General features: G+C 46.9%; 37 protein-coding genes and 1 pseudogene. 26 read left to right on the top strand and 12 right to left on the bottom strand.

Annotated features, from left to right (window positions below; all coding sequences use genetic code 11):
• Positions 1–754 precede the first annotated feature (754 nt).
• Positions 755–916, top strand: a pseudogene (locus CFT61_RS14320) (cysteine peptidase family C39 domain-containing protein); the annotation flags it as partial.
• Positions 917–919: 3 nt separating this feature from the next.
• Here the strand turns inward: CFT61_RS14320 and CFT61_RS14315 are convergent.
• Positions 920–1219 carry an Abi family protein gene (locus CFT61_RS14315; protein WP_089545074.1) on the bottom strand — a complete coding sequence of 100 codons (300 nt, stop codon included), beginning with the start codon at positions 1217–1219 and terminating at the stop codon, positions 920–922.
• 526 nt (positions 1220–1745) lie between these two features.
• Positions 1746–4409: a glycoside hydrolase family 3 C-terminal domain-containing protein gene (locus CFT61_RS14310; protein WP_089545073.1), complete on the bottom strand. Its 2664-nt coding sequence runs from the start codon at positions 4407–4409 to the stop codon at positions 1746–1748.
• 291 nt (positions 4410–4700) lie between these two features.
• On the opposite strand from CFT61_RS14310, the gene CFT61_RS14305 reads away from it, so the two are divergent.
• The 3 genes from CFT61_RS14305 to CFT61_RS14295 all read left to right on the top strand — a co-directional run bounded on the left by CFT61_RS14305 (position 4701) and on the right by CFT61_RS14295 (position 9276).
• Entirely contained in the window at positions 4701–6107 is a 1407-nt protein-coding gene (locus tag CFT61_RS14305; protein WP_089545072.1) for a sigma-54-dependent transcriptional regulator, read from the top strand.
• A 285-nt stretch (positions 6108–6392) separates the two neighbouring features.
• Positions 6393–6635 carry a hypothetical protein gene (locus CFT61_RS14300; RefSeq protein WP_089545071.1) on the top strand — a complete coding sequence of 81 codons (243 nt, stop codon included), beginning with the start codon at positions 6393–6395 and terminating at the stop codon, positions 6633–6635.
• Positions 6636–6855: 220 nt separating this feature from the next.
• Positions 6856–9276, top strand: coding sequence for a hybrid sensor histidine kinase/response regulator (locus CFT61_RS14295; protein WP_089545070.1), 2421 nt, complete (start codon positions 6856–6858; stop codon positions 9274–9276).
• Here the strand turns inward: CFT61_RS14295 and CFT61_RS14290 are convergent.
• On the bottom strand, positions 9233–10114 hold the full coding sequence (locus CFT61_RS14290) for a helix-turn-helix domain-containing protein (RefSeq protein ID WP_089545069.1): 882 nt from the start codon (positions 10112–10114) through the stop codon (positions 9233–9235). The genes CFT61_RS14295 and CFT61_RS14290 overlap by 44 nt on opposite strands.
• A gap of 184 nt (positions 10115–10298) precedes the next feature.
• Between CFT61_RS14290 and CFT61_RS14285 the strand changes: the two genes are divergently transcribed.
• From CFT61_RS14285 to CFT61_RS14265, 5 genes are all read left to right on the top strand, one after another.
• A complete protein-coding gene (locus CFT61_RS14285) occupies positions 10299–11696 on the top strand; it encodes a TolC family protein (RefSeq protein WP_089545068.1) in 1398 nt (465 codons plus the stop codon).
• Positions 11697–11743: 47 nt separating this feature from the next.
• Entirely contained in the window at positions 11744–12784 is a 1041-nt protein-coding gene (locus CFT61_RS14280) for an HlyD family secretion protein (protein ID WP_176425624.1), read from the top strand.
• Positions 12785–12870: 86 nt separating this feature from the next.
• On the top strand, positions 12871–14397 hold the full coding sequence (locus CFT61_RS14275; RefSeq protein ID WP_254918992.1) for a hypothetical protein: 1527 nt from the start codon (positions 12871–12873) through the stop codon (positions 14395–14397).
• A gap of 137 nt (positions 14398–14534) precedes the next feature.
• Entirely contained in the window at positions 14535–15257 is a 723-nt protein-coding gene (locus CFT61_RS14270; protein ID WP_089545065.1) for a phosphatase, read from the top strand.
• Positions 15258–15293: 36 nt separating this feature from the next.
• A complete protein-coding gene (locus CFT61_RS14265) occupies positions 15294–15836 on the top strand; it encodes a beta-class carbonic anhydrase (RefSeq protein WP_089545080.1) in 543 nt (180 codons plus the stop codon).
• Here CFT61_RS14265 and CFT61_RS14260 read toward each other — a convergent pair.
• Positions 15833–16591, bottom strand: coding sequence for an arginase family protein (locus CFT61_RS14260; RefSeq protein ID WP_089545064.1), 759 nt, complete (start codon positions 16589–16591; stop codon positions 15833–15835). The genes CFT61_RS14265 and CFT61_RS14260 overlap by 4 nt on opposite strands.
• Before the next feature lie 115 nt (positions 16592–16706).
• Positions 16707–16991 carry a putative quinol monooxygenase gene (locus CFT61_RS14255; RefSeq protein WP_089545063.1) on the bottom strand — a complete coding sequence of 95 codons (285 nt, stop codon included), beginning with the start codon at positions 16989–16991 and terminating at the stop codon, positions 16707–16709.
• A 183-nt stretch (positions 16992–17174) separates the two neighbouring features.
• Here CFT61_RS14255 and CFT61_RS14250 point away from each other — a divergent pair, with 183 nt between their 5' ends.
• Positions 17175–17588, top strand: coding sequence for a hypothetical protein (locus CFT61_RS14250; protein WP_089545062.1), 414 nt, complete (start codon positions 17175–17177; stop codon positions 17586–17588).
• 44 nt (positions 17589–17632) lie between these two features.
• On the opposite strand, the gene CFT61_RS14245 is transcribed toward CFT61_RS14250, so the two are convergent.
• The 3 genes from CFT61_RS14245 to CFT61_RS14235 all read right to left on the bottom strand — a co-directional run bounded on the left by CFT61_RS14245 (position 17633) and on the right by CFT61_RS14235 (position 23095).
• The gene (locus tag CFT61_RS14245) at positions 17633–19021 is read right to left on the bottom strand and encodes a hypothetical protein (protein ID WP_089545061.1); all 1389 of its coding nucleotides are present in this window, start codon (positions 19019–19021) and stop codon (positions 17633–17635) included.
• Between the two features lie 25 nt (positions 19022–19046).
• Positions 19047–21878, bottom strand: a complete 2832-nt coding sequence (locus CFT61_RS14240) for a TonB-dependent receptor (RefSeq protein WP_089545060.1) — start codon at positions 21876–21878, stop codon at positions 19047–19049.
• Positions 21879–22021: 143 nt separating this feature from the next.
• Complete coding sequence (locus CFT61_RS14235; RefSeq protein ID WP_089545059.1) at positions 22022–23095, bottom strand: metallophosphoesterase; 1074 nt, start codon at positions 23093–23095, stop codon at positions 22022–22024.
• Positions 23096–23416: 321 nt separating this feature from the next.
• Here CFT61_RS14235 and CFT61_RS14230 point away from each other — a divergent pair, with 321 nt between their 5' ends.
• Positions 23417–23983 carry a hypothetical protein gene (locus tag CFT61_RS14230; protein WP_142990648.1) on the top strand — a complete coding sequence of 189 codons (567 nt, stop codon included), beginning with the start codon at positions 23417–23419 and terminating at the stop codon, positions 23981–23983.
• Positions 23984–24117: 134 nt separating this feature from the next.
• Here the strand turns inward: CFT61_RS14230 and CFT61_RS14225 are convergent, their stop codons facing one another.
• A complete protein-coding gene (locus CFT61_RS14225) occupies positions 24118–25908 on the bottom strand; it encodes a 1-deoxy-D-xylulose-5-phosphate synthase (RefSeq protein WP_089545057.1) in 1791 nt (596 codons plus the stop codon).
• A gap of 118 nt (positions 25909–26026) precedes the next feature.
• The gene (locus CFT61_RS14220; RefSeq protein ID WP_089545056.1) at positions 26027–26395 is read right to left on the bottom strand and encodes a winged helix-turn-helix transcriptional regulator; all 369 of its coding nucleotides are present in this window, start codon (positions 26393–26395) and stop codon (positions 26027–26029) included.
• A gap of 375 nt (positions 26396–26770) precedes the next feature.
• On the opposite strand from CFT61_RS14220, the gene CFT61_RS14215 reads away from it, so the two are divergent.
• Positions 26771–27220 carry a cupin domain-containing protein gene (locus CFT61_RS14215; RefSeq protein ID WP_089545055.1) on the top strand — a complete coding sequence of 150 codons (450 nt, stop codon included), beginning with the start codon at positions 26771–26773 and terminating at the stop codon, positions 27218–27220.
• Positions 27221–27371: 151 nt separating this feature from the next.
• Positions 27372–29168, top strand: coding sequence for an ATP-binding protein (locus tag CFT61_RS14210; RefSeq protein ID WP_089545054.1), 1797 nt, complete (start codon positions 27372–27374; stop codon positions 29166–29168).
• Between the two features lie 64 nt (positions 29169–29232).
• Here CFT61_RS14210 and CFT61_RS14205 read toward each other — a convergent pair whose 3' ends face one another.
• Positions 29233–29601, bottom strand: a complete 369-nt coding sequence (locus tag CFT61_RS14205; RefSeq protein ID WP_089545079.1) for an MmcQ/YjbR family DNA-binding protein — start codon at positions 29599–29601, stop codon at positions 29233–29235.
• A gap of 241 nt (positions 29602–29842) precedes the next feature.
• Between CFT61_RS14205 and CFT61_RS14200 the strand changes: the two genes are divergently transcribed.
• The 5 genes from CFT61_RS14200 (at position 29843) to cydB (ending at position 37137) form a co-directional block, all read left to right on the top strand.
• Positions 29843–32122, top strand: coding sequence for an outer membrane beta-barrel family protein (locus tag CFT61_RS14200; RefSeq protein ID WP_089545053.1), 2280 nt, complete (start codon positions 29843–29845; stop codon positions 32120–32122).
• A gap of 134 nt (positions 32123–32256) precedes the next feature.
• Positions 32257–33276, top strand: coding sequence for a helix-turn-helix domain-containing protein (locus tag CFT61_RS14195; protein ID WP_089545052.1), 1020 nt, complete (start codon positions 32257–32259; stop codon positions 33274–33276).
• 808 nt (positions 33277–34084) lie between these two features.
• Complete coding sequence (locus tag CFT61_RS14185) at positions 34085–34297, top strand: DUF4492 domain-containing protein (protein ID WP_089545078.1); 213 nt, start codon at positions 34085–34087, stop codon at positions 34295–34297.
• 80 nt (positions 34298–34377) lie between these two features.
• The gene (locus CFT61_RS14180; RefSeq protein ID WP_089545077.1) at positions 34378–35913 is read left to right on the top strand and encodes a cytochrome ubiquinol oxidase subunit I; all 1536 of its coding nucleotides are present in this window, start codon (positions 34378–34380) and stop codon (positions 35911–35913) included.
• A gap of 87 nt (positions 35914–36000) precedes the next feature.
• On the top strand, positions 36001–37137 hold the full coding sequence (gene cydB, locus CFT61_RS14175) for a cytochrome d ubiquinol oxidase subunit II (RefSeq protein ID WP_089545050.1): 1137 nt from the start codon (positions 36001–36003) through the stop codon (positions 37135–37137).
• A 300-nt stretch (positions 37138–37437) separates the two neighbouring features.
• Here cydB and CFT61_RS14170 read toward each other — a convergent pair whose 3' ends face one another.
• Positions 37438–38328: an MBL fold metallo-hydrolase gene (locus CFT61_RS14170; RefSeq protein ID WP_254918991.1), complete on the bottom strand. Its 891-nt coding sequence runs from the start codon at positions 38326–38328 to the stop codon at positions 37438–37440.
• A 223-nt stretch (positions 38329–38551) separates the two neighbouring features.
• Between CFT61_RS14170 and CFT61_RS14165 the strand changes: the two genes are divergently transcribed.
• The 8 genes from CFT61_RS14165 (at position 38552) to CFT61_RS14125 (ending at position 46028) form a co-directional block, all read left to right on the top strand.
• Positions 38552–39865, top strand: a complete 1314-nt coding sequence (locus CFT61_RS14165) for an AAA family ATPase (RefSeq protein WP_089545049.1) — start codon at positions 38552–38554, stop codon at positions 39863–39865.
• A gap of 17 nt (positions 39866–39882) precedes the next feature.
• The gene (locus tag CFT61_RS16670; RefSeq protein WP_142990647.1) at positions 39883–40374 is read left to right on the top strand and encodes a hypothetical protein; all 492 of its coding nucleotides are present in this window, start codon (positions 39883–39885) and stop codon (positions 40372–40374) included.
• Positions 40375–40646: 272 nt separating this feature from the next.
• Positions 40647–41843 (top strand): AAA family ATPase, encoded by a 1197-nt coding sequence (locus tag CFT61_RS17390; protein WP_089545046.1) that lies wholly within the window; start codon positions 40647–40649, stop codon positions 41841–41843.
• Position 41844: 1 nt separating this feature from the next.
• Entirely contained in the window at positions 41845–42966 is a 1122-nt protein-coding gene (locus CFT61_RS14145; protein WP_089545045.1) for a 5-methylcytosine restriction system specificity protein McrC, read from the top strand.
• Between the two features lie 95 nt (positions 42967–43061).
• Complete coding sequence (locus tag CFT61_RS14140; protein ID WP_089545044.1) at positions 43062–43334, top strand: AAA family ATPase; 273 nt, start codon at positions 43062–43064, stop codon at positions 43332–43334.
• A 155-nt stretch (positions 43335–43489) separates the two neighbouring features.
• Complete coding sequence (locus CFT61_RS14135; protein ID WP_089545043.1) at positions 43490–44965, top strand: HIRAN domain-containing protein; 1476 nt, start codon at positions 43490–43492, stop codon at positions 44963–44965.
• 294 nt (positions 44966–45259) lie between these two features.
• Entirely contained in the window at positions 45260–45508 is a 249-nt protein-coding gene (locus CFT61_RS14130; RefSeq protein WP_089545042.1) for a DUF3127 domain-containing protein, read from the top strand.
• 136 nt (positions 45509–45644) lie between these two features.
• Positions 45645–46028: a hypothetical protein gene (locus CFT61_RS14125; RefSeq protein WP_089545041.1), complete on the top strand. Its 384-nt coding sequence runs from the start codon at positions 45645–45647 to the stop codon at positions 46026–46028.
• The last annotated feature ends 122 nt before the right edge of the window (positions 46029–46150 follow it).

The following is a 46150-nucleotide window of genomic DNA, read 5'->3' as shown; positions in this document are numbered from 1 at the left end:
TTTTAAATCCTGCACACAAGGTGAAGAGTGGTGAAGAGTGAGTAAGCACTCTTCACCTCCCGAAATCCCTGTGTTTATCGGGGTTTCAGGCGCAAAGGTGAAGGGTGAAGAGTAAAAAAGAGATTAGGATTCTATACGACGCATCAGAAGAAAACCAGATGCACCAATTCCTCCAATACGAGAGGACGCATCGTTTCTTGCCTCGCCTTGGCATTATATTGCCCTGTACTAGAGCAATATCTTGCCAAGGCGAGGTAAAATATGAAAAGAGGACAGAAGCATTACTACGAATGTGGTAGGGATGAATTAAGCTTCATTTTTAAAACACGGACAAATTGAATTTGTCCGTGTTATTTTTTTAGCCCATTTTTGCTTAAAAACAATGGGCTATGATGCCAAAATCTATGAGCTACAGGGAAGAAATCTATGAGCTACAGGGAAGAAATCTATGAGTTGCAGGAAAGAAAACTATGACTTAGTATTTTTAACATAAAGCACTAAAGCTGCCAAGGAGAATAAGAGGGGTTGGAACGTAAACAGTTGGGAATGAGTAGATTTGCACAAAGTTGCCAAATCGGCATAAAGCAAGCGAGTGAGGAATATTGAAGTAGTTCAGTTACTAAATCGTGAGCCACAGTTACCTATGCAAAGCAGGTAACAATGCGGAAAGGCATCTTTGTGCATCAAAGGATTTTATTCCGATGATTATCAATGCTTTGCGTGTCAAGGAGCGTATCGGTAGCTACGTGAACCATTGCCTTCTCTGTCGAAACTTTGTTTTGCGACAACGGAAGGAGTCTCTCTGTTAGGTATTAATGAGGCTGCAAATACACTTGGCTTGCATACTACATGCGCCAGAGCTACAACTATGGTCCTAGGTGAAGCCCCTTTGCCTTGTATTCTTCATTGGAACCAAACATTAGAATTGTAATAAGCAACAAGACATTGTGGCAGCAAGTGCTTGAATTGCCTTGAATATAAGTTGACGAAGTTCTTTGTCAAAGAGATAAAGGTCGATGGCTTGTTCAAATGTACTACCCAGTTTATAATGATGAAACTGTCTGTCTTCCTCCATATATCGTAGGTAACTGGCAATACGAAAATAACTGATATTGCGAAGCTGCAATTTGGCAGTTGCAATATCTTCTATCACCAGCCCTCTGTTCTGGAGCAAGGCAACCTGTTCATCTACGTTTATCGGTTGTTTGTCGTAATCCATATACCCTTTATAAAAAGCGAAGTCCCACCGTGGTACGCATCGTTGAGAGGCGTGGTGGGATTTGTTGCTGCAAAAATACTCTTTTTTATTGGAAACTCCAAATATTTTCTTCAAAATCTGCTTGTCAAATATGGATTTTAACGTAAAAAGTTCTAATTTCCAAGGTTTTCTCCTTGTAAGCTATGCGAGATTTAGAAAAATATCGTATCTTTGTCCCCGAATTAAGGCGTTCTTTGCATATTGCAAAATACAGAAACGAGCAGAAGTCCGCTCGTTTCCATATTGTTACCTATATTATAAAGGCAAACGCCTAACTTCTTGATATTCAACCAAAGTCCAATTTAGTGTGAGTTAGTTTTGTTAACAAATTAATGCAAAAAGTCATTTTATATACAAAAGAAAAATTGATTTTTTCTTGGTTGATTCGAGAAAAAAGGCGATAGGTGTACTAAATCTTATTGATTCAAGAGTTAGTGCACCTATCGCCTTTTTTGAGTATTCCAAGATAAGCTCTATGAAAAGAGACTTACTTGATCTTCACTTCTATCTTAGTCTTGGCTGCATCAGCGCTGGAGCCGCCAACAAATACCTGGTAAGTGCCAGGAACCACGCGGATGGTGTTGGTCTGGGCATCCCAACCCTCGAAACTCTTGCGAGGAAGATCGATGCTCACCATCTGGCGCTCGCCAGCCTTCAAAGACACACGCTTGAATGCCTTGAGACTCTTGATAGGTCCATCCACGTCATCCATGCGCTTGATATAAACCTGCGCAACTTCGGTACCCTCACGCTTGCCCGTATTCTGCAAGGAGAACATCAGCTTGTAATCAGCATCCTTGCTGCCACGCTTCCTGCTCTTCACCTGCATCAGGGTAGGTTTGCCATACTCGAAAGAGGTATAACTCAAACCATAACCAAATGGGAACAAAGGCTCACCCTTGAAATAACGATAGGTACGATTCTTCATCGTATAATCGAGGAAATCAGGAAGATCGTTCACACTCTTGTAGAAGGTAACCGGAAGCTTGCCCGATGGGTTCACCTCGCCAAAGAGAACCTTGGCTACAGCCTCACCACCCCGTTCACCAGGATACCATGCCTGAAGAATCGCCTCGGCATTCTCTGTCTCAGGAACCATGGCGATGGCACATCCCGAACAGTTGACAAAGACAACACGCTTGCCTGCCTGATGCAGCATGGCGATGACCTGACGCTGAGCCTTCGGCAACTCCAGGTCGGTTCTGTCGCCGCCCTTGAATCCCGGTTCCTCAATCTCAAGCTGCTCGCCCTCCAGGTTTGGAGAGATACCGCCAACGAATACCACGGCATCCGCATCGCCCACCTCTGCCAGAATCTGCTCGCTGGTAGGCTTCGAAGTCTTCAGGATATCAAACTGCATCACAGCCACATCTTCCTTCTGGGTATAATCTATCTGAATCTTAACCGGCTTGCCTGCTTTCAGAGAGAGCGGTTTGATGATAGGCGCCACACGGCCCCAGCACTCTCGCATATTCACGATGGTATCGCCATCCACTATCAGGCGGCAACCGTCATCAATACCCATATTGATGGTAAGATCCTCATCCCTGTCAGGAGTCAACACTCCCTCATAGCGGGCAGAGAAATGAGTAAGATTCACACCCGGTGCAAACACGGTATTACCACCATTGCTCAGATTGATGGCAGTCTTCATCACATCCGTAGCCACCGGCTCGCCCTTCTGATTCTGATTGTTCCAATAGGTAGCCTTCATTCCCTCACGGAAGAGGTTGAAACGGCTCTCCTGCACCTCGTTTCTTGTCAAGGTACAAGCCGGAACATACTTTACCTCAGCCCCCTTCATATAGTTGCGGATGCCCTGGAGGATGGTGGTAGAACTGGTAGGATAACCCGAATAGTTGCCTCGCAGCATGATGGAGTCATTGGCATTAGGTCCCATCACCACAATCTTCTGATTGCGGTTCAATGGCAGCAGCTGGTTTCTGTTCTGAAGAAGTACGATGCCTTCTTCTGCTATTTTCTCAGCCAGATCCTTATGAGCCTTGCAGGCGATGACGTTCTCAGGAATCTGAGTCCACGACACGGTTTCATCCTTATCGAAATCGCCGAGTTTGAAACGAGCCACCAGCAGGCGCTTCAAACTCTGGTTTACCTTATCTTCATTGATCATTCCCGCCTTCACAGCTTTCGGAATAGTACGATAGGCACTGCCGCATTCCAGGTCGGTACCGGCATTCACAGCCTGGGCAGTTGCCTCGGTAGCGGTCTTTGCCGTACCATGATAGCCCGGCATATAGAAATCGTTGACTGCTCCACAATCGGAAGTAATCAATCCCTTGAATCCCCATTCTTCTCTGAGGATCTGGCGCTCAAACTTGGCGTTGGAACAGCAAGGAGCACCATCTATACGCTGATAGGCACACATCACCTCAGCCACATGTCCATCCTGTACCAGCGACTTGAAGGCAGGGAGATAAGTCTCCCACAAATCCCGGGCTGGCAAATTCTCCAGATTGAAGACGTGGCGATTCCACTCCGGACCGCTATGCACGGCGAAATGCTTGGCACAAGCCAGCGTCTTGACATACTGGGGAGCCTTAGACTGATCAGAAGCCAGAACACCAGGAGCCGCCAGCGGCTTGCCGTCGAACGACTGTCCCTGCAGACCATTCACCACGGCAAGTCCCATACGTGTGGTGAGATAAGGATCTTCGCCATAAGTCTCCTGTCCGCGTCCCCATCTAGGATCACGGAAGATATTGACATTCGGAGTCCAGAAGCTCAGACTCTGATATCTCTTTACATTACCCGACTTCTTCGCCACCTGCGCCTTGGCTCTCGCCTCATCGCTTACGGCAGTAAACACCTGATAGAGCAAGGCATCATCCCAGGAAGAAGCCATGTGCATGGTGATAGGGAAAACCGTGGCATATCCGTTGCGTGCCACACCATGCAGCGCCTCGTTCCACCATTGAAACTGAGGGATACCCAGTCGGGAGATGGCAGGCGAAGCATCCATCATCAGTTTCGTCTTCTCCTCCAGGGTCAGGCGTGAAAGCAAGTCATTGGCTCTTGCCTCGGCAGAAAGGTTAGGGTTCTGATAAGGCAACAGCTGATTGGCTGGCTGTTGGGCGTGAGCTGAGAGCGCCAGAGCGGACAGCATGGCCAATGTAAGTATTTGTTTCTTCATAACTACTATTGTTAGTACGTAAATATTATATAGATTCGTTTTAATATGCAAAAATACACATTTTTCCTGAATTCAGAGATAGATGAAGTGTTAAAAAGCTCAACTAGTTTCCATTTTTATGTGATTACTTCCTAATTTTTTCGATTCATTTAAACAATTAAGCCCTTTTTCCTTGCTGATTCCAAATATTAGTGCTAACTTTGCACTCTGAAACAACACTATCTTTTTAGAAGACAAAGATACAAGTAAGCAAGTAAGAAAGATACAACAAGACAGTAAGATCGCAATGACATGGAAAAGATTCTAATAGTTGAAGACGACATCGCATTTGGAACCATGATTCAGACATGGCTCAGAAAGAAGGGATTCGAGGTGGAGAAAACTACTTCGGTCAAGGCCGCCATACAGGTTTGCGAGGAGGCAGAAAGAGGATTCGATCTGGTATTATCAGATCTCCGCCTTCCCGATCACGACGGCATCTTCCTGCTGCAATGGATGAGAAAGCATGGCGTGCAGGTGCCTTTCATCGTGATGACCAGCTATGCAGAAATTCAGAATGTGGTGCTCGCCATGAAATCGGGTGCTACCGATTATGTGGCAAAGCCTTTCCATCCGGAAATCCTTCTGGATAAGATCAAGGAAGCTATCAAGACTCCGAAAAAACAGGATCCGTATGCAGCCTCAGCAGATAGTCTGCGTTCCACAGACACAAATTCTACTCCTACAGACGCAGCACCTGGCAAGCAGGCAGGAAACCAGGCTTCATCTGCCAATGGGGATGTACCCAAATACCTGGAAGGTGAAAGCGAGGCTTCACGCAAGCTCTACAGTTTCGTTTCCCTGGTGGCCCCTACCCCTATGTCGGTACTCATCCTGGGTGCCAGCGGTACAGGTAAGGAATATGTGGCTAGAAGAATCCATGAACTCAGCACAAGAGCCAATAAGCCTTTCTTCGCACTCGACTGCGGTGCCATTCCTAAAGAGGTGGCGGCATCAGAATTCTTCGGTCATGTGAAGGGATCGTTTACGGGAGCAGACCAGGACAAGAAGGGCGCTTTCGAGATTGCCAACGGAGGAACTCTCTTCCTTGATGAGATGGGAAACCTGAACTATGAAGTACAGGTGCAGCTGCTGCGTGCCCTCCAGGAAAGAAAAATCCGTCCGGTGGGAAGCAACAAGGAAATAGATATCGATATCCGACTGGTATGCGCTACCAATGAGAATCTGGCTCAACGCGTGGCAGAAGGCAACTTCCGTGAAGACCTCTACCACCGTATCAACGAGTTTACCATCTACATGCCGGAGCTGAAAGACCGTGGTGCCGACCTCTTCCTCTTTGCCGACCTCTTTATCAAGCACGCCAACAAGGAGCTGAACAGAAATGTGGAAGGACTCGACGGCAAAGCCAAGGAGCGAATTGCCGCCTACAACTGGCCGGGCAACCTGCGAGAATTGAACAATGTGATGAAGCGAGCTACCCTGCTCGCCACCGGAAGATACATCGGAGTAACCGAACTGGAACAGAGTATGGCGCATATCCAGCCACAAGCCCCTACCGCCCTGCACGATGAGGAAACGGAACTGCAGAGAATAGAAGCTGCGCTGAAAGCAGCAGGCGGCAACAAGAGCAAGGCTGCACAATTGCTCGCCGTAGATAGAAAGACACTCTACAATAAGATGAAGAAATATGGTATCTGATAGAAAGAAGTACGGCTTTTGATGATATGGGAAAATGGGGAATCTGATGACCATTCCCCAATTTTTTGGGGAATAATTCCACACTAATTCCACAGTTTCCACAATGTAGAATTCTGGCATAAAAAGTATTTACTGCTGATAATCAAACTATTAGATAATTCTTTCGTTTTTTGGCACGCAGATTGTGATATTAGAAAGTGAACACGCCAATGAGCGGTAACGCAAGCAAGGCTGTTCACAAAGAAAGTAATAAATATAATATTCACAATAAAAAAACAAAAGATTATGAAGAAGTTAGTTTTCGCAGCTATCGCTGCTATGGTTATGGTTTCAGTTAGCAATGTATTCGCCAGCAACAAGATGGCAAGCGTATCATCAGCTGCTCCAGTTGACACAGTAGCTCCAGCAGAACCAGCTGCTCCAGCAGACACAACAGTAGAGAAAGAGACTCCTGCAGAGACACCAGCTGAAACTCCAGCAGAGACTCCAACAGACTCTACAGCAACAGATTCTACTGTAGCAGAGTAATATCACCTTTAAAAAATAGTAATTAACTGAGGAAAAGATAGAATAACACTAGTAATTACGCGTCGCTTTCAATCAGGCAGGAGACTAATGATAGAATTCATTGGTCTCCTGACTTGTTTTTAGCCCTTTTGTTTTCTAATATCATTTTTTTGCATTAACTTTGCAAACAAATATCTATTGAGCAAGATATCAGTCTGCTCATCATTTTAAACGATTTCTCATGCACAAGAACAATATTCCTCTCAAGGTAGCCCTCGGATATAGCGCCATTGCCATTATCATGATTCTGGCAATCAGTCTGGTGTATAGCAACACCAAGAGCATCAATGCCATCAATGAAGCTTCGCGCGAGTATATCCAGAAAAGGGGTGCCGCCGATAGTACCATCTCTTCCCTGCTCAAAGAGGAGCAGAGAAACCTGAAGCAACTGTCTGATGCCATGGCAGGAAGACCTACCCAAAACTATCTGCAGAATAAGGTGAAGAATCTGAATACGGGAAAGGATTCCATACTGGTTCACTCCAAGGCACCTCAAACCCACGAGGCGAAGAAGACTACGGTAGAGGTATTGAAGACCCGAAGGGGATTCTTCCGCCGACTCGCCGATGCCTTCAAGAAGGAGCACGCCGAAACCTTGAGCGTAAAACAGGACAGCAACCGGGCTGTCATCGATTCTGTTACCACCCCAGTAAACGTGGCGGAAAACGTGGCAAACATCCTAGAACAGATAGACAAGAAGGAGAAAGTGGAAACGCAAGGCCACAAGCAGAACATCAATAGGGAGATGGAAGAGCTGAAGATGGTGAGTGCCAAACTCGCCCTGCGCTCCGCCAAACATCTGAGCGATGTGCACCAGCGTGAAAAAGACAACATGCAGGAAGCCATCGAGAAGGCGATGGAAGCAAGAAAGCATCTGTTGTGGCAGATGGAACTGCTCGCCATCGTAGCCTTCTTTGCCATCGTCATCATGATCTGGTTTATCTGGCGCGATGCCAGAAAGGAGCGTATCTACAGGGAAAACCTGGAGGCTGCCAATGAGGAAATCCAGCGTATCATGAACCAGCGCGAACGCCTGCTCCTCACCATCACCCACGATATCAAGGCGCCAGCTGCCTCTATCTCGGGCTTCATCGATCTGATGAAAGATTACGTCAGCAATCCTCAAGGCCTCGAATGCCTCCAGAACATCAAGAACTCTGCTGCTCATCTTTCACATCTCGTTGCCTCGCTGCTCGATTATCATCAGTTGGAGAACGGACTGATGAAGGTTCAGCCTACCTCTTTCTCACCGGCACAACTGGTAGCTGAATCGGTAGAGGGAATGAAATTGCGGGCAGAAGAGAAAGGATTGGAGATTTCATTCGAATGCAAAATGAAGGGGATGGAGTACTTCCGTGCTGATGCCTTCCGTATTCGTCAGATATTGGATAATCTGGTAAGCAACGCCATCAAATATACCGACCGGGGCAGCGTTACCATCCAGGCACAGGTTTCAGAAATTCTGGGCAAGCCTACGCTTACCCTGAGCGTAAAGGATACGGGAAAGGGAATGACCGATGAGGAGAAACAGAAGGTGTTCCAGGCGTTTACCAGATTGAAGAGCGCCCAGGGCATAGAGGGTACCGGTTTGGGATTGTCCATCACCCAGGAACTGGTTTCGCTGCTTGGCGGAGAAATCATCCTCCACTCTACCCTGGGCAAAGGTTCTACCTTCATCGTCACCATCCCTATCGAGCCAGCACCAATGGAGGAGTCTCAGGAAATGGCTCCATCAGAAATTAAGCATGATCCTTCTCCCGATTCTGCTCAAGATAAGGAAGGACAGAATTCCGGCAGCCATCAGGTTACTGATATAAAGAAGAAGCCGGAATTTGCCAACCACAAGATTCTGATTCTGGATGATGACAAGCTGCAGCTCCAGCTTCTCCAGGAGATGTTGCGCCGCATCGTAGGCGACACCTGGCAGGTTTTCGCCTGCAATCATGTGATGGATGCCCTCACCACACTACATAACGAACAGCCTGCCCTGATGCTGATGGATATCGAAATGCCGGAGATGAACGGCATGGATATGATTGCCCACATCAACCATACCAATATGATGGTGGTAGCGATGACGGCTCACGATACAAGCATCCTGGAACAGCTTCTGAAAGCCGGCTTCGATGATTGCCTGTTCAAGCCATTCAGTATGGAGAAACTGTCTGATATTCTGGGAATAGAGTCCCAGCCTCAACTGGATGCCCAGTCTGGAACTCCATCCCAGCCTGATTCATCACTCCAGCCAGTTTTATCATCCCAGCAGAAATCCAATCCTCAGCTGGATGCTCTTCTTGCTTTTGCCGGAGGCGACGAAGAAGCGGCGAAGGAGATTCTTGATACCGTGAAGCAGGAACTTGCCGCGCATCTCACGAATCTGAAAGAAGCCGTAGAAGAGGAATCCTTATCTACCGACCGCATAGGAAAGGCGGCACATAAGCTCCTCCCTATCGCCACCATGATGCAGATGGGATGCCTCGAAGAACTCAAGGATCTCTCCCCAGAACACATCGGCGAGATAGAAGAAGCCGAGATCAGAGAAAAACTGAAGGTTGTGATTACGACCTTATCTGCTGCGGTGTCAGACCTGTATGCTTCTTGAAATAGCGGCAGAAGAAACTGACATCGGCAAAATGAAACTCCCAAGCCATCTCCTTGATGCTTTGCGTGGTCCGCTTAAGATGCATCTTGAGTTGCAGAATCACGTATTGGTCGATGATGGTCTTGGGGGTATGCCCCGTCACCTGATTCACGATGTTGGTCAGATATTTCGAGGAGATATTCATCTGTTCGGCATAATAGTTCACATCTCTTGAAATCTTGTAGTCCCTCTCCAGCAGCATCATAAACCGATTGAACAATTCTCTTACCCGATACGATTTTACTTCATCTGGTCGGTATTGCGGATTGCGCTGAAGATACTCATGAAAACCGATGAAGAATGCCTTCAACTGGCATAATACCAACTGCGAGATGCAGGTACACTCCGACTGGTCGAAATATACCTTCAATAAGCCAAACATCCCATTGATGATGTTTGTCACCACGGGGGTATCCTGCCGACAGCGGTCTTCCCGCAAGGAAGAATACACCGTCTGCTCCAGCTGCAAGCTTGCTTCACGAAGCAAGGAAGGATTATATTTCAGGATTTCGGCCTGGAAACTGTTCGCTGTTTGAGGGGATTTGCAATCCCCATTTTCAGTTTGAGGGGATTTGCAATCCCCGTCAACCTTCAGTTCCACTACATCATTCGGGAAGAGCGTAATCACCGCCCCCTCATAAAGTTCCCAATCCTTATAATTCACATTCAGCCTCGCCTTACCCTTCCGACAAATCAATATCGCTCCGTAAGTCAAAACTAGCGGACCCTCCTGCCATTCCTCCAAACCAGAGCGGAAAAGACTTGCTTCCTGCTGACTGCTTAATTCTGATAATTCCATCTACACCTTATTATATATAGAGTTATTATGTCTCTTTATTCCTATTTCGGTTGCAAAATTACACAAAATATGTGATATAAAAGAACTATTATTCCCAAATCGTCCATCCACTGCGAAATATTTAAAGCGATTGTTCGCTCAAAACTCCGTACCTTTGCACCCGAAATTCAAAAAGTTATGATCAATGATTAAGAACATCTTATTTGTAAGCCTTCTGCTTGCAGGAGGAACCCATTGGGCTTCGGCTCAATCACAAACCACCGAAGGGGCGGCTGCTTCCTTGCCTGCCAGCAAGAAAGAAAACATGACCATCAGCCAACTCTTCCAGAAGGTAGAGGATAACAGCAAAAGTCTTCGTACTTCATTATCAGGAGTAGAAGCAGCCCATCTCGGCATCGAAGCGGCAAAAAGCAAGAAACTGCCCGACCTTGATGCTTCCCTCTCATTCAGCTATATCGGCAATGCGCTGATTACCGACCGTGACTTCAGCAACGTTCATGGTTTGAAATCCCCACATTTCGGCAACAACTTCGCCTTCCAGGCACAGCAGGTGGTTTACGCCGGTGGAGCCATCAACGCAGGTATCAAACTCGCCGAACTCGGAAAGCAGCAGGCAGAAGTAGGCGTGAAACTCACCCGACAGCAGATTCGCTTCATCGCCCTGGGGCAATATCTCGACCTCTATAAGATAGATAACCGCATCAAGGTGTATGAAAAGAACATCGAGTTGACCCGCCAGCTCATCGACGACATCAAGGAGAAACAGACACAAGGCATGGCGCTGAAGAACGATATCACCCGATACGAGCTCCAGATGGAAAGCCTCAAACTCGGTCTGACGGCACTCAGGAACAACCGAAGCATCCTAAACCATCAGCTTTGCAATACCCTAGGAATGAACCAGGGAAGTCAAAAGAATGAAGGAAGCCAGATGAACCAGACAAGCCAGGAGATTCAGATTATCCCCGATGCCACTATCGCCGACAAGACCTACGGCAAGGAGGGTGAGGCTTACTGGCAGACGGCAGGCACCCTGAATTCCCCACTTCTGGAACAGAGCAGTAACGCCATCCGCATCGCCGAACAGAAAGAAAAGATTGCCAAGAGCGACCTTCTTCCAAAAGTAGCTTTCGTTGCTGCAGATAACTTCGATGGACCTATCCTCTTCGAATTGCCACCTGTTGACAAGAACCTCAACGTCTGGTATGTGGGCGTAGGCGTGAAATACAGCCTCAGCTCTCTCTTCAAGAGCAACAAGCGCATCAAGCAGGCTGCCATAGAGACCCGACAGGCAAAAGAGGCACATGCCGTTCAGGCAGAGCAGCTCAACAACAATGTGCAGGCTGCCTACGTGCAGTATCAGCAAACCTACGTAGAACTGGAAACGCAGCGAAAGAGCGTGGAGCTGGCACAGCAGAATTACGACGTGATGAATGCCCGCTATCTCAGCCAGCTCGCTCTGGTTACGGATATGGTGGATGCCTCCAACCTCAAGCTCAATGCCGAGCTCAGTGAGGTGGATGCCCGCATCAACATCGTCTATGCCTACTATCGCATGAAGTATGCGGCAGGAGAAATTTAATTTTAAAAACAGAAATAAGAGTTTTTATCGAAAACAATTATCAAGAGATTATGAGCAAGAAGATTATCAAGAGAATATATAATGTAGTGATTATCCTCCTTTTTCTGGGAGCTATCGGCTGGTGCTTCAGCCATTTCTATCATGGCAGCGATGTGGCTTACACAGATGATGCACAGGTAAACCGCCATATCACCCCTATCAATACCCGTGTACCGGGATTCATCAAGGAGATTCGTTTCAACGACTATCAGCACGTAAAGAAGGGCGATACCCTTGTTATCATCGAGGATGCAGAGTTCCGTCTGCATGTAGCTCAGGCAGAGGCAGGCTTGCGTGGATCCAAGTCAAGTTCTTCGGTGGTAACCGCCAGCATGGGTACCACCAATACCAATGTGCAGACAGCGGCTGCCGGCATCGAGGAGGCTCGTGTGGATATGATGAATGCCAAGCAGGACTTCGACCGTTTTGCGGCTTTGATGAAGAAGGATGCGGTAACCCGTCAGCAATATGACAATGCTTATGCCCGCTATCTGGGAGCCAAGGCACGTTATGAGCAGGCTAGCAGCCGCAAGGCTAGTGCCGCATCGGTTCGCAATGTACAGACCCAGCAGCTCGGCGGTTCCCGTGCCGGAGAGAGCGTGGCAGAGGCACAGCTCAACCTGGCTCGCCTCAACCTTTCCTATACCGTAATCGTGGCAACCTGCGATGGCGTGATGGGAAGAAAGGATATTCACGAAGGCCAGTTGGTACAGCCTGGTCAGATGCTGGCTCGTATCGTGGATGACAACGATGTATGGGTGGTAGCTAACTATCGCGAGACTCAGATGGACGGCATCACCGTGGGAAAGACTGTAGATTTCACCGCCGATGCCATCCCGGGTGTAGTATTCCATGGCAAGGTAGAAGCCCTTTCTGCCGCAGCCGGCAATGCCTATTCCATGATTCCTGTGGATAATGCCACCGGCAACTTCGTAAAGGTAGAGCAGCGCGTGCCTGTTCGCATCGCCCTCACCAAGGACAATGATCCGAAACAGATAGCCCTGCTCCGTGCCGGACTGAACGTAGAGACCAAGGTTCGCATCAAATAGAATGTTCTATAAACTATAAATTATAAACTATCAAGAATGTTCTATAAATTATAAACTATAAATTATAAAAAATGCCAGGACCTCCTATGTTACAGGGACCCTTCCGGGTTCCTTCGTTCAATGGATATATTCCTCGCCGGTTACAGCCATGGATTTATCTCCTCTTCGCCTTCATCTTCCTGATGTCGGGCGGAATCTATGGAGGAGCCATGAGCCAGGTGATGGGCGAGTACAGTTTGATGAGAGAAGACGTGCTCATGATCATCATGTTCAACGTGGTGGGCGTGGCGATGCCATTCCCCTTCCTCTTCAAGATGAAGTTCCACTTTACCAACCGCCAACTCCTGCTGAATGCGGCACTGGTAGTGGCAACCTGCAATTTCCTCATCATGTGGACCGACTCGGTACCCTTGATGTGCATTCTCGCTTACATCGCAGGCTTCTTCAAGCTCTGCGGAACCTTCGAATGTATGAGCACCATCCAGTTGTGGATGACCTCCAAGCGCGATTTCACCATCTTCTTCCCCCTGCTCTACTGCATCGTACTGGGAAATATGTTCCTTTCGCCTTGGGTCACCGAACACCTGATTTATATCTATCAGGATTGGCGCATCATCAACTGGGCGATGACGGGAGCCCTGCTCCTGGTGGCACTCATCGTGTACGTCACCACCCACGACTTCCGCTTCATGAAACCCCTGCCCTTCATCAGTATCGACTATCTGGGCTGCCTCCTGTGGTCGGCATGGATGTTGGAGTTCATCTTCTTCTTCACCTATGGCGAGCACTACAACTGGCTCGATTCGAAGATCATGCAGATGGATGTATTGCTCTTTATATTTACCGGATATTTCTGCATCCAGCGAATGTTCCACATCCGTCACCCTTACATCGCTCCGGCGGCGTGGAAGTATAAGCGACTCATCCCGCTGCTCATCCTTTTTGCCTTCGTAGAGTTCATGGGCAGTACGCCTAAAGTGCTGCAAACCGCCTTTACGGGTGGCGTGCTGCATTTCGGCAACATCACCACCAATGTGCTCAACTTCGTGGAATGGACGGGAGCCATCGCCGGTTGCCTCTTCTGCCTCTTCTGGTGCAAGGTGCTTCATCAGAAATACACCCGTCTGCTCACGATAGGTGTGGCAACGATGGTATGTTATCCCGTGATGATGTATTTCCTCATCGATCCGGGTCTCAACATCGAGGCACTTTATCTGCCTTGCTTCCTGCGGAGCTTCGGCAACGCCATCTTCTTCTGCATGCTCACCGTGTATCTGGAAGAGCTGATGCCGTTCCAGCATTTCTTCATGGGATTGACGATGGCAGGCATCATCCGCAATGGTCCGATGTCGGCGATGTGTTCAGGCCTGTACAGTTTCGGGCTCCGTTATCAGATGGCAGACAATATGTCGCGCGGTTTGCCCTACGATGCCACCAATCTTCTGATGCTCAGCATCCGGAATCTCTATGGCATCACCTGCCTCATCGGCATTGCCGTGCTGATTATCTTCCTGCTCTGGGATGTACAGCCCGTGAGAAGTACCCTGAAGAAGATGCCTTCCTGGAACTTCGTGGGTAAGAGGATGAAGAAAAAGAAAGGATTTGCGAAATAAAACCTATTATCATTACGGCTGTCAGTTTCTTATGAACTGGCAGCCGTTTTTGCTATTCAGCAACCGAAAACAAGCCGAAAAAGAGAAAAAGCCTGAAGAATCTTTGCTTTTTCAAACTTTATCCGTACCTTTGCAGTATGAAAACATTATTAGACGTTCATACACATACCATAGCATCCGGTCATGCCTTCAGCAGTTTGCAGGAAATGACCATGGCTGCAAAAGAAAAGGGGTTGAAAATACTGGGAATCACAGAGCACGGACCACATATCCCGGGCACCTGTGATCCCATCTATTTCAGAAACCTGCATTGCGTTCCCCGTCAGCTCTATGGAATCAAGCTGATGCTGGGAGCGGAACTCAACATCCTCAATACCCAGGGCGATATTGACCTCGATGAGGATTACTGGCGCATGCTTGATATCCGAATCGCCGGCATTCATAGCCTTTGCTGGCAGGGAGGGACCAAGGAAGAGAACACGCAGGGTGTCATCAATGCCATGCGCAATCCATTCGTGCAGATTATCTCCCATCCTGGAGATGGAACGGCAGAACTGGATTTCGAGGCTCTGATGAAGGTTTCCAAGGAGACGCATACCTTGCTCGAAATCAACAATCACTCCATGGCTCCCATCCGTCACAAAACGGTAGCAGCTCCCAATAACCTGGAACTGCTGGAACTTGCCAAGAAGTACGAGACCCCTGTCATCTTTGGAAGTGATGCCCACTTCTCTACCATGATTGCCGACTACAGCAACATCATGCCGCTGGTAGAGAAAGCTGAGTTCCCGGAAGAACTGATTCTCAACTATCAGCCGGAGAAATTCATGGCTTATCTCAAGCCTACCCCTGAGAAATAGGAAAAATTCGTTTCACATTTCATTTGCACTACTATGATTATAGAAGAAATTATCAAGTATAACGAGGAATTCGTAGCCAACAAGGGCTACGAGAAGTATCTTACGAGCAAATACCCAGATAAGAAGCTTGCCATCCTTTCCTGTATGGATACCCGCCTGACAGAGCTTCTGCCGGCGGCATTGGGATTGAAGAATGGAGATGCCAAGCTCATCAAGAACGCCGGCGGACTGGTTATCAGTCCATTCGACTCTGCCATGCGCAGCCTCCTGGTTGCCATTTACGAACTGGGTGTAGAGGAAATCATGGTTATCGCCCACTCCAACTGCGGTGCCTGCCACATGAACGGCCAGCAGATGAAGGAATTGATGCTCAAGCGTGGCATCCATCAGGATGTCATCGACACCATCGGACTTTGCGGCATCGACCTAGACCATTGGCTGGAGGGATTCCATGACACAGAGGATTCTGTAAGAAATACGATTGATACCATCCGTACTCACCCTCTTGTACCAAAGGATGTCAATCTGCATGGTTATATCATCGATTCCCAAACGGGTAAGCTTACAGAAGTAATCTAACTTTCGGCCAAGATCATCTGCATCAGTTCAACATTAGTCTTGTTGTTTATCGCAGCATCTTCAACTTCGGTGAAATAATCAAGAGTAGCAGAACACTCTCCGGTAATATCTATGCCAATCACATTCTCATGGGCATAGATAATACGAAGCACGGCTTGTAGCTGTATAAGCGTCATGTTGCCATTGCTCCAATCCGTGATGGCATCCTGCTTTCTTAAGACATCCTTATCGATGGAAATATAGACAGGCTCGTGTATAAGCTTACCAGCCTTGGAGGGCCATGCCTGATGGTGATTCATTTCTGCCTGACTATAGAACAAGACCTTTTCTCTCAGATGAATAGGCACTTGAGCTATCAACTCATCCGATGCCCCAACAATAATAATATGTCTGACAAGCGGGTTCTTCTCCAACACATCTTTCACCCAGCCGCCACATGATACTACGCCCTCCCATTCCGGTTGTTGCATATCAGGATGATGATCGAAAACGATCAGGGAAAAAGGTTCCTGGAGTCTGGATACCCAATATTCGGTGAGATAATGAAAATCACCGGAGTCTATGAAATGAATTGCCTCGGCAGGAAAAGGAGCAAGCCGGCGATGCAGTTCTTCCCTGCCTTCTTCATCACAATAGCAATCCACCCCCTTCATGTCCTGGCAATCTACGTGGATGATATTCTTGTTTGAGGCAAATGCCTCTAAGTTATATACGCCAGTAAAGTTCAGAAGAATGACAGGTATTTTCTTTTCCATACGCCAATAAGATAAAAATAGACCTTTTATATATTATGTAGAAATATATAATGCAGAACATCAGCCGATGATGAAGAAGAAAATGTATCATCACGGACTGATGTCTGAAAAAAAATTAGAAAGTGAACTGCTCCAGTTTCAAGCCATTCTTGGTAAGAGCTTCAATCTTTGGAACCAGTGTAGTGAAATGCTCAGAAGCCATGTGAGCTTTCAGAACCTCCTCGTTCTCCCATGTCTCGCAGATCATCATCACACCATTGCGAGTTCCACTGGTGAAATAGTCGTAGGCAATATTGCCATTGTCCTTCAAGGACTTCTCTACCAGTTCCTTGCATAAAGCGTTGATTTCCTCAACCTTTACCTCCTCCTTCTTCTCAAAAAATACATTTAATCTAATCATAGTTCTTTATTTTTAATATTAACTTTGTATTCAATTGCCGGTTGCAAAATTACCTATTTTTTATGAATCCCCAACAAATTATGCGTTATATTTTTGTTAAAATTAGAAGTTTTTATACTTAAATGAGAAAAAGTCATCAGTTTACTAATTAATCTTTTTATTTGAAAAATAAGATTGTTTTCAATGCTTGATGAACGCCAACCCCATCTGCATCGCCTTTTTCACCATATTTGCCACATTGCTTGCTTACAGTTTGCTCATCAAGTTGTGGCGGTGAAATTCTACGGTATTGTTGATGACGGAAAGAATGAAAAGACGGAACTGGCTGCCGTTGCCCAACAGAAAGGGAAACAAGCCTCTAACGCAGATGCCCAGAAAGAGGATATACAAGCACCAGCAGGAACTCAACAAAGTACAGAAAAGGAAGAAACTGGAGTATTAATGGGCATAGCGTTGCTGCTCCTGGCACTTGTAGGAGGCGCCCTCAGTCTTATCGCCATCGTGTTTACTTTCTTCTATGTTTTCAGCGACGTTGAACGTACATTCAACGTTGCTGAACGAAACTTTCTATTAGGCAATAAGTACATTTTTTCCTAATAACAACCAAGACTTTTCCTAAGATTAACACAAAATTAATCATTTTACAGCCACGCTCCGAATCTTGCGCTTGGCAATGGGGCGGCGAAGTAATAGTTCTGGTCGTTATTCTTATCCAGGAAATTCACCTGCTTCATGCCGAAGAATGGCAGACCTTGTGGGAAGAGGCGGGCAAAATCGGTTACACCTCCTGAGAGGGCAGGACTGCCTGCCTGATAATCGAAATTCCAACTCTTGTCGAATGCCAATGGAGCACCCTGGGATACATCATCTATCTCGCAATTGATGTTCATCTTCTCGCTCTGAGTGAAGTTCTTGAAGAGAGGATTGAGCTGACCTGCCACGCTGCTCTTGATATCGGTATCAAACCAGATGCCGAGCTCTGCACCCTTCGCCATCTGCGCTACGCCTGTCTCTGTAGATGCAAAGTAGTAATTTGGTGTAAGACGACTGTGCTCCATATCTGCACCATCCTTCTTAGGCTGCTTCAGTCCGAAACGGGAATCGTAGATGAGGTTGTTCACGAAGATTGGCTTAGCTGCCTTCTCTACCCAGACAGAACCACCCTTCTTGTTCTTGGAACGGCGCCAGCCGCAGTTGATGATGGTGTTGTTATAGGCGGTCATCTCTGAGAGAGGAATCACCTCGCTATTGCCGGCATTCGAAAGCTTGAAGGCATTGGTGCAGGCGTTGTAGATGATGTTGTTGGCTACATCGAGCTTGCAACCTGCCTTTACGTTGATGGCCTCGCCGCCATCGGCTGCATTTCCGCTATCGGCAAAGATATTGTTGATAATCACGCCGTTACCACCGGTAAAGTAAGTCTGGTCGTTGTAGTTGTCATGGAAGAAACTGTTTGCCATCACAAACTTGCCGTTCACATTACAGAAGTGAAAGGCTGGCACACCGCCATCGATGGTGGTCTTGAAAAGCTTGTTCTGGAAAGAAGCTGAACTCTCGGTAGGAGTAGCACCGGCATAGGCCACATCCACGTGGTTGAGCACCACCTCTTCTGAATTATATCCACAGATGATGCCGCCCCAATCAGCAGGCTTCCTGGTATCAGAAGTAAAGACTACCGGTTTTTCGGCGGTTCCCAGACAATAGAGATTGCCCAATACTACGATTTCTACCGGCACCTGAACCTCTGACTTGCAGGTAACGGTTACGCCCGGCTCAATGTAGAGCGATGCTCCTACAGGAATCTCAACGCTCTGGCTCAGGGTAGTATCCTTGGTCCAAACCACAGAACCGGCAGGATATTCTGCCACCTTCGTTGTAATGACATCTTTAGAACCCTGGTTCTCATTACTTCCATTACCGCCATTATTCACGTAATCGTATGGATTGATATTATCGTTCTCGCAAGATGTGGAGAACATTGCAGCTGCTGCCATCAACAGCAAAGCAGCAAAAGTATTTATCTTTTTCATTTTTTACCTTTTTACTTTTTTACCTTTATAACTTGTATCTTACTCCCAGCAGGAAAGTTCTGCCGTACTTATAAGTACCTACGATGGTCTTATCGCTCTTCTGTCCCTCATACTCCAGGTTGCTTTTGTTCACGGTCTTCAAGTATCTCTCACGCTTGGCATCGAGCAGATTGTTTGCCTTGAAGAAGATGGAGATGCCGTTCTTGAATTGCTTCTCGGCACTCAGGTCGAGACCGAACATCGCCTTGTCCCACTGGTCGGCATCCTTGAAGGGAGAAACCAGGGCAAGCTTGGTGCCCGTGAAGGAAGAGGCCAGCTGCGCATTCCAGCCATGCTCCGTATCCTTATATAATAAGGAGATGTTGGCGGTATGAGGGGCCTGGTTAACCAGTGGACGGGTCTGAGTTACGCCCGATTTATATTCGGCACTCCCCTCCTTGTACTCACGCTTCGAGGTGGTGATTTCAGAATGAGTGTAAGTATAATTCGCCTTTACTCCGAAGTGGCGGATGTACTTGATTACATCGATTTCGAAGCCCATGTTCTTGGCATTACCCAGATTGTCCGGCATATAATAGGCATCGGTTCCGGCACCAATCTTTCCATCCGATGTTACGAACACCTGCTCTATAGGGTCTTTCAGATACTTATAGAATACGCCGGCAAGAATCTGCTCGGTCTTGCTTGGGAACCACTCCCAGCGCAGGTCGATATTGTCGATGCGGGCACGCTTCAGGTTTGGATTACCTTTTTCCTGATACTCCTCGCCCTGAATCTGATAAGGCACTATCTCGTAGAAGCCCGGACGGTTGATGGAGCGATAGTAAGAGAGACGCACGTTCATCTTCCTGGTTGGCGTCCACTTGATGGATGCCGATGGCAGATAATCCCAGTAGCTCTGCTCGCCCACCTGTCCCATGTTGCGGAAATGCTGGAGCATGGTGTAAATCTGGTTGGTGTGCTCGGCACGGAAACCGGCATTCAGTTCGCCCACCTCGCTCTTCAGGGTTACCATGGCGTAGGCTCCGCCGATGTGCTCCTTGGAATCGTAGTTGAGCTGCGAAGCCTGAGAATAAGGAGTCTTGCAAACCCAATCGATGTTGGCATACTGGTCTATTCCGTTGCCATCCAATCGCTGCGAGATGTCGGCAGGATTGAAGATGTAAGAATAATATCTGTTGCTGCGTTCCTTTCTGCGATACTGTGCGCCCGCCTTCCAGAGAGCCTCCACAGAGTTGGCGAAATGGGTATCGTAAGAGAGGTTGATGTAACCCGCCCAGTCGGTATCCTTGTTGTGCTGGAATCGGCGCTCGGCACTCTTAGGCAGGGTCTTGGTGATGTTCTTGTCGCCTTCCCAGATGGAACCCGAAACGGCATCGCCGCCATTCTCGGCTTTTCTGCTCACGGTATTCGTCAGGGTAACGTAGGTTCTATCCGGATCTTCCTCCTTAGCCTGCGAGAACACGCCCGACCAATCTACGGTAAAATCCTTGGTAAGATGATGCGTACCCTTCAGGTTGGTGGCGAAGATGCTCTGGGTGGTTGAAAGAGAGCGCACCTCATCATCCTGCGTGTAGCTGTCGGCTCCGATGTATTCAGTATTGACGCTATTGTTGTATCTGGTGCCCTTGGAATTGGTGCGCACATACATGTTGTACCATTCCAGCTTGTGGCCAGGCAGGGTTAAGTCGAACTTGGCATGAGCACCCGCAGTAAGGTCGTGGATGCTATAATAGCGATGCTGCAGGGAGTAAATGTACATGGCCTGCTCGCCCGAAGCCATCTTTACGGAATTGTAGGTGCGCTCGGTGCCACGGAAAACATTCTGAACGCTTCCGGCAAGCATCACGCCCAGGCGGTCGTTCCAGAAGCGGTTGCCGATGCTCAGACCTCCTATGAAGTTAGGAGCAGGAAGAGAATGGCTCTTCAACTGAACAGGACCGTTCTTGAAATCGCTCATCTGCGCCTTGTAGTCTTTTCCGAAAGCCTCGTAAGGAGATTTCTTTGTATAATCAGAGCGGTTGCTGGTAAGATAATCTCTGCCATCCTTCCAGAAATAATCACTTGCTCCGATGGCAGCATTCGCCTGAATCTGAAAGCGGGATGGGGCATCCTTCATCACCATATCCACCACGCCGCCGGCTGCATCGCCTTCCATATCGGCAGTCAGAGACTTGGAAACCACGAGGCGGTCCATCAGATCTGAAGGGAAGATATTCAAAGGGATGTAACGGTTTTTATCATCCGGGCTAGGAATCTTCACGCCGTTTACCAGGGTGTAGTTGTAGCGCTTGTCCATGCCTCGGAGGATGGCGTAGGAAGCCTCGCCCGATGCATCACGCTCCATGGTTACACCCGATACTCGCTGCAGAACGCTCGCCACGTTGACATCAGGCGAAAGCTGGATGCTCTGCTGGCTCATCACGTTGAGCACGTTGCCGGCATTCTTCACGGTTTCTATGGCGCTTCGGTCGCTGCGGTATTCACGATGACCGGTAACCACCACTTCGCCCAACAGCTTCTGGTCTTCATCCATGGCGATGGTCAACAGTCCATTCTTTCCCTCTTTTCCATCTTTGGAGAAGTCTTTAGCCACATCCACTACCATCTCCCTGGTCTTGTACGACATGTAGGAAACGATGATGGTCACCTTGCCTTTATCAGGCAATTCATGCAGGGTGAAAGTACCATCAAGTCCGGTGGTGGTACTCACGTTGGGCAGCTCCTTTACTCGGATTACGGTTCCGATGAGGGGTTCGCCCGTTTTGTTATCCTTGACTATACCATCCAGCGTATGTGCCTGGATGGCGGTAGTCGCTGCGGCAAGAAGCGCCGCACTCAATAAAAATCTTTTCATCTATATCGCTATTGAAATCTTCATTCGTTTCTTTTCGCAAAAAAGCTCCTTTTACCTCTAATATAAAAGCTTGGAGACCAGCGATGGAATCGCTGGGAACGGAGGTGCAAAGGGGTTAAAGCTCTTTTTACTTTTTTACCTTTTTACTTTTTTACCTTTAAAACCGTGTGGATGATTTTTCCATCCTTGTCAATCATCGACATTCTGAGCAGCTTCTTATCTGCTGTAAATACAGAGAAACCATCGGCAGGACTGCAGAACACGGTGCCATCGATAGGCTTCACAGGACGAGCTAGAGATGAAGAGGAATTGACTACGTAGTCGATGTTGTCGCCCTTCTTCTGGATGTGCTGGAAGTTGTGGATATGACCGCAGGCATAAATCGCCACATTATTATATTTATGGAGGATAGGCAGAAGGCGCTTCTGCATGTCGAGGCGCTCATTCTCCTTCTTCGTGGTGTAGGCGTAGATAGGATGATGGCCTACCACGATGACCCAGTCTTCCTTGGCATTCTTCAGGGTTTCATCGAGCCAGGAGAGCTGAGCCTCAGCATCCTGCTTGCAGGCATCAGGATAGATTTCTGAATTCTTGCGGTAAGAATCGATGAGAGGTGTGGTGTCGAGGAAGACTACGCGCACGGTGGTTCCCTTGTGGTCGAACACCTTGGTATAATATTTGGCTGGCATCATCCAGCGGCGGCTCACCTTGCCGTAGTCCATAAAAGCCTGTGTATTACCACGATACTCATGGTTGCCACAAACCGGGAACCAGTCGAGCATCAGGTCGGGATGAGAATAAACATATTCGTAATTGGTAAGCCACAGAGGGTCCTGTGTAGAAGTCACGCCATTGAAATGGTGGATGTCGCCTACGGCAAGTACGCATTCAGGATCTATCGTACCCGCCATCTCGCCCATCAGTTCGGCGATAGGCTTCTGGTCGTAGTAGCCGTTTCGGCCCATGTCATTGGTCATGTAGAGGGTGATTCCACCCTTCAGTTTCTGCCATTCGGCAGCATTCGCCTTCCAGTTTGGATTCTGCGGAATGGCAGTTGCTGCACTCTGAGAGCAGGTGGTTAATGCTGTGTTTTGAGCCTGAGCAGTCAAGCCCCCGCCCAACAATAAAGCCGAAGCCAAAACTACTGTAACTACTCTACCTTTCATCATAGCAAAGCCATTCATGCTGCTATGCTTACCCGATACTTTCTTTTCCATTTTTCTTTATCTGACTATAATACTTTTATTAAAGATTTCCCCTTTCGAGGTAATACCTGTTAAATTTCGGGTGCAAAGGTAGGGGTATTTTGTGTCAAAGAGGTTACAAGGATTTTAATTAGCAGATAAAAGATACTACAATCTTATTACGGGAGTTTCCCCCGATGCTTTTAGGGAAAATCATACATCAGATTATGGTTTTCCCCTTGTTGTTTTCAGCTATTCTCTCTATCTTTGCACCATCAAAAAGTTGATTGCGGCACCAAGTAGCCTCTTCAAGTAAAATAAATGCAGTAATAACCCTTTAAAGAGAAGATCGTTATGAAAAGAATGATTATGACATTGGTAGCAATATGGATGATGATTACATCTATGAATGCTCAGAGACTGACAAATATTCAGGCAGAAGCTCGTTTTATCACAGATAAGATGGTGGTGGAACTGGGATTGAGCAGCGTTCAGCGCAACAGCATCCTGAACATCAATCTCAATTATCTCAATGGCATCCGCAGCTATCGCGACATTGATGCCTACGGCTGGCATTACCGCAACAAGCAGCTCAAGCGCATGATGACCGCCAGACAATGGAAGAGATTCAAGGACTCTTACTATTTCTATCGCCCTATCGGCTGGCAGAATCATGTGTATGTTCACCATATTTACACCAAGTATCCAAAGCATAACTGGGGACACGACAAGCGCCGCCCTCGCCCTGAGTGCAGCTACGGAAGACCTGGATGGCCAGGCGGAACCCATGTAACTTATGGACCAGGAAAGCCGGACAAGCATCACAAGCATCACAAGCACGACAAGAAGTGGAAGTACGACAAGAAGAAGTGGAAGCACGACAGAGATTGGGATGATGATGACGACGATGATGATGATTGAGATAATGACTGGGATTAAGACAAACATTCGATGATAAAACAGAAGAAATCCAAGCTAGAGATCATTCTCCGGTTTGGATTTCTCGTTAAATAAAAACTAACTATGCCGTCTAACTAATAACTAATCATTAATTACTAATCATTAATTACTAACAAAACGTCTTCCACAATCTGCTCATCGAGCAGGCGATTATCCGAAAGCAACTGCTGCACATCATATCTATCGTAGAGACCCTTTCTGATGCCGCCCACCATCACCTTCATTTCTGAAGTGCCATAGTAAGAGGCGATGCGCTCTCCGAATCCACCATCCTTCGAGCCATCCTCCAGAGTTACCACCAACTGATGGTTTGCCTTCAGGCTATCCAGCACTTCGGCATCCACCTCATTCAGATAACGGGGATTGATAAGCGTAGCATCGATGCCCTTATCAGCCAACAGGCGAACAACATTCTCGCCCTTCTGATAGAACGAACCGGCGGCGATGACTGCCACCTTCTCGCCCTGGTGCATCACCTTGTACTTTGCCTCATAGCCATACTCAGCATCAACGGCTTCTGAAGTATGAACCACGCCATTGCTTGGCACGCGGATGGCGATAGGTTTCTTATCCTGCAGAATGCTCCAGCGGAGCATGGCGAAATACTCCTCGCAGGTGGTTGGAGCCAGATAGATGAGCCCCGGAATGCTGCAGAGCATCGGAATATCGAAAAGGCAGATGTGGGTGATGTCGTTCATCGAATTCACTCCGCCTCCTACCACGTTGATTACGGCCGGGTTGGAATTGATGCAGAGGTCTTGCGCTATCTGGTCGTAGGTGCGCTGGATGAAGGTGCTGTAAACGGTCCAAACCGGATGCAATCCACCCTTCGCCATTCCCGAAATCATCGCTACTGCCTGCTCTTCAGCGATTCCCATATCGATGTGCTGCTTGCCAGCCAACTTTCGCTTATCGGCAGTAAAACCACCTGCGGTAGGAGTACCGGCGGTTACAGCGATGAGGGTCTTATCCTGCTTCATCTCGCTGAGCATCCAGTCAGAGAATAAAGTGCCGTAATCCTCTGTTGGAGCAACCTCCGGAATGGTTCCATCGGCATTCCTTCTTGGTCGGCTGCCGTCTTCCAGATTGAAAGGCATTCCCCAATGCCATGCCTCCTTATTGGCTACGGCTGGCGCAAATCCATGACCTTTCTCTGTGTGAATGTGAACCACGGTAGGCTTATCCGTATCCTTCACGCTCTCGAAAACCTGGATGAGTTTTTCGATGTCGTTACCCTCTTCCAGATACTTGTATTCAAAGCCCCACGCCTTGAACCAGTTGTGCTCGCAGGTGCCGTTACTCTGGCGCAAGGCACGCAGGTTCTTGTAGATTCCGCCATGATTTTCGGCGATAGACATTTCGTTGTCGTTCACCACGATGATGATGCCCGTACCGAGTTCCGAAGCCTCGTCCAGTCCCTCGAAAGCCTCGCCGCCCGAAAGGGATCCGTCGCCGATAATGGCGATGATGTTCTCATCGGTACCCTTGACGTCGCGCGCCTTCTGCAACCCGGTGGCAAGACTCACGGAAGTAGAAGTATGCCCCACCTCGAAATTGTCATACTCCGGACATTCGGCAGGAGAAGAATAGCCCGAAATAGCATTCATGTCATCCACATCGCCGAGGAATCCCGCAGCTCGTCCGGTGAGCACCTTATGCGGATAGCATTGGTGGCTTACGTCAAACACGAGCTTATCCTTTGGCGCATTAAAAACGTAGTGAAGCGCCACGGTAGCCTCCACGAATCCGAGGTTTGGTCCCACATGACCGCCATGCTTGCTTACACGGTTCAGCACAGCCTGTCTGGTTTCATCCGCCACCACCTGCAGTTCCTTCAAATCCAGCTTCTTCAAGTCGGCTGGCGACTTTATTTTCTCAATATACATTTTCTTATAATAGTTATAATTATGATTTCCGGGTGCAAAGATACAAAGAATCCAGAAAACATGCATTACCCAAACTACAGAAAATATGAATGATTTTCCGGAAAACTCATCTGGGAAATCAGCCTGCTGCCTTATCCCTATCCTTCAGAATCACAGCCATGTTATCCAGCGCCCATTCTATCAGATGATCCATAATAGGAATAAGGGTTTCAGCACGAGGTGTGAGAGAATACTCCACTCTTGGCGGCACTTCGGCATAAGCCTTGCGGGTAACGTATCCATCAGTCTCCAACGATTTTAACGTGCTGGTAAGCATTTTCTGCGAAATATCCGGAATCAGCTTACGTAGGGCATTAAACCGGAGGGGACCATCCTGATGATTTTTCAGGGTGTAGATTACCAGTAGCGACCACTTGTCGCAAACGCGCGCCAGAACGTTACGGATGGGACAGTCCTGCACTACCATTTCTTTTATCATTCTTGCCATAATCTATCTTCTTTATATTCTACTATAATCTATAATATTCTGCAATAATGTTCTGCAAAACTCTATAATATTCTGCAATAGGCTACAAAAGTAACTAATATCCGAAAAGAAACCAAACATACCAAGTTAATCTAAGTTAACGCTTCATTTTTCTTTCTCCCATTCCCACGCAATAGTTACCTCCCGGTAACCATCTTACCCCCAAGTGCCCTCTTGCAGGAACCAGTTTTTCGCAGTATCTTTGCAACGCAATTCAGAAATGAAAGCTGAAAGCAAGCGCTATTCAGAATTGAAAGCTGAAAGCAGAAGTATTCACAAATTCACAATAAGAAATAAAAAAAAGAGAAATATAAACTTTTAAAAATAACAGACAAGATGAAAGAAACAAAGATTATTGCAAAGGCTGATAACTTTACAGCCACAGATTTTGGCAAGATGAGTGATCTCAAGGACTACACCTTAGAACTGGGTCCTGAGATTAAGATTCCCGGAAAGGTATTCGGAGGTCAGAGCGTGAATGCTACTGGTGGTGAGTTCTCATTCCAGAGCTTTGCTCCTGGCGCAGAGACAGGTTTCCTCCACACCCACAAGAACCACGAGGAACTGTATTTCTTCCTCAGCGGCAAGGGCGAGTTCCAGGTGGATGGCAAGGTATTCCCTATTCAGGAGGGAAGCGTGGTGAGAGTAGCACCAGCCGGCAAGCGCTCTGTTCGCAACAATGGTGCCGAGCCGCTGCTGATGCTCTGCGTGCAGTATCGTGGCGCAACCTTTACAGCCGAAGATGCAACCGATGGCGTGATTCTCAACGATAAGGTAGAGTGGTAATCGAACTTCATGGAATCTCCATACTTTTTTTAATGAATTTCCTTCAAATGCCTCTATTTTTTCTTCCCCCAGCCCCATTTTTTCCTTCCAAATCGCTTCCATTTCAAAAACTTTTCGTAACTTTGCCACAAAGAATAAAAATGCAAAGACTATGGTAGAAAGAATTTATCCTGTGGGAATACAGACATTCAGCGACATCATCAAAAGAGGATGCGTGTATGTGGATAAGACTGACTTGATATACAAGTTGACCAAGAAGTACAAATACGTATTTCTCAGTCGTCCCCGCCGGTTCGGAAAATCCTTGCTGAGCACAACCCTTCATTCCTATTTCGCAGGCGAAAAAGACCTGTTCAAGGGGCTTGCCATTGAGGGATTGGAAAAGGACTGGACAGAATACCCTGTCCTGCATTTCGATATGTCCACATTCAAGAATTGCAATCTCAAAGATTTGCAATCCAAATTCAATTACAAACTTTCCGAATATGAAAGTATCTGGGGAAATAATCCAGAAAGTGAAACTCCCGGAGACAGATTCAAGAACTTGATTATTTCGGCAAAAGAGCAAACAGGCAAGCCGGTCATCATTATCATAGACGAATATGATGCGCCGCTTCTTGATGTGCTCCATAATGAGGACAGGCTATCAGAAATCAGAACCGTCATACAGGAATTTTATGCCCCAATCAAGGCTAATGATGAATACATCAGATTCGCCTTCATCACGGGTATCACCAAGTTCTCGCAGCTCAGCATCTTCAGCGCCATCAACAATCTGGCCAACATCTCCATGGACCCAGAATTTGCTGCCATCTGCGGCATTACTAAAGAGGAACTTACCACCACCCTGAACCAGGACATCGAACTGATGGCGGAGCACAATGGGGTGAGCAAGGAAGAGATGGCACGGATGCTCCAGGAGAATTACGACGGCTATCATTTCACAAGAAACAGCCCAGACATCTTCAATCCGTTCAGTCTGATGCGTGCCCTGGCATCGGGCGAGATAGAGGACTACTGGTTTGCATCGGGTACTTCTACCTATCTCATCAATCAGATGCAGAGATTCAAGACTGACGTGACGGAGCTGGACAACGTCTTTGCCTTCTCGTCTTCGTTCGATCGTCCTACGGAGAAGATGACGGATGCCCTGCCATTGCTCTATCAGAGCGGCTACCTTACCATCAAGGACTACGACCCTCTCACCAAAGGCTACTTTCTCGGCATTCCAAACAAGGAAGTAAGAGCCGGCTTGATGGAAAACCTGCTGCCGCTCTACACGAATCTGAGCGATGGTACTTCGCTGGGCTTTGCAGCAAGATTCTACCAGGCATTGGTGTATGGAAACATCGACAAGGCGATGACGCTGATGAAATCCTACTTCGCTTCCATTCCTTACCCGGAAGGCGGAAAGGATGTATTGGCAGACATGCAGAAAAACGAGTATTATTACGAAACCGTTTTCTACATCATGCTTTCGATGATGAACATAGCCGTTCTCACGCAGGTGAAGAGTTGCAGGGGCAGGGCCGATGCCGTGATGTTCTCGCCCCACACCATCTTCGTCTTCGAGATAAAGATCAACAAGCCTGCCAAGGAAGCCCTCGCCCAGATAGACGAAAAAGGCTACATGGTTCCTTTCGAGGCTGATGAAAGAAAGCTCGTAAAGATTGGCATCAGCTTCAGCACAGAAACAAGGACTATTGAGGATTGGGAATACAGGATTCTGGATAAAGCTTCAACAAAACCAACACTTAAGAAAGCGTATTCTGTCGAAGAAAAAAGAAAAGAACACGGAAACGCCTATCTCCCTTGGGAAAAAGAAGCAGATGATATTCTGATAAAATTTTATAATGAAGGAAAAAAGATAAAGGAAATAGCAGAAATCATGGAGCGTTCGAGAGGAGCGATTTACTCTAGACTTAAAAAGCTAGGAATTATAAATTAATAAGAAGACTCTGAATCAGCATTTCTTATGGCTAATTCAGAGCCTTCTTCTTTTTACTTTCTCCCTATTCCTTCACCTCCGTTATTTCCGAATGCTCCAACCGCTCCTTTTTCTTGAGTTTCTTCACCACTTCGGAATAGCTATGACGAATCAGGGACAGGATGAAATCATCTTCCAGCGTGCCATAAAGGTTTACCTGATTCCAGTATTTCTTATTCCAATGCCAGGCGCCTTCTATCTCGGGATGCACTTCCCGAAGTTCGAGGGCGTAATCGGCATTACATTTCATCGTAACCCATTCCGGGCGCTCCAGGTCGAGACAGGCGAAAATCTTTCCCATAATCCGAAACGCCAAAGTGGTTTCATCAAAAGGAAAATCCTCAGTAACGAGGGGGAGTGAGAGGCAATACTCTCTAACTGATTCTATGTTCATCATATCTTCTGATTATTTCTGATTAAAATGATTCTATGTTTTAGGGGACAAAGATAACGAATTCTGATGAAACGGCAAGACTTATCTCATAAAAAAACAAATCTTATCCGAAAAAATTCCGTTATATTAAAATCCTTCTCTTTCCTTATCCGTAATTTTGCAACATCATTCGCAAGATTCCTGCGCAGTAACATTCGCAAGAACTTTGCAGCATATTTACTTTAAAATAAGAAAGAAGATTATGAAACATGAATTGATCATGAGCGGTTTGCTCATCCTGGGAAATCCGATGATGGCGCACGCTCAGCAAACAAAGACCACTACAGCAGGAAGCATTTCTACTGAGAGCTGTTCTACTGAGAACATCCTAACCAAAAAGGAAGGACTTCTTCAGGATAGCATACAGGCAATGAAGGAAAAGCTTCGCCAGGACAGCATCCAATGGGAGAAACAGCTCTCAGCCGTAACCATTAAAGGAACCCGCTCGCAATTCCGCCTGAAGAACGGCGGAATCGTGGCTCGCATCTCGGGAACTTCGCTCGAGAAGGAGCCAACAGCTACGGAAGTGCTTGCCAAACTCCCCGGAATGTTCAAGAACAAGGATGGCAAACCGCAGGCATTTATCGGCGGCTCACCCGAAATCTACATCAACGACAGAAAGGTGCAGGATTACAGCGTGGTAGAAAACCTGCCCGTTACACAGATAAAAGAGGTGAAGGTGATTCATCATCCCGGAGCCGAATACGGCAACAACGTGGGCTGCGTGCTGCTCATCACAACCAAGAAGAACCTGCAAGGACTCGCCATCGTGGAGAACTCCGGCTTCCTCTTCGACTCCTACGTGAGCAACAACCACGACCTCGACCTTACCTACACCCACGGCAAGATGACGTACTACGGCAAACTGGGTTACGCCAACTGGCAGGGCATATGGAAAGAACAGGACATCGCCACGCATTACGTAAGCGGCAGTAATACAGGCAACAACGCTGGCGATAACGCCACTACCTACATCGCCTCCTCCACCCTCGACTGCAAGCATAACTACAACGACCACTTCTACTGGAGTGCCGGAGCTGACCTCGTCCTGACTGAAAAGCAAACCATCGGAGTGAAATACAATGGCTACAACATCCATCAGCCGATGCCATTCAAGATGACGAGCTATGCGATGACCAACGATCACGTAGATGACAACGTAACGGGCAACAACAAGTTTTTCTATTACGACTGGCAGCACCACGTAAACGCCTTCTACCAGGGTAATTACGGAGAAAAATGGAAGCTGAACTTCTTCGGCGACTTCGTGAAGCTACACACAGAGCAGGCTCAATTCGTGGATGAGATTTCGGAGAAGAATCTGGCGAATGGAGTTAGCGAGGAAGAAGCCAGAAACAAGTTTACACTCCTGCCACAAAGCGATGGAACCATCTGGGGAGCAAAGGCTCGCGCCAACTACACCATCAACGACAAGCAAACCTGGATGATGGGCGCCGAGTACAACTACGTGAAGAGCGAATCGCGTACCGATTACACCCCTGCCGATAAGGGAACCTCCACCCACAGCATCACCAAGGAAAATCATGCTGCCGTCTTCGCCGAGTATTCACTCGACTTCAAGCCCTTCTCCCTAAGAGTAGGATTGAGATACGAGCACGTGGATAGCCGCCTGGATTCCCACGCCCCGCTCCATCGCAAATACGACAACCTCTACCCATCCTTCCTGCTCTCTCATCAATCAGGCAGATTCTCACAGTCGCTGAGCTACCGTTCTTCCGAAACCCGCCCATCCTTCCAGGAGCTGAACACGGGCACGGTTTACGCAAACCGCTACATGAGACAGGTAGGAAACAGCCAGCTGGAGCCATCCAAGCGCCACGAACTCCAATACCAGGCAAGCTACGGCGACCTCTTCCTCCAGGCAAGCTACACCTACGTAAAAGATTACATCACCAGCATCATCGAACCCTATTCAGATGACCCTCAAACGGGCTACATCACCTGGACCAACATCGACCATTGCTGGAACTGGGGCAGCTTCCTCGGCTACCGCCACCGCTGGGGCTTCTACGAGCCGCAAATTCAAACAGGCATCCAGCAGGGCTTCATCAAGGCCATCAGCATGGGAAAGGAGAAAAGCTTCCACGACCCCTACTACATCTTCAGCCTCTACAACGGCTTCCATCTGCCCAAGGGCTGGTACCTGAACCTCTCGTTCTCCTACCGAAGCAGCGGCACCTACGAGTACCTCACCATCAACAGCGTGCACAACTTCGACTTCCAGCTCTACAAGAGTTTCCTGAAAGACCGCCTCTCGCTAAGCCTGAACGTGAACGACATCTTCAACACCAAGCGCCAAAAGACCGATGGCACCTACGGCAACGTGCGGTTCCAGCAGCAGAAGTGGGAGGACACCCGAAGCGTGCAGCTCCGCCTCACCTATCGCTTCAACCAGGCCAAGAAGCAATACCGTGGCGAGAACTCCGCCCAGGAAGCCGTGGGAAGAATGGGAGGAAAATAGAACAGAGACTTTTTTCGAAAAGGGGTATAATTTTATAAATAAACTTGCATATTAACTTCAAAAATAGTATATTTGCAGCGAGATTCTTGCTTAATTGCAATTTCGCAGCATAAAATCAACTAAAAATAAAGCTAATGGTTGACTGTCAGATTATAAGAGATGGAAAGGTAGAAGGAGAGGTAAGGCAAAACGGCCTTACCTTCATCGACAACCATGGGATGGAACGGAGCAACCACATCGAATCGGATGCATTGGAAGTTTCGCTCAAGGAGTGGCATTACCAGAAGTTTGGCATTATGAACCAACACTATCTTGGCAAGGCGAACAACTCCAAGTTTATCGCACAGCACGAGGTTCGACCAGCCCTGCTCTTTTCCATGCCAACCCTTGGCGGCAGCATGAAAGAAGTGTACGGCAATCGTGGCAGAAAAAAGGAAATGATGTGGAAAACAGGCGAGGCAAGCCTCTGTTTTCTAAGCGGCGAAGGTGGTGCCAACACTCACTTGAACCAGGGCACCCAATTCGAAATCTTCAACGTGGTCATCCCGCAGCAATTCATTGAAGAGCTTATCGAGCGCGACCCAGAGGTTTTTGAGCAACTCTCCCCTCTAACCAGCCCTACCTTCGACACCCAGACCATCATCAAGTACAACCAGCCCGCCATAGCAGCAGTCATCAAGGCGGCACGAGACATCCAGCGTTCCCGCCTGTTAGGCAACCAAGCCTCCAAATACCTGGAATCGAAGATTATCGACTGCCTCTCTGGATTTCTCCTGCCCGCCAGTCTCTTGCCAAGCAGCCAAGCCCTCAGCCTCAGCATCCGTGACAAGATACACGATGCCCAAAGCATCATCCTCACCCACTATCAGGAAATGCCTTCGCTCCACGAGTTGGCGGCAATGGTGGGCACCAACGAATGCACCCTGAAGAAAGCCTTCAAGCAGGAATTTGGAACCACCGTCTTCCAATATCTTTTTGATTATCGCATGGAACTGGCGGTTCATTACCTCCTCGACACAAGTCTTCCGATAGCCGACATCGGAATCATGCTGGGCTACGATTACCAGAGTCATTTCTGCACGGCATTCAAGCGGAAGCACGGGGTAAGTCCGATGGAATTCAGATTAAGACGTGGAGTTATCGCAAGAACCTGATGATGTGTCTTGGTCAAGGTTACCATCGGCATCGGCGACGACATCCATAATTCGAATGCCGCCGCCCTGGAAGTATCCCTAGGATTTATCTCTTTCTTCATAACATTCTTTTTCTTCATGATTTAAATATTTGATAGGCAGCAAGACTAACCAGCATCGCTACCTTGATAATTACTACTCCTATTATCATACGCATTTCCTCCAATATAAAAAATCAAACTTTTCTTCCTAACTCAAGTTTCGCATGTAAGCTCCACACGCCCTGAAAGGGCAGAAGCTCCTAGCCCAGGGCATCGCCCTGGGTAATTACGGACACAAGCTTGTCGCCCTGTAAGGGCAAAAGCTTTAAAATCCTGGCAATATATAAAGCTTTTGCCCTTACAGGGCGCCTTACTGATTGCCATCATACCCAGGGCGATGCCCTGGGCTAGGAGCTTTTGGGCCTTCAGCCCGTTCTTGAACCACATGCGAAAGTTCAGTATTTTATAATTTCAATTCTTTATTGTATCTCATTTCATGTAATGAGATTGCAAAGATAGGCTATTTTTCTCATGGAGATTTTAACATAAAGGAATAAAATGCAAGTTTTACCCTACAGGGCGGGCTGCTTATAAAGCTTTCAGCCCAGTCGTGAACCACAAGCTATAATCTGTGACTTTAAAACATTTCTTTCCTTTTTTGTAACTTTTTCAAGAAAATATTTGGTAATTACATAATTTTATTGTAGATTTGCAGCAGATTTTTAAAAGAAGGAGTGACTATGCAGAAGAAAAAAGATAAAAACCTGATGAAAACGGATGTGAAGCCGATGAAGCAAGGACTTCTATCCCAAATATTCCATCTCTATTATGATGGCTTCAGGACGATGACCCTGGGCAAGACGCTCTGGACCATCATCCTCATCAAGCTTGCCATCATCTTCCTGGTGCTCAAGCTCTTCTTCTTTCCTGATTTTATCAATACGAATTCCAAGAACGGAGACAAGGCTGGCTTCGTATCCAAGGAAATTCTCAACAGATAAGACTCTGAATTTCAATCCTATATTATCAGAAGAAATACAAAAACATTATATAATAACAATTTTAAAACCATTCAACTATGATGACAAATCTATTGTTAGACATTACATCAGCCACCATCGACTGGTCGAGGGCGCAATTCGCACTTACGGCCATCTACCATTGGCTGTTCGTTCCGCTCACCCTGGGACTGGCAGTAATCATGGGCATTGCCGAAACATGTTACTACCGCACCAACAAGCCGTTCTGGAAGCACGTAACCCGTTTCTGGCAAAAACTCTTTGGCGTGAACTTCGCCATGGGTGTTGCCACGGGAATCATCCTGGAGTTTGAATTCGGAACCAACTGGAGCAACTACTCCTGGTTCGTGGGCGACATATTCGGCGCTCCCCTAGCCATCGAAGGCATCCTGGCATTCTTCATGGAGAGCACCTTCGTAGCCGTAATGTTCTTCGGCTGGGATAAGGTGAGCCGGGGCTTCCACCTTGCCTCCACCTGGCTCACGGGTCTTGGCGCCACCATTTCAGCCTGGTGGATTCTCGTAGCCAACGCCTGGATGCAATATCCGGTGGGGCAGGAATTCAATCCCGACACCATGCGCTTCGAGATGACCTCGTTCCTGGATGTGGCACTCTCGCCATTCGCCATCAACAAGTTCACCCATACCGTTACTTCCTCGTGGATCATCGGCGCCACCTTCGTGGTAGCCGTAAGCTGCTGGTATCTCCTGAAGAAGAGAGAAACCCAACTTGCCAAGGCGAGCATCAAGATGGGTGCCGGAGTAGGACTCATCGCCACCCTGCTGGCTGCGATGACCGGCGACAATTCCGCCTATCGGGTGGCACAGGTGCAGCCGATGAAACTGGCTGCGATGGAAGCATTATATAATGGTGGCAAGGGCGAGAGCCTTACGGCGATAGCAGCCGTTCACCCCTTCCGGCAGCCCGATTACGAAAACGAGCAGGAGCCAGCCATGCGCATCGCCATCCCCAACATGCTCTCGTTCTTAGCCACCCGCACAGCCGATGGCTACGTGCCTGGCGTGAACGATATTATCAAGGGTTACACCCACGAGGATGGCACCCGGGAACCATCCGTGCAGGAAAAGATAGCCCGGGGCAAGAAGGCGATTGTTGCCCTGAAAACCTATCGCGAAACCAAGGCGCAAGACCAGCTCCCTATCCTCAGGGAGAACATGAAATACTTCGGATATGGTTACATCAAGGACGCCAAGGAACTGGTACCGAGCATCCCTATCTGCTTCTACGCCTTCCGCCTGATGGTGGGAGTAGGCTGCCTGCTCATCCTCTTCTTCGCCCTCAGCCTATTCCTGGTTTATAAGAAGGAAATCGCCCAATACCGATGGTTCCTCATTTCCGCCATCATCATGATTCCGCTGGCTTACATCGCCTCAGAATCGGGCTGGATAGTAGCAGAAATCGGTCGCCAGCCTTGGACCATCCAAGACCTGCTGCCGGTTAGCGCCGCCATCTCCGACATCGAGGCAGGCAGCGTGGCCACCACCTTCTTCATCTTCCTGGCACTCTTCACCACCATGCTCGCCGTAGAAATCAGCATCCTGGTGAAGCAGATCAAGAAAGGACCGGAATACGATTAATCTCTCTGATAATCAATGTTTTTTCAGAAAGATATCGAAAAGAATCATAGGATAGTTTTTCAGTAAACAACAAAACCCGAAAGTATTATGACATACGAATTTTTGCAATCATACTGGTGGTTCCTCGTATCATTATTAGGAGCCCTGCTGGTGTTTCTCATGTTTGTACAGGGAGCCAACACCTTGATTTTCTGTTTGGGGAAAACAGAAGAAGAGCGTCGCCTCATCATCAACTCCACGGGGCGAAAATGGGAGTTCACCTTCACCACGCTCGTCACCTTCGGCGGAGCCTTCTTCGCCTCATTCCCGCTGTTCTACAGCACCAGTTTCGGCGGAGCCTACTGGCTGTGGATGATCATCCTGTTCTCGTTTGTGATTCAAGCCGTGAGCTATGAATTCCAGAACAAGATAGGTAATTTTCTTGGACCAAAGACCTTTCAGATCTGCCTCATCATCAACGGCATCGTGGGTCCGCTGCTTCTTGGCGGCGCCGTAGCCACCTTCTTCAACGGCAGCAATTTCCTGATAGACAAGGGGAATATTACCAACAGTCTGCAACCCGTCATCAGCCGCTGGGCGAACGCCAGTCATGGTCTTGATGCCCTGCTCGACCCATGGAATGTGGTGCTGGGACTTGCCGTACTGATGTTAGCCCGCATCCTGGGCATGCTCTACATCAAGAACAACATCGAGCACCAGCAGATTCAGGAGCGCTGCACCCGCCAGTTGCCATGGAATGCCCTCATTTTCCTATTGTTCTTCCTGCCATTCCTCATCAGACTGCTGGTAAAGGATGGATTCAGCACTTCTTCTTCCAGCATTACGCTGGAGAGCATGAAGTATCTTCACAATCTTTTGGAGATGCCAATCTTGCTTGTAATATTATTAATAGGTGTAGTGCTCGTTCTCTTCGGCATTTTCAAGTCATCGAGAAGCGTTCAGTATAGAAAGGGAATCTGGTTTACGGGCATCGGAACCGTGCTCACCGTACTGGTTCTGCTGCTGATAGCCGGCTGGAACCACACCGCCTACTATCCGTCGAACATCGACCTTCAGAGTTCGCTCACCCTCGCCAACAGCTGCAGCAGCGAGTTCACGCTCCGCACCATGGCGATAGTTTCCCTCCTCATCCCGTTCGTCCTCGCCTACATCGTCTTCGCCTGGCGTGCCATCGACCGCAAGCGCATCACGCAGGAAGAAATAGAGCAGGGAGAAGCGTATTAAAAAAGACAGAAAAAGTGAGTCACTTCAACGCCATGATAGATTTCGGAGAGCTCTTCAGCGGAATACGCGGAGTTATCGGAGACATTCTTGCTTAAGCGATTACGCACGGATTTTAATCGGAAACTAGGGCAAACGGCCCTGGCTGTCACCTTGCAATAGGGAGATAATAGAGAGTATCTGTTACGACCGCCAGGTCGAGTTTCCGTTTAAATTCCGTGCGTAATCCGAGGAATGTGGTTCAGGCATCCGTTTCATCCGCGTAATCCGATGAAGAAAAAATCATCAGATGAAGGAAAAATCCTACAGCTCTATCACTTCCAAATCATCCGGAACGAAGATTCTACCCTTGAAGTTCTCAGCAGCTTCACGGGTGTAATTTTCCTTACGAGTAGCCAGCGTTTTCTCCTCCGTATGATAAAGAATGAGATTCTTCACCCCCAGTTTCTCCGCCAGTTTTCCGGCATCAAGCGCCGTACTGTGGCATTTCTCGTAAGGCTTGAATGTATCCCGGTCGGCATAGAGGCAGAACGCCTCGCACATCATCCAATCCGCCCCCTCAATGTAGCGGCGGTTCTGCTCATTATAAGGCTCATCGCCCAGACACGCCAAGACCAAAGGTTTAGCATGATTTTCAGATGCAGCTTTATCGGATGAAGTCTTATCTTCTGAAACATTATCTTCTGAAGTTCCTGGCAACTCAGCACGGAATCCGAACTGCTTCTCCTTAGTAGATTGAATATCAAAGCATTCCAGCTTCATATCCCCCACTTCGAAACACTCCCCATCTTCCAGCTGATGGAACACCACCCTTTCAGCCACCTTCGCCAGTTGCTTCTTGGCAAGAATCATGTCGATGATGGTTTTGATTACCTTCATCACCTTGTCGTTTCCATACACATGCAGCAATCCCTCGTAACCCTTACATTGTGCCACCATTCGGATTACCCAAATCACACCCAGCACGTGGTCGGTATGCGCATGGGTAACGAAGAGATGATGAATGTCAGAAATCTGAACATTCACCTTCTTCAGCTGCGAGAGGATTCCATTTCCTCCGCCCGCATCCACCAGCATCAGAGTGCTGGAAGTCTTGAGCAAAAAACAGGTGTTATAAATCTGGGAAACCGTAGCATTTCCCGTTCCGAGCATCGTAATTTGATTCATCTTTTCGCTATTTTCGTTATGATTCATATTTATTTTATCTCAATCTCCCCCATCAGGAATAGATACCCTCAGCATCAGGAATAGTTCTCCTCATCATCAGGAAGATTTGATTCACTTATTACAGAGAAGATTCACGCCCACAAAACTACTTATTTTTTGATAAACCACCAAGAAAAAGCCCCAAAAACTTTGCGTATTCAAAATAATAATCTTAACTTTGCGGCATAAAAACAAAAAGTTGGTTTCGATTATGGCAAAAATAGAAAGACAAAAGCGAATCTATCGCAAGCGCATCCCTTACGGAATGCAGAATTTCGAGGATGTAATAAAGGGCGATTGCTACTATGTAGATAAGACTCCCTTCATCGAGGATATCGAAGATGCCAATAAGTATTTCTTCTTCATTCGCCCTCGCCGTTTCGGCAAGAGCCTTACCCTCTCCATGCTCGAAAACTATTACGACATCAACAAGAAGGATAAGTTTGAAAGCCTCTTCGGGAAACTTTACATCGGAGAAAATCCTACCCCCGAACGCAACAGCTATCTCATCCTTCACCTGAATTTTGCCATGATTTCTGCAGGATTGGATAATTATAAAAAAGGACTTGACGCCCATTGCAACAACAAGTTCAATTCCTTCTGCAGCAGATACGCCCACCTTTTGCCACCAGACACAAAGGAAGAGATGAACCAAAAGGAAGATGCCGTTGCCCAATTGGGATTTCTATGCGACAAATGTGCTGAAGCAGGCTTGAAGATTTATCTCTTCATCGACGAATACGACCATTTTACCAATCAGATTCTTGCCCACAAGGAATATGAAGGACAACACCAAGAACAGACTCTTGGCGAAGAACACTTGCGCCATTTTTTCAATAATATCAAGGGTGCCGCAGCAAGTTCTATAGCAAGAGTTTTCATTACAGGAGTAACCCCTGTAACCATGTACAATTTAGCCAATGTTTTCAACATCAGTACCAACTATTCCCTGTCTCCGGAGTTCAACGAGATGGTGGGATTCACCGAGGATGAAGTGCGTGAAATGCTGGCTTATTACGCCAGCGTGCTGCCATTCCGCCATAGCGTGGACGAGCTGATAGAAGTGATGAAGCCATGGTATGGCAATTATTGTTTCGCCACCTCTGAATGCGGAAAAACTACCATCTGCAACCCAGCAATGGTCCTTGACTTTATGAACAATTACATTCAAAACAATTACGAGATTCCAAAGAAGCCATGTGAAGTTATCCCAAGTATAGACCATGAGATTGTTCGCCAACTCATTCGCTACGACAAGGAGTTTGCCCGTGATTCCTGTATCATAAAAGCCTTGACGGTTAAGGGATTCGCTTTAGGAAATCTATTGGATATTTTCCCAGTTAACCACATTAACACCCCCGATGCTATTCTGAGTCAGCTCTTCTATTTCGGCATGGTTACGATTGACGGAACTTACCAGGGCAACACCCGATTTGCGATTTCCAACGAGGCAGCGCGTAACCAGATGAATACTTTAATTAATTATGGAGAAGAAATTATACAAGGAGGCAAAGAATTAATTTAAACAAAAAAGCAACGATTATGGCAGAAGAAACATACAACACCAACAAGGGGATGAACTATTCGTTCACCCCCACTCTAATGGAAATCGAGAAGACTATCAGCCTTCCCATGCTGTCCAGAAGATTTCAGACGCATCCAGTTCCTGTTCTGTCATTTTTGCCAGATTATCCAAATCAAGGTCTGGATTATCAGCAAGCAAGCACTTATCTGAACAATAAGGAGAATCTACACACGTCCATCCCTCATTCATCAACTTCCCGCAATGCGTGCAAACCCGTAGATTACCAATGTCATTTGCTAGAATTACGTCTTCCAATGCATCCCGCTTGCGAAGCTCCCCAACAAGAAGCAACGCCATGGTTACGGGATGATTCATTGCTCAATCTTCCATTTGCCCTCCCCGTACCATTTAACCACTTGACTTGCGGTATAAGGCTCAAAATCCCAATCGCGGGAGTGCATGAACATGTTTGTCTCGGGGTCCCAATACCAATAATGGGTGGAACCTAGGCCATAGCCCAAATTGAGTCTGCATTCTTTCTCCTTATTAGGATGTTCCTTCAGATAGTTAAGCAGCTCAATAGTTGAAATCCATTGTTTTTCCATAAATTTCGTTGTTAAATTCTACAATATAATTATCAAACACGTTGCAAAGATAGAAGATCCTATCGAAATGAGCAAATCAATTAGATCTTCTTAGATCAATACCCATGGGATTTAGATCTTCTTAGATCCGACTTAAAAATAAGATTATAAAACAACATATAAATCAGACTTTTATTATGGTAGATAAAAATATTTTTAAATTAGAAGGGAAAAGCCAGGAACAGGTGAAGGAGGCCTTTCTGGAGTTTCTGAAAATAGACAAAACCAAGCCCGGTGGCTATGCCAGCGTAGGCTCAAACAAGGTTATCTGCAAGGTCGCTAAAGAGGCCTGCGGAGTAAACTCGGTATTGGAAATCAAAAAAGCAGAGGATGCCACAGAAGTGAGCAAACTCCTGACAGGCAGAATAGACGAAGAACTGGACTACGGCAAGAGACACCAAATGACAAGCCTGAGATGCCACGTAAGAAAATACATCGAATTTCTGAACTATTGCGAAGGTCTGAAAGGCAAACCTGTTTACGAGTTTGACAAAGACACAGATCAGCCATTCATCGGCGCTAGCCAATTCAAGAAGCTTGTTTCCCTGTTGAAGGCAAAGAAGAACATCATCCTAGAGGGAGCACCTGGCGTGGGCAAGACCTTCCTCGCCAGAAAGATAGCCTATCAGCTGATTGGCTATGTGAAGGATGAGAACATCGAGATGGTGCAGTTTCATCAATCCTACAGTTATGAGGATTTCGTGCAGGGCATCCGCCCTTCTGAGGAGGGTGGCTTTGAACGGAAAAATGGCATTTTCTTTGACTTCTGCAGCAAGGCTAGGCGTTCGCCCGACCAGCAGTTTGTCTTCATCATCGACGAGATAAATCGCGGAAACATCAGCAAGATTCTGGGCGAACTGATGATGCTGATAGAGGCCGACAAGCGCAAAAAACAGTATGCCATCAAGCTTACCTACAGCAACGAAGATGATGAACGTTTCTTTGTGCCCGAGAATGTTTATCTGATAGGCTGCATGAACACCGCCGACCGCTCGCTCGCCATCGTGGATTACGCTCTGCGCCGCCGATTCAGATTCATCTCTATCAAACCAGAGTTCAACGAAGCTTTCATCAATTTTCTGGAAGGAAAAGGCATCAGCAAGGAGAATGCGGAGCTGGTGGTGAGCAAGGTGAAAGCGGCCAACGAGGTGATTTCAAGTATGGATAGAGGGCTTGAAATCGGGCACAGTTATTTCTGCCAGACAGAGGGTTGTGAAGATTTTTCCGCCTGGTGGAAAGATATTTGCGAGTATGAGCTTTTCCCGTATCTTCATGAAATCTGCTTCGATGATGAGGATAAGTATGAATTGATTTGCAACAAACTGAAGTTCTGAGATGCAACAGAAAATTCCTATAGAGAATCTGTATTACCTGCTCTGTTATGCCTGGGGCGTAAGCGACCAGCTCGACAAGGTGAAGGTGGATGGCGAGAAATGCCATTCGCTGGAGAACCTATTGTCAATGGTTTTGATTCATGCTTGCGATAGGTTACTGCGCCAAGGGCTTGTAAGAGAGTATCGGTTTGAGGAACAGGAAGTGGAGGGCGTTCGAGGCAAGCTGAATCTTGCTGAGACCTTGAAGAGCTGTAAGCATCTGAATGGCAGAACTATCTGTCAGGTGGATGAATTGACTCAGGATGTGGTCATCAACCGGGTTATCTTTTCTACCTTGAAGAGGCTGATGAGGATAGTGGGCATTGATGAGGACATCAGAGTGAGGTTGCGAAAGACTTTGGTAAGATTTCCTCATATTGAGGAGATTCGCGTTACTGGGGGATTGCTGGAGCGGCTTCTAGGGAATCATCCTGGGCATCTTACGGGGCATTTTACGGGGCATCGCCATCATGGGGTTTATTTGCTGGCGCTGAATGTCTGCAAGTTGATTTGGGATTCTACGCTTCCTGTCAAGGATAAAGACGGACGACTGGAGTTTGTGGATTTCACGGAGGATGAGTTCCGGATGAACTGCATCTTTGAGCGCTTTCTGATGAATTTCTGCAAGCAGCATTGCCGGGAGGAATATCCGGAGGTGCATAGGGAATACATTGATTTCCAGCTTTCTCCGTTCGGAATGATGTTTAAGGAGGCGGGCGATGCGCTGCCAATGATGGAGACTGACGTGACGCTTTTCAACCCGGAGAAGCAGGAGAAGCTTATTCTGGACGCCAAGTTTTATAGGGAAGCGCTGGTTTCGAAGTATGGCGGCAGGGAGAAGGTACGAAGGGAGCATCTCTCGCAGATTCTTTCTTATGTGATGAACCAGGAAGACCGGAGCAAGCCGCATACTCTGAATGCTTGCGGCACCCTGGTTTACCCCACCGTGGATGAGGATTTCGACTTTTCTTATAGGTATAAGGATGGCGGGCATCGCATCTTTGTGAGGACTGTAAACCTGGGACAGCCGTGGCGGAAGATTGAGGAACGAGTGAAGGAGATTGTGACAAAACGCTGCTTTTAATATTAAACAACGTGATTTTTTCACGAAAACAGATTTTTAATTTTGCACTTCTGCTTTTTTATCGTATATTTGCACCACTATAAAAAAGAACAGCTATGATACAGGAATTTCAAATACAAAACTTCTTCAGCATCAGGGAAAGGCAAACGCTAAGTTTCCTTCCTACTAATGATGACAAGATGAGAAGCCAATACCTATACGAAGTGGCAGAAGGTGTTGAACTCCTCAAGATTGGTATCGTGTATGGTAGCAACGCCAGTGGCAAAACCACCCTGCTCGATGCCCTGTCATTCTTCCGCCGCACCATGCTCGACAAGCCGGAAAACAAGAATATGGGAATGGGGGTACGTTCCTTTTCTTCTGGATAATCACAGCCGCAAGAAGCACTTCCTGTTACAGATGCTGAAAGCGAGCGACTTCATTTACCATTCCTTGGAAGTATTTATCTAGATAAGGAGGATTAGACCGAGTTGTATGGAGAGCATAAAAACATTATATAGAAAACTTAATAATATAGATAAAAATGAATTTTGAGATTACAGCAATCAGATACCAAATGCCTGGAAAGGATTTCGAGGAAAAGACCAAAAATGCCAAAGATTTTGTAGCACAGCTACCTATTCCATCTATGGTCTATTTGAAAAGAGAACCAGATAATGTTTATAGTTCAAACGCTATCGCCGTGTACTATCAGAACTACAACAAGATTGGTTATATATCAGAAAACTATACAAAAGAAATACAACGTGTATTTCCCCCAGAGCTGTCCTCTACAACAATAGTAAAGGCTAAGGTGATAGGCAAGATTGGCAACATCACTTTAACGGCAGATGTTGACACCCCCAAGGAATGCCTATTGGCCCCCGAACCATACAAAAGACGAATCGCTCCATCCCCATTTGATATTTCCATGCCATTCATGGAGGAAGAGAATAAGATTGAATTGGTTACTAACTTACTGCTACCAAGAGATTTTAATGATAAGGATGCCGAAGAACTCATTAATCTAAGTGAGTACTACTACAGCCAAATTCCCCTAACACTCTGCGATGTTGATTGCAAAAACACAAGTCGCATTCTCAACAAGTTGAAAGATTTCACAAACAATCACCCTGCAATATCAAGTTCAACTAAAAAGAAATTAGAAGATCTCTGCCATAAAATCCAGAACCTTGTGGCAAATATACATAGAGAAGAGGATAGAAACAAGATTTACGAGAATCATCTGGCTAGAATGAAAGAGTTTTTCTCAAATGAAAAGGATGGATTTTTTAAAAGATACGACGACAACTATCTAAAAGCACCACTGGGTCTGGCTAAAACGGATATTCTAAAATCTGAACTCAACAGACTGACAGATTGGCTAGACAAAGTGCCAAGAGGTATATTCCACTCCCACAACTTGCAAAAGAAAGATATCGTACCACAAATGCGTTATCTTCACCTTTCAAGAAGAGAAATGTATGATATCATGGGTACCGAACTTGTGGTTTTAAGACTCAAAGAGCAACTCTATCAAAACGAGTCAATGTCTAATCAGGAATCCAATACAGACCAACAAAACGTAGTTCCTGATGAAGTAATCATCCCACACGACTGTAGAGAAGCTATTATTAAAGTAATGAAGCCTACATTTACTTTACCCAATGGAGTTGTGATGAATTCAAGAAATCAAATTATAAAAGCAGCTTCTGTGATTGACTTGACAACCAATGTACAGGTAGCTATGATGATGGCTGTTGTCATGGAAATAAAAGCTATTCGTCCAGGAACAAAGTGTATTGATTTTATCCGTGCCTTGATTGGAATTGGAGTGCTAAAGTATAGCGATGAAAAAGCCATAAAAAATATGGCAGATGGAATGAACAGAAAATTGCACGGAAGCCAGAAGAAGGACAAAAAAGTACCTTCACTCCCACCAAAACATTTACAATGGTCGGGAACTGATAGAAATATCGGAGATGACATCTATAAAGCTATGACAACTGCAGAACCATAATCTTTTGTTTCTTGAAAACAAAATACGCTATAGAAAGCGGCAACGATTATCCTACAAAAGGATAGTGGTTGCCGCTTTTTGTGTTTATGGGGTTCTGATTGACTCCTTGATTTTATTCCGATTGATTCCGAATGATTCCGAACGATTCCGAAAATACTGAATTTCAACGATTTAAAACGATTTTCTTTGCACTTACACGGATTTTTCGCCTTAACTTTGCATCAGCTTTCAGCAAGATCGGAGCCACAAACTAAAGAGCCTTAAAGGAAGGTTAGGTCTTGCTTTATTAAGATTATGAATGCAAAATTGATGCGCGTGGTGCAGCAGGGCGAGGCCTTCGCTGTGCAGAGTCAGAAGAGTGAGAACGGACAGCTCATGAAATGCAATATCGTGCTGCAGGAAATGGGCGGAAAGTTTGAGAACCATTACGTGGCTACGATGCTCGGAAACATGGCTATGTTCAAACTGGCACCAGGTGATGTTGTGGCAGTAACGCTCAGATTTTCTACACGTGAATATAATGGACAGGTGTTCCATCACTGACATGTATAAATTGAATTGATTCACAGTCAGTTTTATTAGTTTTTAATTATTAACCGAGTGGAGTGAGTGAAGGAATCTCCGGAGGTAAGGTAGCGCTACGTTTCTCGCTTTCTTTGCTCTTAAATTCACTAAGGTTATGAAAAAGGATTTTAATGACATCCACAAGTTGATGAACAGCCAGCACACTCAGAAGAGCGGCATGGCTTACTACGATGATACTCATTATTTTCTGTTTGCACCCGATAATCCCGTGGTGGGCAGCATGCCACGCTTCCATCGTCTCGGCGTTGCACAGCAGTTGAACGACGGCTCCTTCGAATTCGTTCCGAAGCCGCAGCTCAAGACGCAGTCGCTGCTGATCAAGAAGCTGGCGCACGGTCGTGTGTCGAAGACCAAGGATGGTGCCATCCAGCTCACCCTGAAGGTTTACTGCGATGAGGGTGTGAACATCAGCGAGACAATTGCTGCCGAGGCAATTATGGCCAAAGATGCCATCGTGGAGTATCAGTTGAAGAGATAAACCAAAGGATCTAGGGCTTTTTAGAGGAAGAACCCGAATCTTCCAATATTCCAGTTCTTCCAATATTCCAAAAAGGGTGTTTCAAGACAAAACCCCTTTTTATAGATTCTATAACTAATTAA

Source organism: Segatella copri (assembly GCF_002224675.1).
Lineage (GTDB): Bacteria > Bacteroidota > Bacteroidia > Bacteroidales > Bacteroidaceae > Prevotella > Prevotella copri_U.
This window is presented reverse-complemented; position numbering and strand designations above follow the sequence as displayed.

Excerpts from the sequence above, each read along its gene's own strand:
- CFT61_RS14315 (WP_089545074.1), bottom strand. The coding sequence starts at position 1,219 with ATGGATTACGACAAACAACCGATAAACGTAGATGAACAGGTTGCCTTG.
- CFT61_RS14310 (WP_089545073.1), bottom strand. The coding sequence starts at position 4,409 with ATGAAGAAACAAATACTTACATTGGCCATGCTGTCCGCTCTGGCGCTC.
- CFT61_RS14305 (WP_089545072.1), top strand. The coding sequence starts at position 4,701 with ATGGAAAAGATTCTAATAGTTGAAGACGACATCGCATTTGGAACCATG.
- CFT61_RS14300 (WP_089545071.1), top strand. The coding sequence starts at position 6,393 with ATGAAGAAGTTAGTTTTCGCAGCTATCGCTGCTATGGTTATGGTTTCA.
- CFT61_RS14295 (WP_089545070.1), top strand. The coding sequence starts at position 6,856 with ATGCACAAGAACAATATTCCTCTCAAGGTAGCCCTCGGATATAGCGCC.
- CFT61_RS14290 (WP_089545069.1), bottom strand. The coding sequence starts at position 10,114 with ATGGAATTATCAGAATTAAGCAGTCAGCAGGAAGCAAGTCTTTTCCGC.
- CFT61_RS14285 (WP_089545068.1), top strand. The coding sequence starts at position 10,299 with ATGATTAAGAACATCTTATTTGTAAGCCTTCTGCTTGCAGGAGGAACC.
- CFT61_RS14275 (WP_254918992.1), top strand. The coding sequence starts at position 12,871 with ATGTTACAGGGACCCTTCCGGGTTCCTTCGTTCAATGGATATATTCCT.
- CFT61_RS14270 (WP_089545065.1), top strand. The coding sequence starts at position 14,535 with ATGAAAACATTATTAGACGTTCATACACATACCATAGCATCCGGTCAT.
- CFT61_RS14260 (WP_089545064.1), bottom strand. The coding sequence starts at position 16,591 with ATGGAAAAGAAAATACCTGTCATTCTTCTGAACTTTACTGGCGTATAT.
- CFT61_RS14255 (WP_089545063.1), bottom strand. The coding sequence starts at position 16,991 with ATGATTAGATTAAATGTATTTTTTGAGAAGAAGGAGGAGGTAAAGGTT.
- CFT61_RS14250 (WP_089545062.1), top strand. The coding sequence starts at position 17,175 with ATGCTTGATGAACGCCAACCCCATCTGCATCGCCTTTTTCACCATATT.
- CFT61_RS14245 (WP_089545061.1), bottom strand. The coding sequence starts at position 19,021 with ATGAAAAAGATAAATACTTTTGCTGCTTTGCTGTTGATGGCAGCAGCT.
- CFT61_RS14240 (WP_089545060.1), bottom strand. The coding sequence starts at position 21,878 with ATGAAAAGATTTTTATTGAGTGCGGCGCTTCTTGCCGCAGCGACTACC.
- CFT61_RS14235 (WP_089545059.1), bottom strand. The coding sequence starts at position 23,095 with ATGGAAAAGAAAGTATCGGGTAAGCATAGCAGCATGAATGGCTTTGCT.
- CFT61_RS14230 (WP_142990648.1), top strand. The coding sequence starts at position 23,417 with ATGAAAAGAATGATTATGACATTGGTAGCAATATGGATGATGATTACA.
- CFT61_RS14225 (WP_089545057.1), bottom strand. The coding sequence starts at position 25,908 with ATGTATATTGAGAAAATAAAGTCGCCAGCCGACTTGAAGAAGCTGGAT.
- CFT61_RS14220 (WP_089545056.1), bottom strand. The coding sequence starts at position 26,395 with ATGGCAAGAATGATAAAAGAAATGGTAGTGCAGGACTGTCCCATCCGT.
- CFT61_RS14215 (WP_089545055.1), top strand. The coding sequence starts at position 26,771 with ATGAAAGAAACAAAGATTATTGCAAAGGCTGATAACTTTACAGCCACA.
- CFT61_RS14210 (WP_089545054.1), top strand. The coding sequence starts at position 27,372 with ATGGTAGAAAGAATTTATCCTGTGGGAATACAGACATTCAGCGACATC.
- CFT61_RS14205 (WP_089545079.1), bottom strand. The coding sequence starts at position 29,601 with ATGAACATAGAATCAGTTAGAGAGTATTGCCTCTCACTCCCCCTCGTT.
- CFT61_RS14200 (WP_089545053.1), top strand. The coding sequence starts at position 29,843 with ATGAAACATGAATTGATCATGAGCGGTTTGCTCATCCTGGGAAATCCG.
- CFT61_RS14195 (WP_089545052.1), top strand. The coding sequence starts at position 32,257 with ATGGTTGACTGTCAGATTATAAGAGATGGAAAGGTAGAAGGAGAGGTA.
- CFT61_RS14185 (WP_089545078.1), top strand. The coding sequence starts at position 34,085 with ATGAAGCAAGGACTTCTATCCCAAATATTCCATCTCTATTATGATGGC.
- CFT61_RS14180 (WP_089545077.1), top strand. The coding sequence starts at position 34,378 with ATGACAAATCTATTGTTAGACATTACATCAGCCACCATCGACTGGTCG.
- cydB (WP_089545050.1), top strand. The coding sequence starts at position 36,001 with ATGACATACGAATTTTTGCAATCATACTGGTGGTTCCTCGTATCATTA.
- CFT61_RS14170 (WP_254918991.1), bottom strand. The coding sequence starts at position 38,328 with ATGAATCATAACGAAAATAGCGAAAAGATGAATCAAATTACGATGCTC.
- CFT61_RS14165 (WP_089545049.1), top strand. The coding sequence starts at position 38,552 with ATGGCAAAAATAGAAAGACAAAAGCGAATCTATCGCAAGCGCATCCCT.
- CFT61_RS16670 (WP_142990647.1), top strand. The coding sequence starts at position 39,883 with ATGGCAGAAGAAACATACAACACCAACAAGGGGATGAACTATTCGTTC.
- CFT61_RS17390 (WP_089545046.1), top strand. The coding sequence starts at position 40,647 with ATGGTAGATAAAAATATTTTTAAATTAGAAGGGAAAAGCCAGGAACAG.
- CFT61_RS14145 (WP_089545045.1), top strand. The coding sequence starts at position 41,845 with ATGCAACAGAAAATTCCTATAGAGAATCTGTATTACCTGCTCTGTTAT.
- CFT61_RS14140 (WP_089545044.1), top strand. The coding sequence starts at position 43,062 with ATGATACAGGAATTTCAAATACAAAACTTCTTCAGCATCAGGGAAAGG.
- CFT61_RS14135 (WP_089545043.1), top strand. The coding sequence starts at position 43,490 with ATGAATTTTGAGATTACAGCAATCAGATACCAAATGCCTGGAAAGGAT.
- CFT61_RS14130 (WP_089545042.1), top strand. The coding sequence starts at position 45,260 with ATGAATGCAAAATTGATGCGCGTGGTGCAGCAGGGCGAGGCCTTCGCT.
- CFT61_RS14125 (WP_089545041.1), top strand. The coding sequence starts at position 45,645 with ATGAAAAAGGATTTTAATGACATCCACAAGTTGATGAACAGCCAGCAC.